The organism is Mycobacterium sp. NGS49 (assembly GCF_059812565.1).
Window position 1 is genome coordinate 1 of record NZ_JCALCX010000020.1, and the last position, 57,671, is coordinate 57,671.

Consider the following 57,671-nt stretch of genomic DNA (forward strand, 5'->3'; position numbering starts at 1 on the left):
TCTCAATACGCCCCTCTCTGCCCGGTAATTCTCAACCGGAGGTGCGCGCGTTACCGAGATCGACACGCCAGCCATTGCAGCGACGTCTGCCGGGGAAACCCGCAGCGGGCTCGGCCGTGCCACCGCGGAAACCAGCCGCGTTCAGGCACGGCAAGCGCAGGGACGACTCGCGCCGCTGCCAGGGGAACCTGGCCGGCGGGCACAGGTGCAGCTTCAGCCGCCCTTGAGACGCACGGCCAGGTACTCGGCGACCTTGTCGAGGGTCACGCGATCCTGCGTCATGGCGTCACGCTCGCGCACGGTCACGGCGTTGTCCTGGAGGGAGTCGAAATCCACAGTCACGCAGTACGGGGTTCCGATCTCGTCCTGCCGACGGTAGCGACGGCCGATGGCGCCGGCGTCGTCGAAATCGATGTTCCAGAATTTGCGCAGCTCGGCGGCCAGATCGCGCGCCCTGGGGCTCAAGTCCGCGTGCCGGGACAGCGGCAGCACCGCCGCTTTGACCGGCGCCAGCCGCGGGTCCAGTCGCAGCACCGTGCGCTTGTCCACGCCGCCTTTGGCATTGGGCGCCTCGTCCTCGGTGTACGCATCGATCAAGAACGCCATGAACGAGCGGGTCAGGCCGGCTGCAGGCTCGATGACATACGGCGTGTAGCGGGTGTCGGTGGCCTGGTCGTAGAACGACAGGTCGGTCCCCGAATGCTTGCTGTGCGTCGACAAGTCGAAGTCGGTCCGGTTCGCGACACCTTCCAGCTCACCCCACGGGTTGCCTTGGAAACCGAACTTGTACTCGACGTCGACCGTGCGGTCCGAGTAGTGCGACAGCTTCTCTTTGGGGTGCTCGTAGAGTCGCAGGTTCTCCGGGTTGATACCGAGGTCGATGTACCACTGGCGCCGGGTGTCGATCCAATACTGGTGCCATTCCCGGGCGGTGGACGGCTCGACGAAGAATTCCATCTCCATCTGCTCGAACTCTCGGGTGCGGAAGATGAAGTTGCCCGGGGTGATCTCGTTGCGGAAGCTCTTGCCGATCTGCCCGATGCCGAACGGCGGCTTCTTGCGGGACGTCGTGACGACGTTGGCGAAGTTGACGAAGATGCCCTGGGCGGTCTCGGGGCGCAGATAGTGCAGGCCTTCCTCCGTCTCGATGGGACCCAGGTAGGTCTTGAGCATCATGTTGAACTCGCGGGGCTCGGTCCACTCGCCCTTGGTCCCACAGTCGGGACACACGATCTCGGTCATCGGCACCGAATCTGGATCAATGGCGGGATCGCCCTTCCCTTTCTTCGCGGCGTAGGCCTCCTGCATGTGGTCCTGGCGGTGCCGCTTGTGACAGTTGAGGCACTCGACCAGCGGGTCGTGGAAGACCTCGACGTGGCCGGAGGCCACCCACACCTCGCGCGGCAGGATGATCGACGAATCGAGCCCGACCACGTCGTCGCGACCGGTGACGACCGAACGCCACCACTGCTTCTTGATGTTCTCCTTGAGTTCCACCCCCAGCGGCCCGTAATCCCAGGCCGATTTGGTGCCGCCGTAGATTTCGCCTGAGGGGAAGACGAAGCCGCGCCGCTTGGCCAGGTTGACTACGGTTTCGATGACGGACGCCACGGGGGTGTGCGCTCCCTTCGGAGGGTCTGGCAGACACGGGCAGTGACGACCACTGCCCGCAAATCATCAGTCATGGTAGCGATCGGCGTCCCGGTCTTTGACATGCATCTTCATGCATGTGACAGTGGAGGGCAGCCGCGGGCGGGTCGAAGGCAGGCCCCAGGCACGTCCGAAGCGCTCCTATTGCCGGAATTCAAGAGGTGGTGACTCCAAACGGTGACGTCGCCGTCAACCCCTACCGCCGCCGATGACGAACTGGCCGGCCATCACTCGCACAGTGCCGACGGTCTGGCGGAGCACGCCGACTATCCCACACCACCGCCGCGGGACATTCTCGATGCCGCGGGCGAGTTGTTGCGCGCCCTGGCCGCACCGGTGCGAATCGCCATCGTGCTGCAATTGCGCGAGTCCCAGCGCTGCGTGCACGAATTGGTCGATGCACTCGGTGTGCCGCAGCCGCTGGTCAGCCAGCATCTGAAGATCCTGAAGGCGGCCGGCGTGGTTTCCGGGGAGCGGTCCGGTCGGGAAGTGCTGTACCGGCTTGCCGACCATCACCTCGCCCATATCGTGGTCGACGCGGTGGCTCATGCCGGCGAGGACGCGCCGTGACTTCTTCCAGCGAAGGAACCACCGTCCGTTCCACACGTCAGCGCGCAGCCATCTCCACGCTGCTGGAAACGCTCGACGAGTTCCGTTCGGCCCAGGAACTGCACGACGAACTGCGCCGGCGGGGCGAGAACATCGGCCTGACCACCGTCTACCGCACGCTGCAGTCGATGGCCACGGCGGGCATGGTGGACACACTGCGCACCGATACCGGCGAATCGGTGTACCGCAGATGCTCGGAGCACCACCACCATCACCTGGTGTGCCGCAGCTGCGGTTCCACGATCGAGGTCGGTGACCACGAGGTCGAGGCCTGGGCCGCCGAGGTGGCGGCGAAGTACGGGTACTCCGACGTGAGCCACACCATCGAGATCTTCGGCACCTGCTCGGAGTGCGCCTGACCCTCCGCCGAGCGTGAAGCTGGCCGCACGCTCGGCGCAGATCAGGCCGTGAGCTCACCGCGGATGCGGGCGCCGGTATCGAGAACCAACAGGATCAGCGTGCGTAATGCGTCGTCGGTCAGGCCGGCGCCGGGGAAGTTGTAGCGCAACATCACGTCAGCGGTTTTGGCGTTCCTGGTGCCCTTCTCCAACAGGTTCACCGAGCCGAAGTTCACCTCCCGCGCCTGGATGGCCACCCGGTCGCGGACCTTCTTCGTCAACGGCACGTCCCAGGCCAGGACCTGGGTCAGCGACATCAGGTCGAGGTCCTCGACGATGCGCACCACCCGCAAGGAAGCGAACGTGCCGTTGTGGCGGACGGTGAGCGCGCCGTCGGCCTCGGACTCCACCGCGAGGACCTCGCCCAGGACGGCGGCCAGCCGCTCCTGCAGAGTTGTCATCAGGCGCTCCCGAACCGTCGATTACGAGACGCGTACTCCTCGCACGCCGCCCACAGATCGCGGCGGTCATAGTCCGGCCACAGCTTGTCCTGAAAGACGTATTCGGCATAAGCCGCCTGCCACAGCATGAAGTTGCTGGACCGGTGCTCACCCGATGTCCGCAGGAACAGATCCACGTCGGGGATGTCGGGTCGTTGCAGGTGCCGCGAGATCGTCGACTCCTTGACGCGGTCCGGGTTGAGCCGGCCGGCCGCTGCCTCGGCGGCGATTCTTCGGGCAGCTTCCGCAATCTCGGTGCGGCCCCCGTAGTTGACGCAGTAGTTGATGGTGATGACGTCGTTGTTCTTGGTCACTTCCTCGGCGACAGCCAGTTCGTTGATGACGCTGCGCCACAGCCGGGGGGCCGAGCCGACCCAGCGGATCCGGACTCCCATCTCATTGAGGATCTCGCGGCGGCGTCGCACCACGTCGCGGTTGAAACCCATCAGAAAGCGGACTTCCTCGGCCGACCGCTTCCAATTCTCCGTGGAGAAGGCGTAGAGGCTGAGCCACTTGATCCCGATTTCGACCGCGCCACAAGCGATGTCGATCACCACTGCCTCACCCATCTTGTGGCCCTCGGTGCGGCGCAGGCCGCGCTGGGTGGCCCAGCGGCCGTTGCCGTCCATCACGATGGCGACATGATTGGGCAGTTGAGCGGCGGGGATCCGCGGCGCGACCGCTTTCGACGTGTGCTGCGGGGGCCGGCGCGGTCCTCCGCCGGGCGCCGGCGGCAGCGCCGGGAAGACCACGGGCCAAGTCGAGGTATCTGGGAAGGTCGGGTAGTCCTCGGGCGCCGGCGGAAGTTGCGGGAAGTCGGTGGACTTCAGTCGTTCGGCCTTCTTAGCCACACTCGGTATCCTGCCCGATCAGCACGGCATGCTGTTCAGTCAACCCCGCGCGCCGTTCGGCAGCCGTACGATCCACGTGATAGACCCGCTCCACCAGCGGCAGCGTTTTGAGTTGCCGCTCCAGATGCCATTGCAGGTGTGCGGCCACCAATCCGCTCACATAGCTACGGTGCGACGCCGGCGACTGCTCGGCGGCCTCCCAATCGCCGTCGTGCAGCGCGGACATCAGGTCCAGCACACCCAGCGGCGGCGTGGTGGCTCCGGCCGGACGGCAGTGGGCGCAGACGCTACCCCCCGCGGCGATGTGGAATGCGCGATGTGGACCGGGGGTGGCGCAGCGCGCGCACTCGGTCAGGGCCGGCGCCCATCCGGCGGTGCCCATGGCACGCAAGAGGTAGGCATCCAGCAGCAGCTCGCGGGGGCGGCGCCCGTCTGCGACCGCCCGCAGCGCACTCACCGTGAGCCGGTGCAGAGTCGGCGCGGGCGCCCGCTCCTCGCCGGCCAGGCGTTCCGCGGTTTCCAGCATGGCGCAACCGCAGGTGTAGCGACCGTAATCGTTGACGATGTCGGTGGCGAACGCGTCGATGGCGACGACCTGGGTGACGATGTCGAGGTTGCGGCCCGGGTGCAACTGCGCGTCGATGTGCGCGAACGGCTCCAGTCGCGCGCCGAATTTGCTGCGGGTGCGCCGCACCCCCTTGGCCACCGCGCGGACCAGCCCATGATCACGGGTCAGCAGGGTGACGATGCGGTCGGCTTCACCGAGCTTGTGCTGACGCAGCACAACAGCCCGGTCTCGATACAGCCGCATCACAATAGTTTTGCACCCCGCCGCGACATCGCGGGGATCCGCGCCGATAGTCTCGTACCCCGTGGTTGGCGCTTCTGAGTTCGCTGCCGGGGTCGAATTCGGCTCCGGCAAACGGCGTTTTCCCACGTTAACCGACCTGCTCTATCAGTTGGCGACCAGGAAGGTGACGGCCGCCGACCTGGTCCGCCGCTCCCTGCACGCCATCGATGTGAGCCAGTCCACATTGAATGCCTTCCGGGTGGTGCTCACTGAGTCAGCTCTGGCCGACGCCGCGTCGGCCGACCGGCGCCGCGCCGCCGGCGACACGGCGCCGCTGCTGGGCATCCCGATCGCGGTGAAAGACGACGTCGACATCGCCGGCGTCCCCACCGCTTACGGCACCGATGGATACGTCCGGCCCGCCACCCAGGACAGCGAAGTGGTGCGCCGCCTCAAAGCGGCCGGCGCGGTGATCGTCGGCAAGACCAACACCAGCGAACTGGGCCAATGGCCATTCACCAGCGGGCCGGGGTTCGGCCACACCCGAAACCCGTGGTCGCGCCGGCACACGCCGGGCGGATCGTCGGGCGGTAGCGCGGCCGCGGTGGCCGCGGGCCTGGTGACCGCCGCGATCGGCTCCGACGGCGCCGGCAGCATCCGCATCCCGGCGGCGTGGACACACCTGGTGGGCATCAAGCCGCAACGGGGCCGCATTTCCACCTGGCCGGAGCCCGAGTCGTTCAACGGCATCACCGTCAACGGCGTGTTGGCACGCACCGTCGCCGACGCGGCGCTCGTGCTCGACGCGGCCTCGGGCAACGTCGACGGCGACCTGCACAAGCCTCCCCCACTGACGGCCTACGAGTACGTCGGCATCGCCCCCGGTCCGCTGAAGGTCGCATTGTCGACGGGCGTCCCGTACACCTTTTTCCGGTCCAAGCTGCATCCGGAGATTCTGGCCGCGATCGAGAAGGTGGGCGAGCAACTCGAGCTGCTCGGACACACGGTGGTCACCGGTAACCCGGACTACGGCGTGCGGCTGTCGTGGGACTTCCTGGCCCGATCGATGGCGGGCCTGTGGGCCTGGGGAGAGCGGTTGGGTGACGGTGTCGACTGGGATCCCCGCACCTTGTCCAACATGCGAACCGGCCACATGCTGTCGCAGGCGACCCTGCGGACCGCCCGCCGCCACGAGGCAGCCGACCAGCGGCGAGTCGGATCGATCTTCAACATTGTCGACGTGGTCCTGGCACCCACCACGGCGCAACCACCGCCGCCGGCGCGTGCCTTCGACCGGCTGAGCAGCGTGGCCACCGACCGCGCGGTCATCGCCGCGTGCCCGTACGCCTGGCCCTGGAACGTCCTGGGCTGGCCGTCGATCAACGTGCCGGCGGGCTTCAGCTCCGACGGACTGCCCATCGGAGTCCAATTGATGGGACCGGCCAACAGTGAAGGCATGCTGATTTCACTGGCCGCCGAATTGGAGGCCGTCAGCGGCTGGGCGGCCAAACAGCCCGAGGTGTGGTGGAACACCGGGAACAGCACCCCCCCTATCCACTCCGTGCCGGAGCCGCGGCGCTGAACCCTTGAATCGCTTCGGGTTTGGCGGTGGCGCCGGCGGGTAGTTCACCGGCCATCTACCAGATTCCTTCGTTGCCGACCGGCGGTGTGACGCTGGTGGTGTCGCCGCTGCTGGCGCTGCAACAGGATCAGATCGCCGCCATCGAGGAAAGCGGCGCAGGAAGGGCGGTGGCCGTCAACCACGCTGCGCGCCGCCCAGCGCCGACGGAACTGGCAGTCCATCGAAAGCGGCAGCGCAGACTTCGTCTTCGTCTCTGCCGAATAGTTGGCCAACCAGGACGTGGTCGAGAGGTTGCGCCGGGCACGGCTGTAGCTCATCGTGGTCGACGAAGCGCACTGTGTCTCGGCGTGGGGCCACGACTTCCGTCCCGACTATAGGCGCCTCGCCGACGTCTTCGGTCAACTGGGGGAATCGATTCCGGTCGCCGCGCTGACGGCAACCGCATCGGTGGTGGTGCGACGCGACATGATCAGCCGCCTGCGGCTACGCGACCCCGACGTCGTCATCGGCGGTTTCGACCGGCCCAAACTGCGCCTGATTGTGAAACGGTATCTCGACGAGGACGGCAAGCGGGCGGCGGTGATCGATTGGGTCGCCACCCTGCCGGGCCCCGGTTTGTTGGACACCGCCACCCGCAAAGATGCCGAGTACTACGCCGAAGGGATTCCTGCGCGCGGCAACGTCATCCGCTGCGGCGGTGGCCGCGGCGATGCACATGGTGGAACTGCGCCAACGCGTTGATCTCAGTCGGGTCGAGATGATGCGCGGCTACGCCGAAACCTATTCGTGCCGAAGGGTCTCCCTACTCTCCTATTTTGGTCAGCACCTGGCGGACCCGTGCGGCAACTGTGATCGGTGCCTGGCGGCCCGGCGGCTCGATGACGTCGGTATCGAAGCCTCGGCATTGGCGATCGGCAGTACCGTTCGCCACTCCCAGTGGGGTCCGGGCATGGTCATCGGTGGTGCGAGCGCAGCACGGTGCTTTCGACGAGTTCGGTTACCGGACGCTGTCCATGGCGGCGGTGCGTGAAAAGGGTCTAGTCGACGTCATGGTCGCCGGGACCTGACGGTGCGGAAACCGGGCCTGCATCCCGGGCTGGGACCGTCGCGTCGGTCGCGCAAGGCGTTGAGAACGGGAGGAACGCGGCTGACCTGGCGGCACTCGGCGTCAAAACCCAAGTCGGCCAAGCTGTTTGGGGTCGCGCTGCCAGTTCTTGGCAACCTTGACCCGCAGGTCCAGGAAGACCTTGGTGCCCAGCAGCTTCTCGATCTGGTTGCGGGCCGCGGTTCCCACCTCCCGCAGCCGCGCGCCGCCCTTGCCGATGACGATCCCCTTCTGGCTGTCCCGCTCGACGTAGAGCACCGCGTGCACGTCGATCAGGTCGTCACGGTCCTCCCGTGGACTGACCTCATCGATCACCACCGCCAGCGAATGCGGCAACTCGTCGCGCACGCCCTCGAGGGCGGCCTCCCGGATCAGCTCGGCCATCAGCACCTCTTCGGGCTCATCGGTGAGCTCACCGTCGGGGTAGTAGGCCGGACCCGGCGGTAATGCGGCCGCCAGGACGTCGATCAGCACGTCCACCTGTGCGCCCGAGACCGCTGACACCGGGACGATCTCGGCGGCGTCGGGCACCAACTCGCTGACCGCGACCAGTTGCGCGGCTACCCGGTCTTTGGGGACCTTGTCGATCTTGGTCACGATCGCCACCAGGGTCGTCTTGGGAGCCAGTGACCGAATCTGCTCGACGATCCAACGGTCACCCGGGCCGATCGTCTCGTCCGCCGGGATGCACAACCCGATGACGTCGACCTCGGTGTAGGTGTCGCGGACCAGGTCGTTGAGCCGCTTGCCCAGCAGGGTGCGCGGCCGGTGCAGGCCAGGGGTGTCGACCAGGATGATCTGAAAGTGTTCCCGATGCACGATGCCGCGGATGGTGTGCCGGGTGGTCTGCGGACGCATCGAGGTGATCGCCACCTTCGATCCCACCAGCGCGTTGGTCAGCGTCGACTTGCCGGTGTTCGGCCGGCCAATGAAACACACGAAGCCCGAACGAAACTCGCTCACTACGCCCGCCTCGCCGACCGTGCTGTCAGGGCGGGTTCGGGCGCGGTCGGCCGCCACCGACTCACATTCGGCGTCACTCGTCCTCCTCGGTTTCGGCCGGACTCAACAGCACGGTGCCGATGCGCAGCCGGCCGCGGTGATCGCGGCCGCCTTCGGCCTGCAGCCGCAGGCCGTGGGACGTCACCTCGGCGCCGGGCAGCGGCACGCGGCCCAGCTCCAGAGCCAACAACCCACCCACCGTGTCGACGTCGAGATCATCGTCGAACTTAACCCCGTACAACTCGCCGACGTCCTCGATCGGCAGTCGTGCCGAGACCCGGAAGCGCTTGTCACCCAACTCTTCTACCGGCGCGGTCTCGGCTTGGTCGTATTCGTCGGCGATCTCGCCGACGATCTCCTCGAGCACGTCTTCGATGCTCACCAGGCCGGCGATGGCGCCGTACTCGTCGACCAGCAGCGCCATGTGGTTACGGTCGCGCTGCATTTCCCGCAGCAGTGCGTCCAGCGGCTTGGAGTCCGGCACGAAAACCGCCGGCCGCATCACGTGAGAAACAGTGCCACCTCGACTGCCATTCTCGTAGAAGGTCTGCCGGACAAGGTCTTTGAGGTATACCACGCCGATAATGTCGTCGACATTCTCGCCGATCACCGGGATCCGGGAATATCCGCTGCGGACCGCCAGCGCCATTGCCTGACGGGGCGTCTTGTCGCCCTCGATCCAGACCATCTCGGTGCGCGGCACCATCACCTCGCGCGCCGGGGTGTCACCGAGTTCGAACACCGACTCGATCATCCGGCGCTCCTCGGCGGCGACCACGCCGCGCTGCTGGGCCAGATCGACGACTTCGCGCAGTTCGATCTCGGAGGCGAACGGTCCGTTGCGGAAGCCGCGCCCGGGGGTGAGCGCGTTGCCCAGCAGCACCAACAACCGGCTGATCGGCATCAACAGCCACGAAATCGCTTGCAGCGGAAGGGCCGTCGCCAGCGAAATGGAGTACGCGTTCTGCCGGCCGAGGGTGCGCGGGCCCACGCCGATGACTACGAAGGTGGTGACCACCATGATGGCCGCGGTTCCCATGACGGCCCAGTCCAAGCCGAAGTTGTCGTAGAGGAACACCACGAGCAGCACCGTCGCGGTGATCTCGCAGGTGATGCGGAGCAGCACCACCAGGTTGATGTAGCGGGGCCGGTCGGCCATCACCTTCAGCAGCGACCTGGCGCCCGGCCGCTCGTCGCGCATCAGTTCGTGTACCCGGGCCAGCGACACGGTGCTGATCGCCGCGTCGAGCGCAGCGAACAAGCCGCCCAGACCGATCAGCACAATCGCACCGAGCAGCTGAGAAAAGCTGGTCACGGCTGGTCGAAATACCTTGACTTGTCCAACAGCCGGCGGTCCCGCTCGTTCTGCCGGTCGTACTGGTAGGCCTCGACCTGTTTGGCCACCCACTCCTCGAGCAACCGGTCCTGCAAAGCGAACATCTCTCGTTCTTCGTCGGGCTCACCGTGGTCATAACCGAGCAGGTGCAACACACCGTGAACGGTCAGCAACGCCAGTTCGTGTCCGAGGCTGTGGCCCGCGGCGGCGGCCTGCTTGGCGGCGAATTCCGGGCACAGCACGATGTCGCCCAGCATGGCCGGACCGGGCTCGGGCGCGTCGGGCCGGCCGCCGGGCTCGAGCTCGTCCATCGGGAAGCTCATCACGTCGGTCGGGCCGGGCAGGTCCATCCAGCGCATATGCAGATCGGCCATGGCCGCGGTGTCCAGCAGCACCATGGACAACTCGGCTGCAGGGTTGACGTCCATCTGGTTGATCACGAAGCGCGCCACGCTGACGAGTTCGGCTTCAGACACGTCGATGCCCGACTCGTTGGATACCTCAATGCTCATAAGACGCTCACCGGCTCCATCATCGGCGATTGCGGCTCCCCGACGCCCGCCGAGCCGCGCGATTCAGGCCGGAGGCCGGGTCCTCGTATCGGGCATAGGCGTCGACGATTTCCGAGACCAGGCGATGGCGGACCACATCCTGGCTGGTCAGCTCGGCGATGTTGATGTCCTCGATGTCCTCGAGGATGTCCACCGCGGCCCGCAGGCCCGACTGCGCGCCGCCGGGCAGGTCGATCTGCGTGACGTCGCCGGTGATAACCATCTTCGACCCGAATCCAAGCCGGGTGAGGAACATCTTCATCTGCTCGGCGGTGGTGTTCTGCGCTTCGTCCAACACGATGAAGGCGTCGTTGAGGCTTCGTCCCCGCATGTAAGCCAGCGGCGCCACCTCGATGACCCCGGCCGACATCAGCTTCGGGATCAGCTCGGGGTCCATCATGTCGTAGAGCGCGTCGTACAGCGGGCGCAGGTAGGGGTCGATCTTCTCGCTGAGCGTGCCCGGCAGAAAACCGAGGCGTTCACCTGCTTCCACCGCGGGGCGGGTCAAGATGATGCGCGTGACCTGCTTGGTCTGCAGCGCGTGCACGGCCTTGGCCATCGCCAGATACGTCTTCCCGGTGCCGGCCGGGCCGATCCCGAACACGATGGTGTGCGCGTCGATCGCGTCGACGTAGCGCTTCTGGTTGAGCGTCTTGGGCCGGATCGTCTTTCCGCGCCGGGACAGAATGTCGAGGGTGAGCACTTCGGCCGGTGACTCCTTGCCGGTGCCGACCAGCATGGCCACGCTGTGCCGCACCACCTCCGGCGACAGCGACTGGCCCCTGGACACGATCGCCACCAGTTCCGAGACCGCGCGTTCGGCGAGCGCAACGTCGGCCGGCTCACCGGACAGGCTGACGCTGTTGCCGCGGACATGCAGGTTGGCCTTGAGCGCACGTTCCAGGGCACGCAGGTTCTCGTCGGCCGAACCGAGCAGGCCCACGACGAGGTCGGGTGGCACATCGATGCTGCTGCGAACTTGAGCGTCGGCCTGCCTGGCTACCCCAGCATCGGCGGCGCGGGTCTCGCGGGGCGTCACGTGGTTTCTGCTGCCTGCTTTCTGGCGTCAAGGGCTGGCGTACGGAACTTGGTGAAGACGACGGCCATCAGTCTACCGCCGTCCGGTCACCGCCTCCCAGGGATTTGATGCCCGCCAACAAGAGTGCCAAACCGCGTTCGAAATCGGCCGCCGCCGTCGAATGCTGGCTGACCTGGGCCAAAGCGGCGATATGCGGGTGCTCGTGACCGGCTATTGAACCGATGCGCGCCGCCACTGCGGCCTGCTCCCGCTCTCGCCCCGCACCGGCCCGGGGTCCGGCCAGTTCGGCCTGTGCGCTGCCCATGACCAGACCGAGCACCGCCCGGAAGCCGGCCAGCAGATCCTCCTGCGCAAGCCCCGCACGCTGCAGCGCGGCGATCAACCGGTCCGCGGCCGGATAGCTGGACGCCGACATCGTGCGCCGGGTGAGCACCAGCGGGACGGCGTTGGGGTGCCGACGCACCGCCTCCCACATCGCCACCGCGACGGCACGCACGTCGTCGCACCAATCATCCTCGGGAGCAGGAACTTTCACCTCGCTGATGACGGCTTCGGCGACCAGGTCCTCGAGTTCACCGCGGTCGCTGACGTAGTTGTAGAGCGTCATCGGACCGGTGCCCAGGGCGGTGGCCAGCGACCGCATGCTGAGCCCGCCCAGACCGTCTCGGTCGACGATCTGCAGGGCGGCCGCGGCAATGTCGGCGACCTTGAAGCGTGCGCGCACGGCGGTTCCCTCTCTATTGACACGTACATCGTACGTGGGGTACAACACGTACATTGTACGTATTGGAGGATTGATGACATCTCGCACCGAGTTCTTCTCCCACGGCACGCGCTGTGCCGCCTGGGTCACCCGGCCACCCGGCGCGGGTCCGCATCCGGCGGTTGTCCTCGCCCACGGTTTGGGCGCCAACCACACCATGTCGCTATCCGGCTATGAGCGGCACTTCGCCGCCGCCGGGCTGGCCACGCTGGCTTTCGATTACCGGCACCTGGGAGCATCCGACGGGACACCGCGGCAACGGCTCAGCCTGCGCCGCCATCGCCAGGACATCGGCGCGGCGATCGAGTACGTCCGCACCCTGCCCGGCATCGACGCGGATCGCGTGGCACTGTGGGGCACCAGCCTGGGAGCGATGCACGTCCTGCGGGTGGCCGCCGGCCGGCCCGACATCGCCGCGGTGGTGGTGCAGTGCCCGATCGTCGACGGCCCGGCGACGCTGCGGCGGCTCGGGGTGACGGCGGCGCTGCGGATCGGGCCGGCGATCGTGGCCGACAGCGTCTCGAGCGCGCTGGGACACCCACGCCGGTACGTTCCGATCGTCGGACCGCCGGGCAGCCGGTCCGCGGTCACCGTGGCCGGCGCCGAAGGCGGCTGGTACTCGACGATCGATCCCGGCGGCTCGTTCGACAACCGCATCGCCGCGTGCAACGTCGTAGCGATCGGTGTCACCAGCGCAAAGCTTGTGGCGCAACACATTTCGGCGCCACTACTGGTGTGCATATCGCGACGCGAGACGCTGATTGATCCGCATCATGCCGAGGACGTGGCCCGGCGCGCACCGCATGCCATCGTGCGCCACTACGACGGCGACCATTTCCAGATCTACCATCCCCCGCTGCGGGACGCTCTGCTCGCCGACCAGACCGCCTTCTTGCGAGAGCATCTCCGTGCCGCGTGACTTGTTGATCGACAACGACATCCGGTTCATCACCGTCGCCCGCAGCTTGTCGGACGCGGAGTGGTCTCAGCGCAGCCTGTGTTCGCAGTGGAGCAATCACGAAGTGCTGGCCCACCTGGTAGTGGGATACCGGGCATCACTGCGGGAAATCGCCTTCGGGATGGCCCGGCAACACGGTTCTTTCGACCGGGTGAACGCTGCGCTGGCCCTCGGGCTGGCGCAGCGGCGCAGTCCCGCCGAGCTCATCGAGGATTACGCGGCGCTCAGCCGGCGGCCTCGCGGGGTGGCCCGGGTGTTTCCGCGGCGATTGTTGCTGGGCGATCACGTAATCCATGAACTCGACATCGTTCTCGCGCTGGACCGGCCGCCCGCAGTGGAGCCTGCCGTGCTGATCGCGGTCCTCGATACGCAAGTGCGAGTGCCGAACCCGTTCGTGCCGGCGGCCGCCAGGGCGCGCGGCCTGCGGCTGCGCGCCACCGATATCGACTGGATCCACGGCCGGGCTGCGCGGACCGTCAGCGGCACAGCCGCGCACTTGGCGTCGGTGCTTGCCGGGCGCCCGTGGGCGCTGGATCAACTCAGCGGCAACGGTGTCGACGAACTGCGGGCCCGGGTGTCAGCGGGTTAGCAGCGTGTTTGACGGCAGATCCTTGTTGAGCACCTTGTGCGCTTGGGCGGCTCCGGTGACCGGAAGCAGTGTTTCGTCCAGCATTCCCACCTGCACCAGCAGCGAGGCCTGATCCCAGTAGATGCGTTCGTATGCCACCCGATTTCCGTCGAAGCCCATCACCACCACCAACGGAAGCAGAACCGGACGACCGGTGGGCGGCACGCCGGGGAGAAAGGTCGGCATCGCGATGTCATGCGTGAACGACATGACCATCTCGTCGACCACCCGATCGGCACCGACAGTGCGGGAGACCGGGGTGATCGTGGTGTCGTCGGGCCAGTACCCGATGAAGTACCTGCGGTAGAAGTCGGCCACCGCGCCGGCGCCCACGCCACCCATCATGGTCGGGACATGGTTGACGAACGGGTCGGCCGTCATCGTCGCCATGGTCGCCTGCAGGTCCCGGGTGACGAACTCGCTGGCGACGTGCTCATCGAAGACCGCGCTCAGATCGTGTGCAGGGCTAGTCATGTCCGGGTAGGTTCCTTTCATCCGTCCAGCGGCGGTGCGTCCCACCGCGACGTCAATACGCCGAGTGCGCCCAGAGCCACCGCAGCCGCAGTCGAGGTGCGCAGTACGGTGGGCCCCAGCCGGACCGGGACCGCGCCCGCGGCGACCAGCGCATCGATCTCCTCCGGGGCGATGCCACCCTCGGGTCCTACCACGAGCGTCAACGACTTAGCTTGCAGCGCAGACACTTCCGCGATGCGGTCGGTCGCCGATTCGTGCAGCGCCAGCACCGCGCCGCCGGCGGCGACCTCGGCGCGTATCCGGAAGGTCAGCTCGGTGGTGGACAGCACTCCGTCGACCGACGGGATGTGTGCCCGGCGCGATTGCCGCGCCGCCGAGCGCGCCACCGCTCGCCAGCGGCGCAGGCCCTTGTCGACGCGCGCGCCTTCCCAGACGGCCACACAGCGCGACGCCTGCCACGCCACGAAGGCGTCGGCACCGGCCTCGGTGGCCAACTCGACGGCGAGTTCGGACCGCTCGGACTTGGGCAGCGCCTGCACCACGGTCACCGGGGGGCTGCCACCGGCAACGGTCCAGCGCCGTTGCACGCGCGCGCCCAGGCCGTCGCGCCCGGCGTGTTCTACCAGGCAGCGGGCCAGCCCGCCGGCGCCGTCGCCGAGCACCAGCTCTTCGCCCGGCCGGATCCTGCGCACGGTGGCGGCATGAAAGCCTTCGTCGCCGGCCACGACGGCCAGCGCGCCGGCATCCGGCAGCGCGTCGACGTAGAACAGCGTGGCCACCATGTGTGCGCCCCGGCCGGGTCAGCGGCCGGTGAAGGTCTCACGCAGGCGGCTGAACAGCCCGCCGTTGTTGGCGTGTGACGATCGCACCTCGGCGACGTCCCGGCTGCGGCGGTTCTTGAGCTCCCGGAGCAGTTCGGTGTCGTGGTGGTCCAGCCGGGTGGGAACCACTACGTCGACGTGGACGTGCAGGTCGCCGCGAGTACTGGAGCGCAGCTGCGGCATTCCCCGTCCGCGCAATGTGATCACCGCACCGGGCTGCGTACCGGGAGGGATGATGATCTCGCTGGTTCCGTCGAGGATGGCGTCCAGGCTGACGCTGACACCGAGCGCGGCGTCGACCATCGGCACGGACACCGTGCAGTGCAGGTCGTCGCCCTCCCGGGCGAAGATGTCGTGGGCCTGCTCGTGAACCTCCACGTACAGGTCGCCGGCCGGTCCGCCGCCCGGGCCCACTTCGCCCTGTGCGGCGAGCCGGACCCGCATGCCCTCGGCGACGCCGGCCGGGATCTTGACGGTGATGTCCCGGCGGGCGCGCACCCGGCCGTCGCCCACGCACTGGTAACACGGGTCGGGGATCACCACGCCCACGCCCCGGCAGGTCGGGCAGGGTCGCGAGGTAAGCATCTGGCCGAGCAGCGAACGCTGGACGGTCTGCACCTCGCCGCGGCCGGCGCAGGTGTCACAGGGAACGGGCGCCGAATCTCCGTTGGTGCCCTTGCCCTGGCACCGGTCACATAACACGGCGGTATCCACGGTGACCTGCTTGGTCACCCCGGTCGCGCACTCCTCGAGGTCCAAGCGCATCCGCAGCAACGAGTCCGAACCCGGCCGCACCCGGCCGATCGGACCGCGAGAACCAGCGCCCCCGCTGAAGCCACCACCGAAGAAGGCCTCGAAGACGTCGCCCAGACCGCCGAAGCCGCCGAACCCGCCCCCGGCGGCAGCGGCGTTCTCCAGCGGGTCGCCGCCCAGGTCGACGATGCGGCGCTTCTCCGGATCGCTGAGCACCTCATAGGCGACGCTGATCTCCTTGAACCGCGCCTGCGCTTCCTCGTCGGGATTGACGTCGGGATGCAGTTCGCGCGCCAGCTTGCGGTAGGCGCGTTTGATCTCCGCGTCGTTGGCGCCCTTGTTGACGCCGAGTAGCCCGTAGTAATCGCGTGCCACGATTCGCCTTTCTAGGCTGTTTATGGCCGCCGGTCAGGCGGCCATCCAAAAATTCTGTAGCGGGTGCGCGATCATCGAGCACCCAGAACTTCGCCGATATACATAGCAACCGCGGCAACACTGGCCATAGTTCCCGGATAGTCCATGCGGGTGGGACCCAACACACCCATCCCGCCGTAGACCGTGTCATTGGTGCCGTAGGCGGTGGACACCATCGAGGTGGCGACCATCTGCTCGGCCTCCGTCTCATGGCCGATGCGCACGGTGACCTTGCCGGCTTCCTGCTGCGCCGCCAACAGGCGCAGCACTACCACCTGCTCCTCCAGCGCTTCCAGAATGGAGCGCAGCGAGCCGCCGAAATCAGCGGCATTGCGCGTCAAATTGGCGGTGCCGCCCAACAGCAGGCGTTCCTCGGTGTGTTCCACCAGCGATTCGAGCAGTACGGTCGCAGAACGCCCGACGGCATCTCCCAGACCGTCCCCGCCGTGCAGCCGCCCGGCGAGATCGGCCACCGCGATCGAGGCAGCCGAGAGCCGCTTACCCACCAGCGCCTGACCGAGCATCTCGCGCAGCTGGGATAGCTGATGGTCTTCGATGACGTCGCCGAGTTCGACGATGCGCTGATCCACCCGGCCGGAGTCGGTGATGACCACCATCAAGAGCCGGGCCGGCGTGAGCGCGATCACTTCCAGGTGACGGACAGTCGAGGTCGACAGCGTCGGGTATTGCACAACGGCCACCTGGCGGGTGAGCTGCGCCAACAGCCGCACCGCGCGACGCAGCACATCGTCGAGGTCGACACCGGATTCCAGGAAGGTCTGAATCGCACGCCGCTCCGCCGACGAGAGCGGCTTGACGTCGTCGAGGCGATCGACGAACTCGCGGTATCCCTTCTCGGTGGGCACCCTTCCGGAGCTGGTGTGCGGCTGGGTGATGTAGCCCTCAGCCTCCAGGACCGCCATGTCGTTGCGGATGGTCGCGCTGGATACGCCCAGGTTGTGTCGCTCCACCAGAGACTTGGAACCGATCGGTTCCTGGGTGGCGACGAAATCGGCGACGATGGCATGCAACACCTGAAAGCGACGCTCGTCAGCGCTACCCATTGGCTACACCCCCTCTGCACGTAACGACCGGGTCCATTTTACGGTCTCGCCGGGATCTGACCTGCCAACCTGCGCGATCGGCTACTTATCGCCCCATCGGTCCGCCCCGGCGGCTAGCCTTTCCAGGTGGTCTGGTCGAGCGGCACGTCGAGACGAAACTCAGCCGAAAGCGATTATCGATGATTTTCAAGGGCGTTCGCGAGGGCAAACCATATCCGGAGCACGGCCTGTCCTACCGGGACTGGTCGCAGATCCCACCTCAGCAGATCCGCCTCGACGAGTTGGTCACCACCACGACGGTGCTGGCCCTGGACCGTCTGCTGTCGGAGGACTCCACCTTCTATGGCGACCTTTTCCCGCACGCCGTGAAGTGGCGCGGCATCATCTACCTCGAGGACGGCCTGCACCGCGCGGTGCGTGCGGCGCTGCGAAACCGGATCGTGTTGCATGCCCGGGTCTACGACATGGACATGGCGACGCCGAACTAGCGATCGGCGGAAACAGGTGTGGCCCGCGTCAGCGGGAGGCGGCCTGCAACAACTCCATCGCCGAGCTGCGCGAGAGCACCCAGCTGCCCTGGTTGACGAACGTGACGCTCTGAGTGACCGGGGGCGACAGCTTGGGACCGGAGACCGACACGTCGGCGGTGGCCGAGTTGCCCGCCGCCGACTGGATGTTGGCCACGGTGAACGACAACGGCAGGTCGCCGTTCTTGGCGGCCTTCTTCAGCTGGTGATCGGCGATGTGCGCCTCGGTTCCGCCGATGCCGCCCTCGACCAGGTCGCTCTTGCTGGCGAACGGCACGTTGGGATCGGCCAGGCTGGTGAGGATGCCGGTCAACTGGGCGGCGGTAGGAACGGCGGCCGGTGCCGGCGCCGGGTCCTGCGGCAGCGGTGCACCGAAAACGACGGGCTGCACCTGGTAGCCGACCGGGCCGGTGATCGCCGTCACACCGGCGGCTGCGGCGCCGATCGCGGCCACGGCCGCAGCACCGATAACGATGGACTTCATGAGTTCTCTCCCCTTCGACGGACGCCTGACGTCTCATTGCTGAGCGTTGCGCCTTTACGGTTTCTTCGAATTTCCGGCCAGTTTCGTTACCTCACGCTACCCGGACACGCCGCTCGAACCTGTGCGCCGGCTATGCGTCAGCCATGAAATTCCCGATCGGGAGCGCTCGACACGCCGCCGACATGCCCAGATGCGCCTTCGGTAGGCTCGCACCTCGAAATGACTGATGCCAAACCGGTGCTTCCACGTGAGCTCACCGATATCCCGGATGAGGTGCGCGCCGTCCCACCGCCGCCCACGCCGATGATGTCCGCGCCGTACGCTTTTCGTCTCGCCGATGCCGACGCGGACGCGGAGATGATCGCCGAGTGGATGAACCGGCCGCATCTGGCGCAGGCGTGGGAGTACGACTGGCCGGTGCCGCGCTGGCACCGCTATTTGCGCGCCCAGCTCGACGGAAGCTATTCCCGTCCGTTCATCGGCAGCCGGCACGGCGAGGATCTGGGTTATATCGAGTTGTACCGTGCGGCAAAGGACTCCGTAGGCACGCTGTACCGGGCCGACCCCTACGACATCGGTCTGCACGCCGCCATCGCCGACGAGCGGATCGTCAACCGCGGCCTGGGCCCGATCTTGTTTCCGCGCATTGCGGCCAGCGTCTTCGAACTCGAAGACCGTTGCCGGCGAATCATTTTCGAGCCGGACCAGGACAACACGGCGGCCCGCAGGCTCTGCGAGTTCACCGGCTGCGTCTTTCTCGGCGAGCACCCCATGAATCACCGGCAGGTAGCGCTGTACGCCTTGCTCAGGACACCCGGGGACATTCCGGAAGTCGGCTAGCGCGTTGGAGTTATCGGCCGCTGAGGCTTCGCTTCACCTCCAGCCGGCGCAGTTTGCCAGAGGAGGTACGCGGCAGCGAGCCCGGGGCCAGCAACACGACATTCGACGGCACCACGCCGCACTGGGACGCGATCCGGGCCACCAGCTCACTGCGGGCGCCGGATTCGTCGGGTCCGCGGAACTCGGCCGCGATGATCAGGCCGGGACGGGCTGAGTCGTCGGCCTCGATCGCCACCACCGCTCCTTCGCGAACTCCGCGCACTTCCGCGGCGATCCGCTCCACCTCGCTCGGGAAGATGTTGCGTCCGGCGACCGAGATCACCTCCTTGGCACGACCACAGACCACCAGTCCGCCGTCCGCGAAGTAGCCCAGATCGCCGGTCCTGAACCAGCTTTCCGGTTCGAGCGGTGTTTCGCCGAGGTATCCCGACATCATCGAGGCGCCGCGGATCTCGACCTCGCCGATGTCGCGTCCCGGCGCCCGGGGTCCGGCGCCTGACACCGGGCTGATCCGGACTTGCATCCCTGGGATCGGCTCGCCGAGGATGGCGTGCCGGCGCGGCGGCCCGGCCGAACCATCGCTGCCGGAAGCGATTTCGTCGTACAGCAGGCCGGTACCGGGATGCGGCGCGGTGACCGCGCAGCTGGCTTCGGCAAGCCCATAGGACGGGGTGGCGGCCCGGGCATCGAAACCGAACCTGCTCAGCGCCGTGGTGAACCGCTCCAGTGCGACACAGTCGACGGGCTCGCCGCCGTTGATGGCGACCCGCACCCGGCCGAGGTCGACGTCGGGGACGCGGCGAGCGTACTTGCCGATCACCGAGTACGCGAAGTTCGGTGCCGCGGTCAAGGTGGCCGCGCTGTCGTTGAGCCACGTCAGCCACCGGAACGGGGAACTGGCGAAGGCAGCGGTGGGGGCCAGCCACACCGGGGCACCGGACACCATGCCGCTGAGCAGAAACATCAACCCCATGTCGTGGTACAGCGGCAGCCACGAGCAGCCGCCGTCGGTTGACGGATCCAGGCGCACGTGTTCCAGCAGCCCGGTCACATTGCTGAGCACCGCGGACGGGGAAAGCATTGCCGTGCGCGGGTTTCCGGTCGACCCCGCGGTGCCTTGCAGCACCGCGGGCGTGTCCGGGGCCGCCGCTGCGGGCGGCAGGGTGCTCGACCGCCGGCCTCGCGCGGCCGCGGTGACGTCGTGCACGCCCATCGGCGGGTCGGTGCTCTGCAGCAGCTCCAGCACCGACCCGTGGCTGAACACGGTGGTGACGCCGAGTCCGATGAACCGGGTCAGCGTGGACTGTGCCCACTGCTTCGGGTCCGCGCCGCGCACCGGCCCCGGCAGGATGGCCACACTCTGCCCGGCGAGCCAGGTGCCCTGGATCGCCGCAACCAACTCGACGGTCGGCTCACCGACCAGGCCGACCGCCCCGGGGCTGTCCACGGCCAGGATCTGCGTCGCGATGAGCTCCGCCCGGGACTGGACCTCCGGCCACGGGTGGTGGTGCCAGGTGGCGCCGTCCTGGTCAAGGACCACGAGGTCGTGAGCCGATGAACTCATCGACCGGGACAGGGCGGCGGCTAACGGGCTCATCCGAGCACCGAGGCCTTGGCGAAGATGGCGGCCTCCAGGTCGCCCACGGTGTCACAGCTGAGCAGGTCCTCATCGGAGAGCACCACACCCAGCTTGTCTTCGATCGCCACCATGCCCACCGCGAACGCCACCGAATCCAACCCGACGTCGTCGATCAGCCGCGACTCCCTGGTCACCTCGCGCACGTCCACCCGCAGATCGTCGCGGAGGATCTCCTGCAGAGCGGCGCTCACCGCGCCGGGTGTCGACAGGTCCACGATCACTTCCCCGCCAGGGCATCGCGCAGGCTCTTCGGCCGGATGTCGGTCCAGTTCCGGTCCACGTACTCCAGGCAGTCCGCGCGACCCGCGGCGCCGTAGACCGTCCGCCAGCCGGCCGGGATCTCGGCGAACGCCGGCCACAGGCTGTGCTGCCACTCGTCATTGACGAGCACCAGGAAGCTCCCGGTGTCGTCGTCAAAGGGGTTGGTGCTCATCACTTCTCCTCATCAAGGGTGCGCTGGATTTCAAGTGGTGCATTGCAGGGACACTGGCGCCCAGCACGCGGTCCGACAGCAATCCGAGACAGCTCAAGTTGGGAAACCCCGGGCCCTGAGTGAGTCCGGACAGCGTGGGCAGAAACAGCGTGGGCGTGACGTCGCTGACCTGCAGGTGATAGCCGATCGCCTCCTGCAGGCGGTCTGCGGTCAGCGGTCCGCCCAATCCGAGCTCGAGCAGGTCGAGCGCGTCCTGGCTGAACAGCGAGGTGAACCAGAGCGGGTCGGCGCCGGAGCCGTCGATCACGAGATCGAAACCGTGGACCGTCTCGAAGTTTTCGCTGCCCCGGTTGGTGCTGAGGGTCAGCCTGATCTGGTTCTGCCGGCCCACGGCGTGGGCGACCCGGCCGCGCAGGTGGTGGATGCGGTCGTCGGCGAGCAGCGCTTCCTGCACGTTCGCCGAGAACACCCCGCGATCGGTACGGGCCATCGCGTCGCGGCGTTCGCTGATCGTCAGCGCGGTCCAGTCGGTGGGGTCAGAGAACAGCGAGTTCTCGAAGAAGCCTTCCCCGCGGGTGAACAGGGTCACCTGTGGGGAGATGACGGTGATAGTCGAAACCCGGTGCCGGAACAGCTCGTTGAGCATCGAAGCGGCCGTCTCGCCACCGCCGATCACCGCGACCCGCTCGGCGTTGATGCGGTCATGGGCGGCGGCGCGGTCCCAGAACTGTGCGATGGACAGCACGCGGGGATTGCCCGGCAGTAGAGACTTTTCGGCTTGGCCGGGCCCGGTGATCATCAAGGCGTCGGCCTGCACGCTGGTCTCGTGGGTACGCAATTCCCAACGGTCACCGGCCAGGGCGAGCTTTTCGACCTCGCCGTGCACCACGTTGAGTTCGACGTGTTGAGCGACCCAGTTCAGATACTGGCTCCAGCGCCGGTGCGTGGGGGCGGGCCTGCCGCGGTCCACCCACTCGGCGAATGAGCCGGTGGAGATCAGATAAGAGGTCCAGCTGTATCGGGTCATCCGCTCGTCGAGTTCGGCGTTGCGGCGCGGCACCAGCGCTGAACGGTAGGGAAAGCCGACGTCCTTCTCCGGAGAGGTGCCCAGCCGGTGGGCACCGTCCGTCCAGCCCCCGCTGGCCTGCCAGTTCGCGGCGACGCCGATGCGTTCGACGGCGACGATCTCGGGGACGTCCACACCCATGTCGCGGAGCACCGAGGCCTTCGCGGCCACCGCGACCGCCTTGGCTCCGGCACCTAGCACGGCAAGCGTCGAATTCATGGCGCAATCTCCAATAGTGCTTCCTGCCACAGCGATTGCAGCACGGCGATGTCGTCCCCGGTGAGGACGTCGGGCAGCGCACGCCACTGGGTGGCGAGCACGGATGCATCAGTCGGTCCCAACAGCGCGGCCACCACCGTCAGTTCGTGGCGTACCGCCTGTTCCGGTTCGGGCAATTGCCCCAGCCCGGCGAGCAGGTTGCGGTCTACCGACAGGTCACCGACCCCGACCTGAAGGCTGCCCAGATAGTTCAGCAGCAGTTGCGGTTCGGGAAATGCGCGTAGTCGTTCGGCGGTGTCGGACCGCAGATACCGCAGCAGTCCGTAATCGATACCGCTGCCGGGTATTCGGGCCAGGTCAGCCGCTCCGCCGGAGTGGATGCGCAGCGGGAAGATCGCACTGAGCAGCCCCACGGTGTCACTGGTGTCGACGTCGTGGGCGGCGGTGTCGTCGACGTCGGCGTCCGCGCGGCCGTGCGTCTCGAGGGCCAGCAGCGGTGCAGGCGTCGCCTGGCCGCGTCGGCGCCGCCAAGCGGTCACGGTCCGCGCGGCGGCGGTGGCCAGCAGCTCAGGCATCGGTCGGGCCAGGGACAGCAGCCGCGCGGTCAGATCCGTATCGCAGACCGCAAGGCTCAGTGCGAGGTCGCCGGCCCGGTCGGCATGCGGACGCACCCGCCGAGCGCCCAGCGGCGGATCCGGACCGTCGAGTTCGCCGAGCCAGAAGTCAGCGCTCTGCAGCGACCCGGCCCGCGCGGCCAGCAACTGCGACCACTGCCGGTACGTGGTGTGCTCGCGGTAGGGAGCGATCATGCGTCCGGCGGCCAGCGTGTGCAGGCCCGCGTCGAGTTCGCTCAGCACGATCCGCCACGATGCCGGGTCCATCGCCAGCACATGCGCCGTCAGGACCAGCACGCCGGGCCCGCACGGTTCGCGCAGCCACGCCGCGGACAGTACGCGGCCGGCCTGCGGATCCATCTTCGCCAGCGCCCTGCGGGTCTGTTCGGCGACTTCGTCGACCAGTTCCCCGCCGGCCCGCACCTCGCTCAGTATGCGTTGCCTCGGTTGGGCCACCATGGCCATCGCGGCCCGGTCGAACCGGCAACGCAGCACCTCGTGTGCGTCTACGACGCGGTCCAGCAGGGCGTCCAGCCGCTCTCGGGTCACCGAGTCCGGCAGCCTGATGACTTCGGTCTGCGCCAGCCGGCGCGGGTCGCCGTATTCATAGAGCCAGTGGACGTTGGGCAGCACCGGGATCGGCCCGGTGGCCTGCCCGCCGGACGTCTGCCCCGCGGCCTGGGCGTCGACGGCCGCCGCCAGCTCACGGATGGTCTCGCACTCCACCATCAGCCGGGCGCGCAGCGCGATGCCGCGGCGCCGAGCGGCCTGCACCACCGACAGGGCGACGATGCTGTCCACGCCGATCTGCAAAAAGCTCGCCGCGACATCGACTTCGGCGATGTCGAGCACGGACCGGAACGCCTCGACCAGTGCCAGTTCGGTCGCAGTGACCGGCGGGCTTACCGATTGATCGGCGAGATCCATTGCTGACAAAGCTTTTTCGTCGATCTTGCCGTGCGAGGTGAGCGGCAGCGCGTCGACTACGACGATGTGATGCGGGACCAGGTAGCGCGGCAGCCGCCGCGAGAGCACGGCACGCAGCTCGGCTACCGGCAGTGGATCAGGTCCGGCGGCCACGTAGGCGATCAACCGTGGTCCGGTGGCATGGGTGCGCGCCACCACGTGCGAACCGCGAACACCCGGGTGTCCATTGAGCACCGCGGCGATTTCGCCGGGCTCGACGCGGAATCCCCGGATCTTCACCTGGTCGTCGCTGCGGCCGAGAAACTGCAGTCCGCCATCGGGCAAGCGGCGCACCACATCTCCGGTGCGGTACATCCGGTTGCCGCGCCCGGTCGGCTCCGCGACGAATCGTGCCGCGGTCTCGGCCGCGCGGCCGAGGTAGCCGCGGGTCAGCTGCTCACCCGCCAGATACAACTCGCCGGCGACCCCGTCCGGCACCGGCCGCAGCCACGAGTCCAGCACATAGGCACGCGTGGTTCGGGTCGGGCGCCCGATGACCGGTTCGGCATGCTCGGCGATGGCGGCGACCACCGCCTCGACCGTGGTCTCGGTCGGCCCGTAGCAGTTGAAGGCGGTCATGCCGGTGCGTGCGCATTCCTGCTGAATCTGGTGCCACGCGGTGGCGCCAAGGGCTTCACCGCCGAGCGCGAGCACCGCCAGCGGCACCCGATCGAGCAGTCCCGCACTGTGCAGCTGGGTGAACATCGATGGCGTGGTGTCAATCAGGTCCAGATCGAACCGGTCGATCACCTCCACCAGCGCGTCGGCGTCACGCCGGCGGTCGTCGTCGACGATGTGCACCGAGTGACCGTCGAGCAGCGCCGCCAGCGGCTGCCAGGCCGCGTCGAACGTGAAGGACCAGGCGTGCGCCACCCGCATGCGCCGCCCGAGCCGTGCGGCGGCCGGTCGCAGGACGCGCTCGATGTGGTCGTCGGCATATGCCGAAAGTGCCCGGTGGGTGCCGATGACGCCTTTCGGAGTCCCGGTGGTGCCGGAGGTGAATACCGCGTATACCGCTTGCTCGGGCGCAGCGGCGAACTGCCGGTGATCGGCGGGCACGTCGGTGGCCACGGCGGCGTCGAACAGGTCCTGATCGAGGATGGGGGAAGCGCCCGTTTGCCGCAGGATCTCGGCGATCCGCTCGCCGGGCGTCGCCGGGTCGAGCGGCACGATCATGCCGCCGGACTTGAGGACGCCCAGCAGCGCGGTCACATAGTCCGGCCCGCGCGGCAGCGTGATCGCCACCGGGGTTTCGGCGCACACCCCGGCGCGGCGCAACGCGGCGGCCAGTCGATCGGCCCGGCCGTCCAGCTCCCGGTAGGTCAACTGACCGTCGGCCCAGCTCAGTGCCACCGAATGCGGTTGTCGAGCAACGACTTCGGTGAATCTGCTGTGCACGTCCGCTCGCCATCCGGGGTGCGCTGCCACACCGGCGGCGATGCGCTCGCGGTCGAGCAGGACGTCGACATCGCGCAGCGGCCCGTCCCACCGGTCGATCAGGCGCTGCACCACCGCCAGCACGCGTCTGCCGAGATCCTCCGGCGCCGTGCTGCCCAGCGCCCCGTCCAGCACCTCCACCAGGATGGTCAGCTCGCCGGCGCCGATATGTGCGGCGACGGTCACCGGGAAGTGGGCGAGGCTTTCCAGCGCGACCGGCCGGAACGTCGCCCCGCCGGCTTGAAACTCGTTGTTGCCCACCACCTCACCGGGCGGGAAGTTCTCGTAGACCAACAAGGTGTCGAACATCTCGCCGACGCCGGCGATGGCGCGCAGCTCGGCATGCCCCAGGTGACTGTGGTCCTGAAGTGCCGCGAACTCCCGTTGCAGGGCAAGACATTGCGACCCGACCGGTGCGCGCGGATCCAGCCGCACCCGCAGCGGCACCGTGTTGACGAACAAACCGACCATCGTTTCCACGCCCGACAACTCGCTCGGCCGGCCGGCGACCGTCACGCCGAACGTCACGTCGCCTCGATCGGTGAACGCGGAAAGCGTCAGAGCCCAGGCCATCTGCACCAGCGAGTTGAGCGTGACGCCGCGGGCGCGCGCGGTGTCGGTCAACGCGCCGGTGGACGGCCGGTCCAGACGCAACTCGGTACGTCGCGGAATTCCGTTCAGCGGCGGGTTCCTGGTGAGCGCCGGGGACAGCAGGGTCGGGCCGTCCAGGTTCTTCAGGTGGCGGGCCCACACCGCGCGACTGGCGGTCTCGTCGCGACCGGCCAGCCAGCCGATGTAGTCGCGGTAGGGCCGCGGCGGCGGCGGCAACGCGGCGGTGTCGCCGCCGGCCCGGTACAGGGCTAGCATTTCGGACACGAACAGCGGCAACGACCAGCCGTCGATCACGATGTGGTGCGCGACGATGACCAGACGCCAACGGCGGTCCGGCAGTTCGATGAGCAGGAACCGCAACAGCGGGCCGCGGCCGAGGTCGAATCGGCACCGGCGCTCGCGGGCTTCCAGCGCCGCCACCTCGTCGGCGTGCGCTTGGACCACCGTCCAGGGCACCTCCACGGTGGTGGGGACCACCTGCACCGGCCGGCTGAGGTTGCCATGGACGAAGCTCACCCGCAGGTTGGGATGCCGCTGCAGCATCGCCGCCGCACAGTCCCGCAACAAGGCGACGTCCAGCGAACCGGTGATCTCGGCGGCCATCGCAATGACATACGGGTCAGCCGCATCGGGTTCCCCGTCGAGCAGCGTGGTCATGGAGAACAGTCCGCGCTGCAGCGGGCTGAGCGCCATCACATCCTCGACGGCGGGGCGTGCGTCGGCTCGAGTCACGGCTGCTGGTCCCAGGTTGTGGTCAGCTCGGCGAGTTCGTCGGCGGACAACCCGGAGGTGCTCATCGGCGCGTGGTGCGCGTCGTTGGCACCGGCTTGGCTCTGCGCCCGGGCATCCAGCGCGGTCGCGAGTTCGTGCAGCACCGGATGCTCGAAGATCATCCGCGGCGTCAGCGGCAGGCCGGCATCCCGGGCCTGTGCGGCAACCCGAACCGCCAGGATGCTGTCCCCGCCGAGGATGAAGAAGTCGTCGTGGCGCCCGACCTCGCCGGCGTCGTCGAGCACGTCACCGAGAATGTCCGCCAGCAGGCATTCGGTGGCCGTTCGCGGTGGTTCCGCCGGCACGGTTGCCGGCACCGGCTTGTCCGGCGCAGCGACGGACGCTGCCGGCAGGATTTCCAGCAGGCCGTCGGCGTCCCACACGCCGCGATCACCGGTGCGGTAGAGGCGCGAGCCGGGCTGGGAGGCGAAGGGGTCGGCGACGAACCGGGCCGCGGTCGACGACGGCGGCGTCAGCCTGCCGCATGCCGCGATGCCGCCTCCGCAATAGACGTCACCCACCACGCCGGGCGGCACCGGCTTGAGCGACGCATCGAGTAGGTAAACCCGCGCGGTGTCGACGCCCGCCTTGCAGCGGTCCAGAATACGTTGCGTTTCTTGCGGATTCGCAATCTCGACATCCCGCAGCGGCTGGTCTGGATGCTCGGCGAACGCCTCGGCGATGCGGACGAGCCAGTCGGCGAACCGCTGGCCGGTGCTGCGCCGGTACAGCTCGGTGCGGTAGATGACGTGGCCGCGATATCCGTCGGCGCAGGCGAAGAAATTGACCGAGATGTCGGCGTGCGCGGCGTCGAAGGTCGGCTCCAGCGCGGTGAAGGTGGTGTCACCGTCCGGTCCGGTCTCGATGACCTGACCGTCGGGCAGCTGGTCGCGCACGTGCACCACGACGTCGAACAGCGGATTGCGCGACAGCGAGCGGACCGGGCGGACGGCATCCACCACCTGGTCGAACGGCAGGTCCTGATGCTCGTAGGCGGCCAGCGCCATGTCCCTGGTCCGTTTCAGCACCGAACGCAGGCTGGGGTTTCCGCTCAGGTCGTTGCGCAGCACCAGGATGTTGATGAAGAACCCGATGAGCTGATCCAGATCGGACTCGTTGCGTCCGGAGATCGGTGTGCCGATCGGGATGTCGACGCTGCCGGCGGCTTTGTGCAGCGCCACCGCAACGACGGCCTGCAGCAGCATGAACTCGGTGACACCCGATTCGCGGTTCAGCGCGGTCAGCTTGTCGCGGGTCGCCGCGCTGATGCAGAACTCCACGGCGTCCCCGGCGCCGCTGAGCACGGGGGGCCGCCGGAAGTCCGGGCGCAGGCCGGTTTCGGTGGGTAACCCCCGGAGCTGACCGATCCAGTAATCACGTTGCGGCTCAACGATTCCCGCGCTGTCCTCCAACAGCCTTGCCTGCCAGATGCCGTAGTCGGCGTACTGGACGGGCAACGGCGCCCAGGACGGCTCTCGGCCGGCACTTCGGGCCCGGTATGCGGTCAACACGTCGTTGAACAGCACGCCGGCCGACCAGTGGTCGCCGGCGATGTGGTGCAGCACCAGCGACAAGACCGTCTGGTCCGGTGTACTCAGCAAAGCGGCCCGGACCGGCCAGTCGGTTTCCAGATCGATGACCTGGCCCCGCTCGTCGTCGAGCTGTGTCTGCAGCCAAATCTGGTCGGGTCCGTGGTCGCGCCGCACCGGTAGGTGCGCAGGCGGGTGGATGATCTGGTGCGGTACCCCGTCGATTTCGCGGTAGGTGGTCCGCAGGATCTCGTGTCGGGCCACCACATCGGTGATCGCCGCCGCCAGCGCGTCGGCGTGAACGGGGCCGCGCAGCGCGGCGGCGAAGGGAATGTTGTTGTAGGCGTTCGGCCCGTCGACTCGGTAGCTGAACCAGGTCCGCATCTGAGACGACGACAGCCGCACCGGGCGCTGGCGATCCGTCGGTGTCAGCCGGGGCCGCGCCGAGTCCGGGTTCAGCGTTTCCAGGTGCGCCGCCAGCCGGGCGACGGTGGCGAATTCGAATATCTCCCGCACCCGGACATCCACCGAAAACGTATTGCGCAGCGCCGCGACGAGTTTGGTGGCCAGCAGCGAGTGTCCGCCGAGCTCGAAGAAGGAGTCATCGGCGCCCACCCGGTCCCGGCCGAGCAGCTCTTCGAACAGTGCCGCGACGCGCCGCTCGGTGGGGGTCGCACAGGCCCGGAACTCGGTGCCGGTGCCGACCTCGGGGTCGGGCAACGCGGCGCGGTCGATCTTGCCGTGCGCCGTGATCGGAATCTCCTCCAGCACAACGTAAGCCGCGGGCACCATATACTCGGGCAACGCCGCGGCCACCCGGGCCCGGATCCGGTCCAGGTCAACCTCACCCGGTCCGTCGTCGCCGTGGGCGGGCGTGACGTAGCCGACCAGGCTCTTGCCCAGGCGGGGCAGCTCACTGACCACCACGACGGCCTGCCCCACCGTGGGATCCACGGAAATGGCGGCCGCCACGTCGCCGAGTTCGATTCGGAACCCACGAATTTTGACCTGCTCGTCGGCGCGGCCGACGAACTCGATGTCGCCGTGCGTATTGCGACGGGCCAGATCTCCCGATCGGTACATGCGCGCCCCGGGGTTGAAGGGGTCGGCGACGAAACGTTGCGCGGTCAGTGCGGCGCGGCGGTGATATCCGTACGCCACATGGGTTCCCCCGATATAGATCTCGCCGATCACGCCGACGGGCACCGGCTGCAGCGAGTCGTCCAGCAGGTACATGGCGGTATTGATCTTGGGCCGGCCGATGGGCACGATCCGGGTGCCCTGCGGGCCCTCCACCTTGAACCGGCTGGCGTTGATCACGGTTTCGGTCGGGCCGTAGAAATTGTGCAGCAGGGCGTCGAAGGTGGCGTGGAATCGGTCGGCCACTTCGCCGGGCAGCGGCTCTCCGCCGATCGGCACCCGCTGCAACGTCCGCCACTCGTTGACGCCCGGCAGCGACAGGAACAGTCCCAGCAGGGAGGGCACGAAGTGCATGGCCGTGATGCCCTCGTCGCGCAGCAACGCGGTGAGGTAGCCGATGTCGGACAGCCCGCCGGGTCGCGGGATCACCATCGTCGCCCCGCATGCCAGCGTGCCGAAGATTTCGGCGATCGACACATCGAAGCTGGGCGAAGCGACCTGCAGCAGCCGGTCGGTGCTGTCGACTTGGTATTCGCCGGAGAACCAGACGAAGTACTCCGCGACCGGGCGGTGGGGCACCGCGACACCCTTGGGCAGCCCGGTTGTTCCGGAGGTGTAGATCAGATAGGCGTTGTTCTCGGGCTGCAGCGGTCGGATGCGGTCAGCGTCGCCGAGATCCTCGGTTGAGTAGCCGGCCAGCTCCGGCACCGCTTCGCGCAGCACCAGTTTCGCGTCACAATCGCCCAGAATGAAGTCCAGCCGGTCCTGCGGGTAGCTGGGATCCACCGGAACGTAGACGGCACCGGACTTGATCAGTCCCAATGCGGTGACGACCAGTTCCGGCGACTTGTCCAGCAACACCGCGACCCGGTCTTCGCTGCCGATGCCCTGCGCAACCAGCCAGTGCGCCAGCTGATTTGATGCTTCGTTGAGTTCCCGGTAACTGCATCGCCTGCCCTCGTAGACGATCGCTGTCGCGTCAGGATTGCGCCGGGTCTGTTCGGACACCAGATCCACCAGGGTCCGCGGCGGAGTCTCGAACTTGTCGCCCCAGGTCACATCCTGCAACCACCGGGCTTGGCGTGCACTCGTCAGCGCCAGTCGCGACAACGGTTTGTCCGGAGTGGCCAGCGCGTCGTCGAGCAAGACGCCGAAGTGCTCGAGCAACTGCTGCGCCAAAGCCGGCTCGAGGATCTCCAGCAGGTACTCGGCCTCGACCAGGACACCGGTCCGGTCGAATTCCACCATCATGCCCAGCGGCAACTGTGTGACGTTGCTGCGCAGTTCGTGGCGCCGGCATTCGGTGCCCGGCGGGTTGAAGCCACCGCCGTCGGGTTCGCGGAAGCCGAAGCTTACCCGGGTCATCCGCTCGGCGCCGTGGCGGCGATCCGGATTCAATTCCCGCACCACGTGATCGAGATTGATGCGTTGGTGGGCGAAGGCTCCGGCCGCGGCTTCGCGCGTCTCCGCGAGCAGATCGCGGAAGGTCATCGCGGGTTGCGGACGGATCCGCATCGCCACGGTGTTGCCGAAATAGCCGATGGTCTCTTCGGTTCCGGCGCCGCGGTTGAGTACCGGTGCGGCAACCAGGAAGTCGTCGCTGTGCGTGTAGCGGTGCATCAGCGCACCGAACGCAGCCAACAGCACCATGTAGGGCGTACAGCCGGTGGCCTTGGCTATCGCGGTCACCCGACCGGCGATGTCGTCGGGCAGCCGCACCGTGGCCCGGGCCGCCCGCCAGTTGGTCGGCACACTCGTTCCGGCGGGTCCGGGCAGTTCCAGCGGTTCCGGCGGGTCGGCCATGACGGAGCGCCAGTAGTCGAGATCGGCCGCGGTGGTGTCCGGCGTGGAAAGGACAGTGGGACGCAACTCTGGTCCGAGGTCGGCACCGCAGTATGCGCGGGTGAGGTCGGTGAAGAAGACCCGCCAGCAGCCGTCGTCCCAGGCGATGTGGTGGACCACCAGCAGCAGCACGTGCTCGTCGGCGGCCGTGCGCACCACGGTCATCCGCAGTGGAGCGTCGCTCGACAGGTCGAAAGGTGACGAGAATTCCCGCTGGGCAAGCACTTCCATTCGCAGCCGCTGGGCATGTTGGGACAGGTCGGCGAGATCGTGCCGGGTCCAGGCCGGGCGTAATTCAGGGTGTGTCGTCGCCTCGGGGACGCCGTTGTCGTCGACGGCGTACGTGGTGCGCAGGACCGGATGGCGGCGCGCGACGGCGTCGAGGGCCTCCTGTAGCCGGACGAGGTCGATGTCGCCGGTGATGCGGTAGGACACACAGACATTGAGTAAGGTCCCGGTGGGATCGGCCATCTGCACGAACCACATTCGCGCCTGGCCGTCGGTAAGTGCCTTCGCGGCGGACGGGGCGGGTGCTGCGAGGGGGGCCGACAACCCGCGGTCAGCCAGCCTCCGGCGCAGCAGCTGCAGTCGAGCCTCGTCGAGCCCGGTTTGGGTATCAGTCACGCGCGATGTCTACTTTCTGTCCCGTGGCGCAGTGCTCGCCGGCACCTTCGAGTTTCGCGACGATGTCGTCGCCGCTGATTTCGTCGAGCAGCAGACTCAGCGGCACCGTCCGGCCGATCACCCGCTTGAGCCGCTTGCGCAGATCCACCGCCAACATGGAGTCCACCCCGAGGTCGAACAGCGAGTCCGCCAGGTTGAGGGCGGTGGGGGGCTCGATGCCGAGCACCGCAGCCAGTTGGTCACGTACCGCATCGACCACGGTGACCGGCCCGTCCTGCACCTCGATCGGGTCCGCGTGGCGCGGCGCCGGGCCACCAAGAAAAAGTTGGAACCGGGCGGCATCGGCGGCGAAGACCATCGGGTCGACCGGGTATTCGCGCAGGCCGGCCTCGATCGCCGGCCGCGGAGGCATCGGCCGCAGACCGGAGCGCTCGATCTGCGCCCGCCCGGCCGCGTCCACGATGCCCCGGCCGCCGCCTTCAGCTGAATCAGCCTGCCACAGTCCGTATTTCACCGCCACGCACTGCCTGCCGTCGGCGCGCAACTGCGCGGCCATCACGTCGAGCAGTCGGTTGGCGGCCGAATAGGCGACGTGTTCGCGTCCGCCGAGTACACCAGACACCGAGGAGCACAACAGCATCCGGGCGCCGGGGCGGATCGGCCACAGTTCGGTCATCCGGGCCAGGCCGACGATCTTGGCGGCGCAGGTATCGGCCACGGCGTCACGCGTCATGGCGGCGGCCCCGCCGAAGGTGGCGCCGCCGGCTGCGTGGATCAGCAATGAGGCACCCGGACCGCCGTATTGGTCTGCAACGCGGCGCAATTGATGCGGGTCGGTGATGTCGCAACGCGGTGCCTGCACCTCGATGTCAGGCCGGGACGACAGCGCGGCGACAGCGGACGCATCGGCCCCACGACGGCTCAGCAGCACAATGCGCCGCGCGCCCCGCTCGGCCAGATACCTGGCGTAGTGCATGCCGAGGGCACCGGCGCCGCCGGTGATGACGACTTCGTCGAGCGCAGCGCTGTCCAGCGGCCACGGCTGGGCCACCGGTATGTCACCGAAGGTGCGCTCCCAGCAGGAGTGGCCGGCGGAGGCGATACGCAAGGCCGCCTCGCGGGCACCGGCCAGGGCTGCCTCGAGCGCCGTGGCGGCCGCCGCCGGCTCGAGCTGCCACGACGGCAGGTCCAGATGCGTGAAAGTGCGGTCGGGATACTCGAATCCGATGCTGCGATGCATCGCCGCTAATGCGGCATGACCGGCGGCGGGCACCGGATCTCCCGAATCGACCTGCTCGGCAGCGACGGTCAGCAGGCAAACCGTCCGGCACTGCGCACCGGGCGCGGCCGGATAGTCGAGCATTCCGGCCCCGACTCGATCGGCGAGCACAGCGGCGGCAAGCTCGGCGGTGCGGCCGTCGATCCGCGGTGCGATCACCACCACCAGGTCCGCCTCGCCCGGCGCGCTCAGCTCGGTCGCCGGGTGCAGGTCAATGGCCGCGCGCAGCGGGCGGTCGAGAACGCCGTCCGGGCCGAGATCGACCACGCCGACACGCCGCCGTCCGGCTGGCCGGACCGGTGTTACCCGCTGCCAACGCTCCCCCGCGACAGTCAACCCCTCGGCGGACCCGGGCCATGCGGGCAGCGGCTCGGGATGCGCCCACATCGGCACCGCCCTCATCGGCGCGTTCGGGAAGCCGCGCAACGCGCTGTCGTCGCCGGATTCGTCGACCAACTCGCTCCACGCATACCCCGGGTCAGCCGCCGCGGCGGTGACGATACTCGCCGACAGCGCATCGAGCGGCGGTTCACCCTTGCGCGCGGAACCCACCAGCACGGCCGGACCGTCCGGCAGGCCGGCAGCGGCCTCCAGGTTCTGCCCCATCGCGAACAACAGCACAGGGGTTCCGGACAGTTCGATGAACGAGCTTGCGCCGCAACGGATTGCCGACCCCATGGCGCGGTCGAAGCGGACCGTGTGCCGCAAGTTCGCATACCAGTAATCCGCGAAAGGGGTGCCGGCCGGCACCACGTCCCCGGTGGTACCGCCGATGAATTGCACTGCGGCGTCGGTGAACGACGAGTTTGGCAGCCGGGCCATCAACCCGTCGCGCAGCGGCTCGAGCACGCTGGTGTGCACCGGAAACCCCACCGTGATCTCGCGGGCGAACCGGCCGTCGGCCCGGACCTCGTCGACGATGGCCAGCACCGCGTCGCGGTCACCGGACACCGCCACGGCCGAGGCGGCGTTGACCACGGACAGCTCCAGCCATCCGTCGCGGTGCTCGATCAGTTCGCGTGCGGCCGGCTCGGTGATTGCCAGCGCCGCCACCGCGTAACGGCCCGGCAGCCGGTCCACCACGCCGGCACGGGCGGCCACCACGGCCACGGCATCTGGCAGGGTGATGCAACCCGCGACGTGGGCGGCCGCGACCTCGCCGAGACTGTGCCCGACGGTGAGGTCGGGAAGCACACCGCAGCTCCGCCAGATCGCGGCCAGCCCCACGGCGTGGGCGAATTGAGCACCTTCGATCTCGATCTCCGAGAACGACCCTTCGGCCAGACCCGTGGAGATCAGGTAGCGCAGTGGCGACGGGCTGCCGGCAGCCTGAAATTCCGCGGCGCAACCGTCGACCGCCGCCCGGTAGGCCGGCACCGCACCGTAGGCGGCCGCTCCCATGCCCGGCCACTGCCCGCCCTGGCCGGGGAAGACGAAGGCCTGCCGCGGTGGGCCGGCCAGCGCTGAGCGGGCTACCAGCCGATGGTCCCGGCCGGCGGCAAGCGCGCGCAACGCACCGACGAGCTCGGATCGGTTCGCGGCTCGCACCACGGCGCGGTACCGCCGCACCCGCCGGGTCCGGACCAGCTGCCGCGCCACCTGGCCGACGGTGGTGGCGGGAAATCGATCGATATAGTCGGCGATGGCCCTGGCATCGGCCCCGATGAGTTCCTCGGCGTGTGCGCTCAGCACCACCGCCACCCGCCCGTCCGGGAGTCGTCTGGCACCCATCAGGGCCCCCCGCACCCGGCGTCCGGCATCGAGACGATGACGTGGGTGTTGGTTCCGCTCATCCCGAACGCGGACACTGCCGCCGTGCGCCGCCCGTCGACCGCCGGCCATGGCGTCAGTTTGTCGGCCAGCCGCAGACCCGCACTCTCCCAATCGATTTCCCGGCTCGGCTCGTCGACGTGCAACGTCGGGGGTATCGCGCCGTGCTCGGCGGCCGTGATGACCTTCACCAGGCCCAGCGCGCCCGCCGCGGCCTGGGCATGCCCGATGTTGGACTTCACCGAACCCAACAGCGGCACTCGCGCGGCCGGCGCCCCGCCGTAGCCGGCCACCAGCGCCCGCAGTTCGGTACGGTCACCCAGGCGGGTGCCGGTGCCGTGTCCCTCGATCATGCCGACCTCGGCGACCTGGACCCCGGCCCGGCCGATGGTCCGCTGGAACAGCCGCTGCTGGGCGTCACCGCTCGGTGCCGTCAAGCCGTTGCTACGGCCATCGGCGTTCAGGCAACTGGCCCGGACTTCGGCGAGGATGTGACGACCGTCGGCGCGGGCCCGCGACCTGCGCTGCAGCAGGAACATGGCGGCCCCCTCGGCCCAGACCGTCCCGCTGGCGTGCGCGCTGTAGGGGCGGCAGTGGCCGTCGTCGGACAACGCGTGCTGCTTGGCGAATTCGACGAAATAGCCCGGAGTCCCCATCACGCAGACCCCGCCGGTGAGCGCCAGGTCGCAGTCCCCGGCCCGGATGGCCTGGACTGCCGTGTGAAACGCGGCCAGCGCCGACGAGCACGAGGTGTCGATGGTCAGGGCCGGCCCGGCCAGGTCCAGGGTGTAACTGATCCGGCCCGAGATGACGCCCAGCGACGTGCCGGTGATGAGATGCCCGCTGTGCTGGGAGAATTCGGACATAGGGGGGCCGTATTCGAGCGCCGAAGCGCCCACATAGCAGCCCACCTCATGGCCGGCCAGGTCGTCGGGATTGATCCCGCTGTTCTCCACGGCTCGCCACGCCACGCGCAGGGCGACTCGCTGCTGCGGATCCATGGCGGTCGCCTCGCGGGGTGAGATGCGGAAGAACTCCGGATCGAAGGTCGTTGCGCCGGAAAGGAACCCGCCGAGGTTGTGCACGGGCTTGAAGCCCTCGCGCCGCGATCCGTCGAACAACTCGGCCAGGGCCCAGCCCCGGTCAGTCGGAAACGGTCCGAGCCCCTCGCGCTGCTCGGCCAGTAGCGACCAGAAGTCGTCGGGGCTTTCACAGCCGCCGGGGGCCTCGACTGCCAGGCCGACAATGACAATCGGATCGCTATCGGGCACGGGCGCTCACCAATCGGGCCACCGCGTCGAGGTGGTCGTTGAGGTAGAAGTGACCGCCGTCGAACTGCGACAGGGTGAACCGGCCCGACGTGTGTGTTTCCCAGCCGGCCAGCATGTTTCGGCTGATCCGGTGGTCGCGGTGGCCACCGAGTGCGTGGATGTCGGCACCGATGCGTACCTCGGGCGCACAGGAATAGCATCCCAGCGCCCGGTAATCGGCTTTGACCGCTCTGATCAACAGTTCGGCGAATTCTTCATCTTCGAGCAGCAGGGGATCGGTGCCGCCGAGGTCCACCATGTCGGCCAGCACGTCGGCATCGGAACTCGGCAGCGGTCCGGACCCGGCAACGGTGCAGGGCGCTTGGCCCGAGGATGCCCACAAGGTGCGAACCGGCACGCCGTTGGTTTCGGCGACGCGGGCGAACTCGAAGGCCACCACCGCACCCATGCAATGGCCGAAGAGGGTCAGCGGCGCGGTCGCCGCCCAGTCTCCCGCCGCGAACAGTTCCAGCGCCAGCGCCTCGATGCTTTCCGCCGGTGGATGGCTGCGCCGGTCGGCACGCTGTGGGTACTGCACCACATAGGCGTCGACGCCGTTGGCGGACACGGCTTTGGCAAGCGTGCGGTAGGCCGCGGCCGCGCCTCCGGCGTGCGGGAACAGCACCACCGATCCACCCGTGCCGGTGCCGGTGAAGCACTTGACCCAGGACTGGAAATGCGGCGCGGAGGGTGTGATCGCAGGGGCCGGATCCAGCGCGGACATCACGTCGGCGCCGTCCATCTCGGCGATTTCCAGGTACACGCCGGCCACCTGCTCCAGCCGGTCCGGGTCGGCTTCCCGGCCGGAGAGCAACTCGGCCAACTTCGCCACGGTGCGGGTGTGAGCAAGGTCGGCGACCGTCAGTGTCGGCGAATCGAGCAGTTGTCTGACGTGGGCTACGGCCCGCGTGGCGAGCTCGGCGCCACCTCGCGGAAAGAACTCCTCGTGCACGCCCACGGTGGCGCGCCCCAGAATGCCGGCGAAGATGTCGCACAGCGCCCTTTCCAGCGGCGTTGCCGCGGGCCCGGCGGACGACACCAGTTCGGACCAGGCGTCGATCGTCGGTCGAGCGGACAGCATGTCAGAGTCGACGGCGATGCCCTTGGCACGCCAGCGAGCCGCCAATGCCGAGATGCGGACGGGGTCCAGGCCCTGCTCGACCAGGCTGTGACCAGGGCGAACGGCATCGGCGCGGACGCCAAGCAATTGGGCGACCTCCGCACGGATGTGCTCCCGATACGCCGCGGCACCCACAAACCCTCCCAGAATTAGCACAGGCTGCCCTAATTTGTGTGTTCACACTAGCTGTCGTCGGCACGCCACCGCCAATAGCCCGACGGTTAGTCCCCGGCGCCGACAGCCCGCGGTGCGCGAGCGGACGGGTTCGCGCACGGAGCACTGCCAGCTGAGGGGACTGCTGCCGGCGGTGCACCGGCGGCACGGGCCACGACGGCACCGGCGGATTCGCCAACCTCAGCAGCACCGGCGGTCAGGGCGGCCCCGGCGGCCCCGGCGGCATGATCATGGGCGGTGACTGTGGTGACGGCGGTAACGGCGGCGTCGGTGGCGCTCACCGTGACTGCTGCGCGACACGCTCTTGGTGCGGTCCGGCCGGCGGGCATACCGTCGGCGAAGCGTCGCGTAGCCACCCGCAGGGGCGCGTTGATGCAGCGCCACTCTCCGGCGTTATGCAGAGTCGCGACCTGTCAATTCAGTCATGAACCCGGCGATGGCAGCCACGGCCTAGACACGCCCGCGCGCGACGAAGGCTCGCGCGCCGGTCGGAAGAAATCGATTCCGACTCGGATGTTCCAGGGCCGGACAAATTCATTTCCTGAACTATGGGCCAATCTTCACTCAAGTCATAGACTTATTCGATGAGGCAAGGATTGTTACGCGATTCGGTATTGATGGCGGCGTGGGCGATCGGATTGTTGCTTGCGGCGTGGGTGGTTCCGGGGGTTTCGGTATCGGTGGGGGCATTCATTCTCGCGGTCGCGCTGTTTTCGGCGGCACAGGCGATGCTGTCGGTGTGGATCCTGAAGCTGCCGCATCGATATGCGCCACTGGCGCTTGGCGGCACCGGCCTGGCGTTGACAGTGGCCGCGATGTGGCTGTCAGCGGTGTTTACGCACGGTATGGATCTGCGCGGAGTCGAATCCTGGGTTGCCGCCACGACCGTGGTGTGGCTGGTGACCACCATCGGAGCGATCTTGTGGCCGGTGTTCATGCGCGACGAAGTCGGCTCGTTCTGAGCGTGGGGTAGCCCCCGCCATTGGGAAGTGCGGCACGCTCCCCGCATGCCGCCGCTGGACGGGAAATTGCAACTCGCCCGGGCTGGCGGCCGCGAGTAATATCAATTCGAGGTGACACGACGACCGCAGATTGGGGTGGTCATGGGAGACACGCATCGAGACCCGTCAGATCGTTATCGGACGACGCAACCGCGTGCTGGTCTGACGCTGAAGGACAATTTAATGTGGCCGGGTTTGATACTTGCGGCGGTAGCAGTAGCCGGGCTCATTTGTACCGTCGTTGTCGCGGCCTACGGGTACCACGATTGGGTGGCTACCACCGCAGTGATCGCGGCGCTGGCCGCTGTCGCCGCAGCGCTGTGGTTCGTGGTGGAACTTCGTCATGTAACGCACATCGAACAGCGGTGGGCTGCTCACCAGTAGCACCGCGGTTGTCCCCCCTCGCGTCAATGCGGTCGCGGACCCGAGCAACACCCTGACGCCATTCGCGATCGCATGACAGGTCATCAACGGGCCCGTGCGAGAGTGCGAGCGGCGGCACCACCTCTGGTGTGGTCACCGCGAGATCATCGGGTGGGCTTCGAGATTCGACACCGATCCCGCCTGCTTCGGCACGCGCCGACTCCGCCCGCCCCGCGGGCTATCGCAACTCGCGCCGATAAAACTGTCATTGACGAATGTCACCATTTGACGTTGACTAACTCGCATGGCGGACGTCGTTCCGGCACGCGGGTCACTGCGGTCCCGCGCTGCGATAGCGGTGAGCACTGTGATGGTGCGGCCGATCACTGCATCGATCCCGCCGGAGCGGGCCTGGGGCATGTGGGTGACGCGTCAGCTCATCGCCACCCTGATGGGCACATTCGGACCGTCGCTGGCCGGTACCCACGTCAAGCCGGTCGACTCCGTGCTGCCAGACCGGCGCCGGGTCGTCGGTGAATGGGTTTATGGACCGCAGGTTTCGACGACCAGCCGGTCATCGTCCGGAGCCATCTACTACGTGCACGGCAGTGGCTACGCCATGTGTTCGCCGCGTACCCATCGCAGGTTGACGTCCTGGCTGTCGTCGCTGACCGGCCTGCCGGTGTTCTGCGTCGACTACCGCTTGGCGCCGCGACACCGCTTCCCCGCTGCCGCCGACGACGTACGAGCCGGTTGGGACTGGTTGCCGCACGCAACCGGCTTGCCGCCGGAACGCATTGCGGTGGCGGCGGATTCGGCAGGCGGCCACCTCTCTGTGGACCTGCTGTTGCAACCGGATGTCGCCGCCACACCGCCCGCGTCCCTGGTGTTGTTCTCACCGCTGATCGACCTGACCTTCGAGCTTTGCGCCGCGCGCGAGCGACACCGCCCCGACCCGGCGCTCCGAGCGGCCGCCGTCGCCAAGATAGTGGCCCTGTACTACGCCGGCGTCGATCCCACCCACCATCGCCTCGCACTGAACGTCGCACAGGGTCCGCGGCTTCCGCCAACACTGATCCAGGCCGGTGGAGCAGAAATGCTGGAGGCCGACGCACGCCAGCTCGCAGCGGACATCTCGGCTGCCGGCGGCAATTGCGAGCTGCAGATCTGGCCCCACCAAATGCACGTGTTCCAAGCCCTCCCCCGCATGTCGCCGGAAGCATCGAAGGCGATGGTGCATGCCGCGCGATTTGTCAGCGACGCTCTCCGGGGCGACCGGGAACCCTAAGGGACAGAGGCGGTTTGATGCTGGGACCAGTGAACAGGCTGCTGGGCGGGAAGCCCACGAGTCGCGGGGCCCTGGCGGTGGTGACCGGCGCGGGCAGCGGCATCGGTGCGGCATTCGCCACCGAACTCGGTCACCGGGGTGGCAACGTGGTCTGCAGCGACATCGACGAAGCGGCCGCCCTACAAACGGCCGATGCGATCACCGCACGGGGCGCCAAGGCGGTTGCGGTGCGCTGTGACGTATCCCGGGTCGACGACGTGCACGCCCTGGCCGATCAGGCACTGGCGTGGTTCGGTGCACCACCGACACTGGTGATCAACAACGCCGGTGTCGGCGCCGGCGGCGAGCCCATCGGCGATGTTCCACTTGACGATTGGGTGCGGACACTCGGCGTCAATCTGTGGGGACCCATCCACGGCTGTCACGTCTTCACCCCCATGCTGCGCGAAGCAGGGTCTTGCCCGCCACGCGGAATCATCAACGTCGCCTCGGCGGCGGCGTTCGGGGCCGCGCCCGGTATGGCCGCCTACAACGTCAGCAAGGCCGGAGTGCTCTCGTTGACCGAGACGCTGGCGGCCGAGCTGTCCGGAACCGCAATCAAAGTCACCGTGTTGTGCCCGACCTTCGTCAAGACCGGCATCGTCGAATCGGGTCTGGCCGCCGGCCGCATCAGCGAGGAGTCCAGTGCGCTGGCCACCAAGCTGATGCGCTGGACCGGGTTCTCGGCGCGGAAGGTCGCGCGGATCTGCCTGGACGCCAACGATCGCGGCGACCTGTACTGCATGCCCCAGTTGGACGCCAAGTTCGCCTGGAATGTCAAACGCCTTGCCCCGGGCGCATATACGCGCGCGGTCGGTCTGGTATCGCGGGTGCGGCACTGAACACCCGTCCCCCGAAAGGAGAAGCGGTGGCCATCGACATGGACGTCATGCTCGCCAAAATCAAGGATCGGCAATGGGCACTCGCCGACATCGACTGGGAGGCGCCGGGGGCGGAGACCATTCGCCCCGAATTCCGGCCCAAGCTCAAGGCGTTCATGGCCGATCTGTGCTGGATCGAGAACATCGGCGCGCGGGGCTTCGCGGCGCTGGCCAAGAAGGCGCCCAACCCGACCATCGCCGAAATCTACCGGTATTTCCATGCCGAGGAGCAACGGCACGCCAACGCGGAACTGGCGCTGATGAAGCGCTGGGGAATGCTCGACGACGCAGAGATCCCGGAGCCCAACGTCAACTTCCGATTGGCCATCGAATGGCTGGACACGTTCGCAGACGATATGCCGCTGTCGGTGCTGGGCACCGTGATTCCGATGCTGGAGGTGGCGCTGGACGGCGCGCTGCTGAAGTTCCTGCTGGACTCGGTGCAGGACCCGGTCTGCCACCAGGTGTTCGAAAAGATCAACAACGATGAATCGCGGCACATTGCCGTCGATTTCGAGGTGCTGGAGATGATCGGCCACGCCACCGCACGCCGCTTGGCCATCGAACTGGTGGGGCGCTTAGCCTCACCGGGTCTGATCCTGGGCATGGTCATGTACGTCCCGCTGCTCAACCGGGTCCGAAACGAGATGGCCGGGATGGGTATGGAGCCGGAGCGGTTGTTCAACGCGGTCAACCGATTCAAGCAACTCGGCGAACGGGGTGAACGTACCCGGCGGGTGCCCACCTACAAGCTGCTCAAGCGGCACGCCGGATGGGTGGTCAACCCGCGCCACCCCTACCAGCTGCTGGCCAACTCCATGGTGTGGCTGTCGGATTACTACCCCAAGCCGCTGCTGAGGCCGATGCCGAGCTGGTCGCGGGAACTCACGCACAAGCCGGCGGCGTGACCATGGCCGGGGACACCGTCTACGCCACAATCATCATCGGCGCGGGCTTCACCGGGCTCGGGGCGGCCATCAAACTGGCCGAAGCCGGTGTCGAAGACGTGGTCGTCCTGGAACGTTCCGACTCCGTGGGGGGAACGTGGCGCGACACGCGGTATCCCGGTGCCAGCTGTGACGTGCCGTCGCTGTTGTACTCGTACTCGTTCGTCAAGAACCCGAAGTGGTCGCGAACGTACTCGCCCGCGCCGGAAATCCATCGGCACATCGAGGACATGGCGAACAGGTTCGACATCCGCCGGCACATCCGGTTCGGTCACGAGGTGACGCGTCTGACGTTCGACGAGGACGCCGGGGTGTGGACCGCAACGACGAACAACCGCAAACGGTTTCGCGCACGTACTGTCGTGCTGGCGTCCGGGCCCCTATCGGACGCCGGCTCTCCGGACATCCGTGGGCTGGACAGCTACGAAGGCCACAAGATCCACAGCGCCCGGTGGGATTCGGAATACGACTTCACGGGCAAGCGGGTTGCCGTCATCGGCACCGGTGCCAGCGCGATTCAGATTATCCCCGAGCTGGTGAAGCGGGCCGGTTTCGTCAAGGTATTTCAGCGCACGCCCGGCTGGGTGCTGCCGCGGCTGGATGTCGCCACGCCGCCGGCGGTGCAGGCGTTGTTCGCGAAAGTCCCGGCCACCCAACAACTTGCCCGTCAGATGCTGTTCTGGGGTCACGAAGCCACCGCGACGGCGATGGTGTGGAACACTCCGCTGACCTCCGTAGTAGCGCGGCTGGGCCGGGCCCACATCCGCGCCCAGGTCAAAGATCCCTGGTTGCGGCGCCAGCTGACGCCCGACTTCGCGCCGGGATGCAAGCGCATGCTGATTTCCAGCGACTACTACCCGGCCCTGCAGCGCGACAACTGCAAGCTGATCGACTGGCCGATCGCGACGCTGAGCCCGGTGGGGATCCGTACCAGCGACGGCATCGAACACCACGTGGACTGCATCGTCTTCGCGACCGGTTACGACGTCCACCTGACCGGGCCGCCGTTCGAGGTAACCGGCCTCGATGGCCGATCGCTTTCCGACGAATGGGCCGGTGGCGCACAGGCTTACAAGAGCATCAACGCACACGGGTACCCCAACCTGTTCTTCATGACCGGACCCAACTCGGGTCCCGGCCACAACTCCCTGCTGGTGTACATCGAAGGTCAGCTCGACTACGCGGTGCGCGGCATCACCACCATCCTGGACAACGACCTGCGCTACCTCGACGTGCGCGGAGATGTCCAGCGCCGCCACAACCGGCACATCCAGCGCCGTCTGACCAAGACGACGTGGATGTCCGGATGCCGCAGTTGGTATCTCACCAAGGACGGGTACAACGGGTCCATGTATCCGGGAACCGCCACCCAGTATCTTCGGCAGATGAGCGACTTTCAGTACCGGGATTACGACGCCGTTGCCCGCGAGCGCGTCGGCGCGCCGGTTTGACGGGCCGCACCCCTTGGTCACCGAGCAACCCCACGAGCGGTCCGCCAGGCCCGCACCCGGGACGATCGCCAGCGTGCTGTACAACGTGCGACGGGCGCCGCACCGGGTGCGGCGCCAGTCACGAGATTTCATCGAAACCGCCGTGACGCAGCTCTTCGATGCGGCGGTGCGCCACCCGCAGGACGCTGCGACATCCGGCGAGTACCGGATCGAGGAGCTGGCCCGGCTGGCCGGCACCACCACCCGCAATATCCGCGTCTACCGCGACCGCGGTTTGTTGCCGCCACCGCTGCGGGTCGGGCGGATCGCGTTGTTCAACGACACCCACCTGACCCGGCTCCGCCTGATCACCTCGATGCTCGACCGCGGCTACAACATCGCCCACGTGCGGGAAATGCTCAGCGCGTGGGAGGAAGGCAAAAATCTGGGCGATGTCCTGGGACTGGAGACGGCCATCGTGGGAACCTGGACCACCGAGAAGCCGCAAACCGTGTCGCTGGCGCAGGCTCGCGAACTCGTCGACGACGCAACCGCTTTCGACCGGCTGGTGGCGCTGCACGTCATGCGCGTGGACGGCGAGCGGGCCACCATCACCCGGCCCAAGCTCATCGAGGCATTCAACGAAGTCCGCGGCTACGGCATGAGCATCGATAAGCTCGTCGACCTACACGAGCAGATCCTGCCCAAGGTGGACGAGATCAGCGACATGCTGGTGCGCGCGGGGTTCGAACACGTCGCGGATCGGATCAAACCCGGTGAGGCCCTGCCGGCGGACGCGGAAGTCGCCGAGTTGATCACCATGCTGGTCCGGTTTCGCACGCAAGCGGTGGCGACGGTCACCGCCACCCTCGCGTCCTCGATCGAGTCCAACATCGAATCTCTGGTCAGCCGACTGCTGTCGGAATACCTGGAGCGGTCGGCCGAACCCGACGTCAGTGCCCGCTGAGCGTCAGCGTCCCTTCGGTTTTGAGCACCCGGGCGGCGGTGATCCGCTCGGCCTTACGCGCCTCACGGTCCAGGTAACGCTGCTTGGAGTCCTCGAACTTCTCCGCGGCCTGCTCGAGTTCCTTGATCAGCACCGCGAGATCGTCGCGCATGCGCGCCGCCTCGCCGGTGAACTCCTCGCGTTCGAAGATGCGCCACTTCTTCAGCACCGGCATCACCACCTCTTCGAGGTGGATCCGTGGGTCATAGACGCCGCCGACGGCGATGACCACCGCCTTGCGCCGGAACTCCGGCACCGTGTAGCCCGGCATCTTGAAGTTGCGCAGGATCCGGTGCACGGACTTCATCGCCTGATTGGGTGCGATGTCGAGACCCGCTTCGCTGACATCGCGATAGAAGATCATGTGCAGGTTCTCGTCCGCCGACACCCGCGCAAGCAGCTGGTTGGCGATGCTGTCGTCGCAGGCTTTACCGGTGTTGCGGTGCGAGACGCGGGTGGCCAGTTCCTGGAAGGAGACGTACATCACCGAGTCGAACAGGCTTTCCGCGAACATGTCGCCCTGCTGGTTCTGGCCCGGGCTGAAGCCGCGGGTGATCTGTTCCATCCGCAACTTCTCCAGCTCGACGGGGTCGACCGCGCGGGTCACCACCAGGTAGTCGCGCAACGCGACGCTGTGCCGGTTCTCCTCGGCGGTCCACCGATTGACCCATTGCCCCCACGCGCCGTCCAGGCTGAAGTTCATGGCGATCTCACGGTGGTAGGACGGCAGGTTGTCCTCGGTCAGCAGGTTCTGCACCATTGCGACCTGCGCCACATCGGAGAGTTGACTCTGCCCGGGCTCCCAGTCCTGGCCGTCGAGGGCGTAGTAGTTCTTGCCGTCCGACCAGGGAATGTAGTCGTGCGGATGCCATTCCTTGAACATCGACAGGTGCCGGTTGAGCAGGCGCTCGGCGACGGGTTCAAGTTCTTGCAGCAGCTGCAGATTCGTCATTTCTTTGGGCACAGACATCTCCAGGGTTACTTGGTCGGCGCAAGCAGGCCGAGATTGCCGTCATGGCGGGGATACAACAACTGACCGCGGCCGGTTTCCCGGTCGGTGTAGAACAGCAGTCGCAGGCTGTGTTCGCGGGCGCGGCGAACCGCACCGGATTCACTGAGTACGGGTGTGGCAAGGGAATTGACGATCAGCGGCAGCTGCGGTCCGACTGTGCCGGGCGACCACGACCAACCCGGTGGGAACACGTGCCGCTGGCGCGCGAGGCGCAATCCCGTCGGCCCCGCCCGGTATACCAGTGCGTCCTCGCCGGTCTCGGAGTCGGTGAACAAGTGCGCGTCGTAGTCCATGCCGTCCATCACCGCAACTGCCTGCAGCGGCGTGGTGCGCTGCAGCACAACTGATTTGCGGCGGGCGACAACGGCGTCGGAACCGACCGTCAGTATCCTGCGCGTCGGGTCCGGCCACGGACGTGGCTGCCATGGCGCAACCATCCGCGTTATCTGGCCGTCCAGCCTTTCCAGTGCCGGCGACAGGTCATCGATGCCCGCGGTGACCGCAGCCACCCGCGCCGGCAACTCGCCGACCGACAGGTTCACCTGCATGACCATCGGTCCCCTGCCACAGGATCCCGTCTTGAGGCGTACCCGAGCGCCCCCGGTGATCTCGTGACAGGACAGCACCGCACCGACCGCTTGGGCCACGTGCTCGGCCTGGGCGCCGGTTACCCGGCCACTGGACGTCACCTTGATATCAGGCAATTCGCGCACCGACCTCGACTTGAGTGCGTTCACGCCGCAGCGACCCCGCTTTCTCTTCCATTCCCGCGACATCGAAAACCGCCAGATGGAAGCTTCGCTGGTCGACGCCCCCGTCAGATAGAGCCGAAAGTCCCCCCGGCAGGAGTGCCTAAAGTCCCCGAACGGCCGTCGCAGCCGTGCGTCAGGGCTTCAGCGCAGGCCGAAAGCGACGATCACTCCCGTGCCGGCGAGGCCGAATCGAGTGCGCTCAACACGTCGACCTCGGGCATCTCCGCAATCTCCAGGTACATCTCGGCTACCAGCCCGAGCCGGTCGGCGTCCGATTCCCGGCGGTCGAGCAATTCGGCCAGTCTCGCGACGTTCCTTGCCGCGAAGACGTCCGCGACCATCACACTCGGCGAATCGAGCCACTGCCGGATGCGGGCCACCGCCAGCGTGGCAAGTACGGAATCCCCGCCGAGAGCGAAGAAGTCGTCGTGCACTCCCACCGCGGGCCGGCCCAGCACGCCCGCGACGATGTCGCACAGGGCGCGCTGCACGACGGTTCGCGGTGCACCCGAAGGCGACTCGGCACCGGCGGCACGCACCTCGGCGAGCAGGACGGCGATCGCCTTGCGGTCGATCTTGCCGGCGTTGCTGAAAGGGATCCGGTCCACCAGCCCAACGTGGCGTGGGATCATATGTGCGGGAAGGAAATCGGCCAGCCGCTCGCGAATCAGCTCCGCGGTCACGCTGTCGTCGGACACGCAGACCGCCGCGGCGAGCACGTCGGCGCCGCCGGGCGTGGAGAGTACCGTGGCCACCGCCCTGTCCACGCCGGGAACTCGGCCGAGTGCGGCCTCCACCTCGCCGAGTTCGATTCGGTAGCCGCTGATCTTGACACGGTGATCGGCGCGGCCGACGAACTCCAGCGTCCCATCGGGCCAGTAGCGGACCAGGTCGCCGGTCCGATACCAGATCCGGCCGTCATGTTCGACGAAGCGCTCGGCGGTCAGATCGGGTCTGCCGCGGTAGCTTCGGGCGATACCCCGCCCACCGACCCAGAGCTCGCCGGGAACCCAGTCGGGGCAGTCGGCGCCCGCGTCATTCACCACCCGGCAGGCGTTGTTGGACAGCGGCGTACCGTACGGTACGGCCGTCCAGTGCGCGGGCAGTGCGTCGGGGTCGTCGACTTCGAAAATCGTTCCGTGCACTGCTGTTTCGGTAGCGCCACCCAGTCCGGCGAAACGAAGGTTGGGTGCCTGCGCGTGGAGTCGGCGCGCTGTCTCGGTCCGCACCCAGTCCCCGCCGGTGGGAACGACCCGGAGAGAGGACAGCCGCCCGGATCCGGCCTCCAGCAGCATTTCCAGCCACCCCGGCATGAATTGCAGCACGGTGACCCGATGCTCGTCGATCAGCCGGGCCCAGCTGTACGGATCGGTGCGCTGCGCTTCGTCCACCACCACGATCGACCCACCCGAGCGAAGTGTGGCGAAGATGTCCAAGACCGACAGGTCGCATTCCAGCGTCGACAACGCCAGACACCGGTCATCGGTACCGAGGTCGAAGTGCCGGATGAAGAACTCAACGGTGTTCATGGCGGCATCGTGGGTGACCTCAACGCCTTTGGGTTCACCGGTCGATCCCGAGGTGAACAACACATACGCCACATTGCCGGGATCGGTTGGCGCCGGCGCGAATTCGGGCACCGGTGCGTCGCGCAGCAGGTCCGCGATCACCAATTCCGTTACTGGCAAGGCCAGCTGCCGGCCGCCGCACACCAGCGCCGCCCGTACCGAGCCGCTGGTGAGAATGCGCTGCACACGATCGCGAGGTTGGTCGATGCCGATCGGCAGATAGACCGCGCCGATCGACAGGATGCCCAACAACGCGGGCACCTGTTCAGCGGTCTTGGGCCCCATCACCGCGACGGTGTCTCCAGGGACGACCCCGGCCTGCTGTAGCGCCACGGCCACCGCCACCGTCTGGTCGCGCAGTTGGGCATAGCTCAGGTCACCGGAACTGGCGAATACCGCGGGCGCGTCCGGTTGGCGCCGGGCCTGGCGGAAGAACCCGTCGTGCAGCGCATCGCCCGACGGCGGCGCGACCCTGCTGTTCAGCGCCGCCCGCACGGAACTCTGCGCCGCCGGAGCGGCCGGGGAATCCGGCACCTCCCAGGCGTCGGTGTCGGTGGCCAGGCTGCTCAACTCGGCCAGGTGGTGAGCGAACATGGCGTCGATGACGCCGGGCCGGAAGGCGTCCTCACGGACATCCCAGTTCACCAGGAGTCCGCCGTTCAGCGGTGTCACCTGCGCGTCGAGCAGCACCTGAGGCCCCTGAGAAATGATCCAGGCCGGGGTTCCGAATGCGGTGGTGACCTCCTCGGCGAACAGGTCGCCGAGGCCTAGGCCACTGGTGTAGACGAACGGCGCAAGAGCCGGCGCACCGCGGTGGCGGGTCACATCGCGCAGCACCGAAAGCCCGGAGTAACCGGAGTGGCGGGCGCTGGTGTGCAGCGTCTCCTGCAGCGCGATGGACCGCGACAAGGCGGTGTGCGCGTGCGTCAAGTCGACGTCGAGGATCAGCGACGAAGTGAAATCGCCGACCAGCTTGTCTACGTCCGGGTGAACCGGCTCCCGGCCGAACATCGGCAGATTCAGCAGGAATCGCCGGGTGGTGGACCAGCGCGCCAAGGTACCGGCGTGCGATGCGGCCACCGCCATCGCCGGCGTGACGCCGTGACGGCGGGCCGCGGCGAACAGCGCGTCGCGGGCCTGCGCGTCGAACCAGTGCCAGCGCCGGGTGGTGCGGCGCGGGTTCACCCGCTCGGCCAGCGGAACCAGCGGCAACGTGGGCGGTTCGGGCAGATCTGGAACCCGTTCGGCCCACCACCGGCGGTCTTCCTCGATCTTGGCGGCATCCGCGGATGCCGTCACGGCCGTGCGATAGTCGCGATAGGTGTACTGCAGTTCGGGCAGTTGCACACCGTGGTACAACGCCGCCAGGTCAGCCATCAGTCTGCGATAACTCACCGCGTCCGCGGCCTGCATATCCAGGTCGACGTGCAGGCGGGTGCGTCCTCCCGGCAGCAGTGACAGGGTCAGTTCCAGCACGTCGCCATCGAGTAGCTGGTGGGATTTGGTTTCGCGAACGGCAAGCAACTCCTCAGCGGCCGACTCGGCGTCCAGCTCGCGCAGATCGAGGATCTTGACCGGTAGCTCGCGGTCGCCGATTCGTTGCATGCCATCCGGCAGGAACTCGACCCGCAGCATCGGGTGGCGGGCCGCCAGTTGAGCGGCGGCGTTGCTCAACCGCCCGGGATCCACACCGGCACCGTCGAATTCGACGTACAGGTGTCCGGCGACACCACCGAGTTGCTGGCCGGTGTCGCGCCCCACCCACATGGCGTGCTGGATGGGAGCCAGCGGGAACGGTTCGGCCGGGTCAGACGCAGGCGGGCTGTCGTACCCGGCGGCGTTCGCCTGTTCGGCCGGGCCGTGCGCGGCGACGAGTGCTGTCCACGCCCGCACCGTGGGATTCGCCGCCAGCATGGCGAAATCCACCTCGATACCCTGCCTACGCCAGCGCCCGGACAACGACATCATCCGGAGGGAGTCGAGACCTGAGGCGATCAGGTCGGCCTCCGGGTCCACCTCGTCCGCGCTGACGCCCAGCAGTTGGGCGACCTCGTCGCGGACGCTCTGCGCATTCGTCGCGCCAGCGCGCACCACGCCCCCTTACCCGAAGTTAGTATAGGATGGCCTAACTTGCGAAAGGCTACCTCAGGGTCGCCGCTCAATACCAGGCAGGCAACAGGGGCGGTGCTGCGCGATGAATGATCTCGAGGACGGTTTCGTTCCCTTTCCGCCGGCACGGGCTGACGAGTACCGGCGGGCGGGCTACTGGACCGGGCGCACGCTTGACTCGATCCTCACCGATGCCGCGGCCGGCTGGCCGAAGCGGCCCGCTGTCATCGACGCAAACCGCACATACACCTACGCCGAGCTGGATGCGCAAGCCGACCGGATCGCTTCGGGGCTGCGAAATCTCGGAGTCAGGCCGGGTGACCGGGTGCTGCTGCAGCTGCCCAATCGCTGCGAGTTCGCCGTGGCGTTGTTCGGGGTGCTGCGCAGCCGGGCCGTTCCCGTGCTGTGCCTGCCTGGCCATCGCACCGCGGAGCTGGGCCGCTTTGCCGAAGTGAGCCGCGCGGTAGCGCTGATAATCGCCGACCGCGCAGCAGGTTTCGACTATCGCGAGATGGCCGCGCAACTCGTCGAATCACATTCGAGCCTGCGGCACGTGGTCGTGGTGGGCGAGCCCGGCCCTTTCGTCTCCTGGTCGTCGCTGACCGAATTCGGCACACGCACAGTGAGCCGGGGGAATGAACCGCAGGTGGATACCGCGCTGCCCGCCCTGTTGTTGGTGTCGGGCGGCACGACCGGGCTGCCCAAGCTCATTCCGCGCACGCACGACGACTACCTGTACAACGCCACCGCGAGTGCCCGGGTGTGCCAACTCACCGAGGACGACGTCTATCTGGTCGCGCTGCCGGCCGGACACAACTTCCCGCTCGCCTGCCCGGGGCTACTGGGTGCGATGACGGTCGGCGCCACCACCGTCTTCACCACCGACCCCAGCCCTGAGTCGGCGTTTGCGCTGATCCATCGACACAACGTCACCGCAACCGCACTAGTCAACTCGCTGGCCAAGTTGTGGGCCCAGGCCTGCGAATGGGAGCCATTGCCCCCCAGAACATTACGGCTGCTGCAGGTGGGTGGATCACGGCTGTCCGCCGTGGAGGCCCGCTATCTCCGGGCGACGCTGACGCCGGGGCTTCAGCAGGTGTTCGGCATGGCCGAAGGCATGCTCAACTACACCCGCCCGGGTGATCCGGCTGACATCGTGGACAACACCCAGGGCCGACCGCTCTCGCCGCACGACGAGATGCGGGTGGTCGACGAATCCGGGGCCGACGTCGCCGCGGGTGAAGAGGGCGAACTGATGGTGCGCGGACCGTATACCTTCAACGGCTACTACCGTGCCGCCGAGGCCAACGCCGGTGCGTTCAGCCCGGATGGCTTCTTCCGGACCGGCGACCGGGTGCGCATGTTCGCCGCCGGACCGCGGGCCGGTTACGTCGAGGTCACCGGCCGGATCAAAGACGTGATCCAGCGCGGCGGAGAGACGGTGTCGGCGGCCGACGTCCAGGAACACCTGCTCGCCCACCCGGCCATCGCGTCCGTCGCCGCGGTCGCGCTCCCCGACGAGTTTCTGGGCGAAAAGATCTGCGCGGCAGTCGTTTTCAATGGTGCCCAGCTCGACCTTGCCCAGCTCAATCGTTATCTGGACGACCGGGGGGTGGCGGCGCACGCGCGGCCGGACATGCTCGTCCCGATGGCGGCACTGCCGCTGACCGCGGTCGGCAAGGTGGACAAGAAACAGATCGTCGCGGCCCTGGTGCACCGCTGATCGGCGGCGACTACCGCCGTTCCACCAGATAAGGTGCCAGCGTCGAGAGTTTCTCGCACGTTTCCTCGAATTCCCGCTCGGGATCCGAGGCTTCGATGATGCCCGCCCCTGCCCGCAGCCAGGTTCGCCCGTCGCGTTCGTAGGCAGCCCGCAGGGCCAGCGCCGCATCCAGGGCGCCGTCTGCCGAAAACCGCACGACGGCACCGGAATACAATCCGCGCGGACCCTCGTCGAGACGTAGGATGGCCTCTACACCGTCCGCTTTGGGAATTCCGGACGCGGTCACCGCCGGGAAGAGTGTCTCCAGCGCATCCATCCGGTCGCTCGACGGGTCGAGGTGCCCGATGATGGTGGAACCGAGATGCTGCACACTGCCCCGCTCTCGCACCGCCATAAAGTCGGTGACGGCCGCCGTACCCGGCGCAGCGATCTCGGTCACTTCCTGAAGCGAGGTACGGACCGAGATAGCATGCTCGACAATCTCTTTGGAGTTCGACTCCAGGTCGTCGCGAGCTCGCCGGTCCGGCACCGGACCGCGTCCCAACGCGCGGGTTCCCGCCAGTGGCTCGGTGACCACCAGCCCGTCGGCCCGCACCGAGGTGACGAGCTCCGGGCTGTACCCGAGGGCGCGAATACCGCCGAGCCGCAACAGGAACGACCGCACCGGCGTGTTGTGCCGCCGGCCCAGCCGGTAGGTAGCCGGAAAGTCGAGCGGGAAGGGCACGTCGACGCAGCGGGACAGGATCACCTTGTGGTAGCTGCCCGCAACGATCTCCCGGACGGCCAGCGAAACCCGCTCGCGGTAACCGGACGGATCGACGGACAGATCGACCGGCCGAGTGCGTTGCACGGCGCGAACTCCGGCGCCGAGCAACCGTTCCACCGCCTCGCGCTCGCGTGTCCCGCCGCCGAAAACATGAATCTCGTCCCGGGTCACCACGATCCGGACGCGGGGCCAGAAGACCCGGGCCAGCGGAGTGTGCGGTGCCAACCTTCCCTGCAGTCCGTGGCGGTAGACGCCGAATTCGAACGCTACCCAGCCGAACGCCTCGTCAGTCTCCAGCAACAACCGGTCCACGGCTTCACCCAGCACGGCGCCCGGCCGTCCCGACCATTCCTGCCTGACCGTCACACCGTCTCGGATGACCCGCAGTTCGTCGCTGTCGAGCTCTACCATCGCCTGCACGCCTGCGGCCAGCACCCATCGCCCGTCATGCTCGTAGAGCAGGTACTCCTCGCCCGCGGGCTCCATCAGGACTGTGGCCAGCTCCGCCGCCAGGTCGAATGGGTCGATGTCGGCGGGTACGCCCAACGACAGAGACGCCGTGCCGACAGTATTCGTCTCGACGCCGGTATCCGTCACGCAAGTAAATGTAGCCTAACCTACTCCCGGGCGCGCGACCCTCTCACGTTTGCACCATGGCTCCCGGCGCCGCGCCGGACGCGCGACCTCGGCGTCACGTCGTCTCGGCTGTCCTCGCCCCGCCGCCGCGACCATGAACTTCCAGCAGATTCACAGGTAACTGGCACCCAACCCACAACCGGCACTCCTGCACCGCCCTAGCCAGCGCGGTTGTCCCGCCCGGTCGTTACGCGGGTGTTTCGGTGGCCGCAACGCCGCGGAAACTGCGCACAAAACTGCTGTTAGAAGCGCGTTCTGAGTGGCGGCCGACCGGCCGGCCAAGTTAAATTCGCAACCGTTATCCGGGATGTCGTGGTCGCCTTGAAGTCGCCTGGACGGTCAGTACTTCCTTCAAAATCGCCGCAGAACGCTCGGGAGGTGCTCGATGCTGCACGAGTTCTGGGAGAACTTCACGCACAACCTGTTCAAGCCGTTGCTGCTGTTCTTTTACTTCGGCTTCCTCATTCCGATCCTGAAGGTGCGATTCGAGTTTCCCTATGTGATCTACCAGGGCCTGACCACGTACCTGTTGCTGGCCATCGGCTGGCACGGCGGTGAGGAACTGGCCAAGGTCAACGCTTCGAGCATCGGCGTCATCGTGGGCTTCATGGTGCTGGGCTTCGTGTTGAACTTCGCGATCGGCGGACTGGCCTATCTGTTGCTGAGCCGGCTGAGCACGATGCGGCGCGTCGACAAGGCCACCGTTGCCGGCTACTACGGCTCGGACTCGGCGGGAACCTTCGCCACCTGTGTGGCGGTGCTGAGCGCCGTCAACATCGCGTTCAACGCGTACATGCCGGTGATGCTGGCGGTAATGGAGATTCCGGGCTGTCTGGTCGCCCTGTACCTGGTCGCGCGGCTGCGGCACCGCGGGTTGGACGCGGCGGGTTACATGCCCGATGAGGCCGGCTACACCCCGCCGGTCAAGGCTGCGATCGGTCCGGGCACCCCCGCCAAACCGGCGCCCGGTGAAAGCCTGGACCAGGAGACCGAACGAGCGGCCCAGCGCGCGATCGAGCTGGAGCGGGAACTCTCGATGGAGAAGCTGGACCACCCGGACTGGGAGCCCGACCAGACGCCACCTCCACCGCGGGGCAAGCGGATGCCGATCTTCTCCCGTGAGCTGTTTCAGGAAGTATTCCTCAACCCGGGGCTGGTATTGCTGATCGGCGGCATCGTCATCGGCCTGATCAGCGGCCTGCAGGGGCAGAAGGTCGTCGCCGACGACGACAGGTTCTTCGTCCTGGCATTCCAGGGCGTGCTGTGTCTGTTCCTGCTCGAGATGGGCATGACGGCGGCGCGCAAGCTGAAGGACCTGCGATCGGCGGGTATCGGCTTCATCTTCTTCGGGCTGCTGGCGCCCAATCTCTTTGCCACCATTGGCATTGCGGTCGCCTGCAGCTACGCCGCCCTGACCCACACCGACTTCAAGCCCGGCACCTATGTGCTGTTCGCCGTCTTGTGCGGCGCCGCTTCTTACATCGCCGTGCCCGCGGTTCAGCGCCTGGCGATCCCCGAAGCCAGTCCAACGCTGCCATTGGCCGCGTCGCTGGGCCTGACCTTCTCCTACAACGTCACCATCGGAATTCCGCTCTACATCGAGATCGCCCGAGTCTTCGAGCAGTGGTTCGGCGTCTGAGAGAAACCGGCCCGAGAGGTGACGTGCCTGCGACACATGCGGTGAGGCGCGATGTGCTACTCAATTGGGCGCGAGTCGGGCAATATGAGCACCGCCATATCGCCCGATGGCGCCGGCGTTAGCGGGTAGGAGGACAACCATGTCGTATCTCGTCGCTGCACCAGACCTGATCGCGGCCGCCGCGGCGGACGTGGCGGGTATCAGCTCCGCGCTGCGGACGGCCAACCTGGCGGCGTTGGCCCCGACCGGCACGGTGGCGGCTGCGGCCGGTGACGAGGTGTCGGCGGCGATCGCCTCGCTGTTCTCCGGCTACGCCCGCGACTACGAGGCGCTCGGTGCGCAGATCGCGGCGTTGCAAGACCAGTTCGCCCAGGCGGTGCGCGCCGCCGGCGCGGCCTACGGTGTCGCCGAGGCGGCCAATGCCGGCCCGCTGCAGGCCGTGGCCGACAACGTCCTGGGTGCGATCAATGCACCCACGAACTTGCTGCTGGGGCGCCCGTTGATCGGCGACGGGGTCAACGGCACCCCCGGTACTGGGCAAGCCGGCGGCGACGGCGGGATCCTGTGGGGCAACGGCGGTAACGGCGGCTCGGCCGGGCTGATGGGCGCAACGGGGGGCCGCGGCGGCAATGCCGGGTTGATCGGCAATGGTGGGATCGGCGGCACCGGGGGCTTTCGCGGCGGGACGGGCGGCGCCGGCGGCATGGGCGGATTGTTGTGGGGCAATGGCGGAACCGGCGGCACCGGCGGGGTTGGCGGACTGACCGTCCCCGCTGGGGTCGGCGGGATCGGCGGCCGGGCGTGGTCGTTGTTCGGCGCCGCGGGCGCGACCGGCCAGGCCGGCACAGTACTGAACGTGGTGACTCCGCAAGAAGCCGCCCTGCTGATGATGACCGCACCGGACGTGAATTTCCTGGTGATCGCTACGGACGGCACCAACCTGAGCAAGATCCTGGCCGATCCCCTGGGCACCCCGAACTTCCACGCGCTGATGACGCAGAGCGTCACCTCGGCGTCGACGATCATCGGGCACACCACCATCTCCAACCCCTCGTGGACGACCATTCAGACCGGGGTGTGGATGGAGACGGCCGGCGTGAGCAACAATGTCTACACGCCCTGGACGTATGACGACTGGCCGACCGTCTACAACTACCTCGAAGCCGCCTACGGGGACAGTGTCAACACAACGGTCATCGCCAATGGGGAGGGCACCACCAGCGGCATCAACACCCGAATCGCCGGCGCCGGCTCCAACCCCGCCGACAACATCGAATTCGTCCCGCAGATCCCGGGCGACACCAACTGGATAGCGACCCAGAATGCGGTCGGCCAGAAGGCCCAGTTCGCGATTTCACAAGCCAATCCGAACCAGGGAAATTTCATCTTCGCGTCCTTCGCAGGTGTCGACAACAACGCGCACATGTACGGTGGCGATTCGCCGCAGTACGCGGAGGCACTCCGGAACCTGGACTTCAATCTCGGTTCCCAAACCGTGGGCGGTGGGGGCCTGTTGGGCGCGGTAGCCGACTGGGAAGCCAACCCATTGAACAACGGCGAGGAATGGACCACGCTGGTGGTCACCGACCACGGCGAGATCGGGCCCGACCAGTTCGGCCGCGGTCACGGCTTCCAATCACCCCGCGAGACAGCCACATTCCTGATCTTCGATCAGGCCTACACCGACACCCAAGACGGCTTCATCAACAACTCATGGCAGACGGTCAGCGTCACGCCGACGGTCTTGGATCAGTTCGGTATTGCGCCGCCGACATATATGCAGGGCGCGCCCCTGACATCCGCCGTCTTCAACGGCACCTACGTCAATCCCGGCCCGAACAACCTGTTCAGCGTGCTCAGCGCCGACTTCGCCGCACAGGGTTACCCCGATCCCCTGACCAATGCCTCTCTGGTGTCGCGCACGATCGCGGCCACGATCCCCTACCTGGTCTACGACCAGGTGAACACCATCCTCGATGCGGTGCCCAGCTTCTTGCAGGTACCCGTCTCCTGGATCGGCGCCGGCGCATACCAGCTGGTCAACATCCCCGCCCAGGTCTGGATCCGGCTCACCGGGGTCACCGGCAACCAGATCATCCCGCCGATATTGAACCCATTCCTGACCTAGGACGAACCGGGACACCGGTGTGGCGGCCCGGCGTCAGTCCAGCAGGGTGCGGACAACCGCATCGGCCAGCAGTCGGCCGCGGTCGGTGAGGACCAGGTGATCGCCGTCCGAATGCAGCAACCCGTCGGTGACGACCTGCGCAGCGCGCTCGCGTTCGGCCTCGCTCAACCGGGCCAGCGGCAGGCCCTGGCGCAGCCGGATCCCCAGCAGCACCTCTTCGCTGTGCAGCGCGTCGGCACCCAGTTCCTCGAAGCCGGCCACCGGCAGCGACCCTTCGGCGAGCTTGGACCCATAAGTGTTGGGATGCTTGACATTCCACCAACGGGTAGTGCCGACATGGCTGTGCGCGCCGGGCCCGGCGCCCCACCACTGGCCGCGGTCCCAATAGCCCAGGTTGTGTCGGCACTCCCCGCCCGGACGGGCCCAGTTGGACACCTCGTACCAGCCCAGCCCGGCCGCGGAAAGCCGTTCGTCGATCAACTCGTAGCGGTGCGCCAACACGTCGTCGTCCGGCGGATCGAGCTCACCGCTGCGCACCCGCCGGGCCATCGCCGTACCCTCCTCGACCACCAGTGCGTACGCCGACACGTGGTCGACGCCCGTCTCGACCGCCGCGTCCACCGACCGCAGCAGGTCGTCGTCGGACTCCCCGGGTGTTCCGTATATGAGATCCAGGCTGACGTGCTCGAAGCCCAGGGCCAGCGCCTCGCGGGCCGCTGCGGCCGACCGATTGGGCGTGTGCACCCGGTCAAGCACGCC

47 protein-coding genes and 1 pseudogene (1 of these 48 running past the window's edge) are annotated in these 57,671 nt (G+C 67.6%); 17 read left to right on the forward strand and 31 right to left on the reverse strand.

What is annotated here, in order from left to right; all coding sequences use genetic code 11:
- Positions 1 to 213: 213 nt before the first annotated feature.
- On the reverse strand, positions 214 to 1,644 hold the full coding sequence (locus AC5Y7D_RS20430; protein ID WP_499927307.1) for a glycine--tRNA ligase: 1,431 nt from the start codon (positions 1,642 to 1,644) through the stop codon (positions 214 to 216).
- A 183-nt stretch (positions 1,645 to 1,827) separates the two neighbouring features.
- On the opposite strand from AC5Y7D_RS20430, the gene AC5Y7D_RS20435 reads away from it, so the two are divergent.
- Positions 1,828 to 2,220 carry an ArsR/SmtB family transcription factor gene (locus AC5Y7D_RS20435; protein ID WP_499927144.1) on the forward strand — a complete coding sequence of 131 codons (393 nt, stop codon included), beginning with the start codon at positions 1,828 to 1,830 and terminating at the stop codon, positions 2,218 to 2,220.
- Positions 2,217 to 2,618: a Fur family transcriptional regulator gene (locus AC5Y7D_RS20440; protein ID WP_499927146.1), complete on the forward strand. Its 402-nt coding sequence runs from the start codon at positions 2,217 to 2,219 to the stop codon at positions 2,616 to 2,618. The genes AC5Y7D_RS20435 and AC5Y7D_RS20440 overlap by 4 nt, the downstream gene beginning before the upstream one ends.
- 41 nt (positions 2,619 to 2,659) lie before the next feature.
- Here the strand turns inward: AC5Y7D_RS20440 and AC5Y7D_RS20445 are convergent, their stop codons facing one another.
- Genes AC5Y7D_RS20445 through recO form a run of 3 tightly spaced genes read right to left on the reverse strand, consistent with a single transcriptional unit; the run spans position 2,660 to position 4,759 of the window.
- A complete protein-coding gene (locus AC5Y7D_RS20445; RefSeq protein WP_499927148.1) occupies positions 2,660 to 3,058 on the reverse strand; it encodes a hypothetical protein in 399 nt (132 codons plus the stop codon).
- Entirely contained in the window at positions 3,058 to 3,948 is an 891-nt protein-coding gene (locus tag AC5Y7D_RS20450) for a decaprenyl diphosphate synthase (RefSeq protein WP_499927150.1), read from the reverse strand. The genes AC5Y7D_RS20445 and AC5Y7D_RS20450 overlap by 1 nt, the downstream gene beginning before the upstream one ends.
- Complete coding sequence (gene recO, locus AC5Y7D_RS20455) at positions 3,941 to 4,759, reverse strand: DNA repair protein RecO (protein ID WP_499927152.1); 819 nt, start codon at positions 4,757 to 4,759, stop codon at positions 3,941 to 3,943. The genes AC5Y7D_RS20450 and recO overlap by 8 nt, the downstream gene beginning before the upstream one ends.
- A gap of 61 nt (positions 4,760 to 4,820) precedes the next feature.
- Between recO and AC5Y7D_RS20460 the strand changes: the two genes are divergently transcribed.
- Complete coding sequence (locus AC5Y7D_RS20460) at positions 4,821 to 6,320, forward strand: amidase (RefSeq protein WP_499927154.1); 1,500 nt, start codon at positions 4,821 to 4,823, stop codon at positions 6,318 to 6,320.
- A gap of 44 nt (positions 6,321 to 6,364) precedes the next feature.
- Here AC5Y7D_RS20460 and AC5Y7D_RS20465 read toward each other — a convergent pair whose 3' ends face one another.
- Positions 6,365 to 6,637, reverse strand: a complete 273-nt coding sequence (locus tag AC5Y7D_RS20465) for a hypothetical protein (protein WP_499927156.1) — start codon at positions 6,635 to 6,637, stop codon at positions 6,365 to 6,367.
- Position 6,638: 1 nt separating this feature from the next.
- Here AC5Y7D_RS20465 and AC5Y7D_RS20470 point away from each other — a divergent pair, with 1 nt between their 5' ends.
- Positions 6,639 to 7,061 carry a hypothetical protein gene (locus tag AC5Y7D_RS20470; RefSeq protein ID WP_499927158.1) on the forward strand — a complete coding sequence of 141 codons (423 nt, stop codon included), beginning with the start codon at positions 6,639 to 6,641 and terminating at the stop codon, positions 7,059 to 7,061.
- A 427-nt stretch (positions 7,062 to 7,488) separates the two neighbouring features.
- On the opposite strand, the gene era is transcribed toward AC5Y7D_RS20470, so the two are convergent.
- From era to AC5Y7D_RS20495, 5 genes are all read right to left on the reverse strand, one after another.
- Positions 7,489 to 8,388 carry a GTPase Era gene (gene era, locus AC5Y7D_RS20475; protein ID WP_499927159.1) on the reverse strand — a complete coding sequence of 300 codons (900 nt, stop codon included), beginning with the start codon at positions 8,386 to 8,388 and terminating at the stop codon, positions 7,489 to 7,491.
- 73 nt (positions 8,389 to 8,461) lie between these two features.
- Entirely contained in the window at positions 8,462 to 9,742 is a 1,281-nt protein-coding gene (locus AC5Y7D_RS20480; RefSeq protein ID WP_499927161.1) for a hemolysin family protein, read from the reverse strand.
- The gene (gene ybeY, locus AC5Y7D_RS20485) at positions 9,739 to 10,275 is read right to left on the reverse strand and encodes an rRNA maturation RNase YbeY (RefSeq protein ID WP_499927163.1); all 537 of its coding nucleotides are present in this window, start codon (positions 10,273 to 10,275) and stop codon (positions 9,739 to 9,741) included. The genes AC5Y7D_RS20480 and ybeY overlap by 4 nt, the downstream gene beginning before the upstream one ends.
- A gap of 19 nt (positions 10,276 to 10,294) precedes the next feature.
- Positions 10,295 to 11,353: a PhoH family protein gene (locus AC5Y7D_RS20490; protein ID WP_499927165.1), complete on the reverse strand. Its 1,059-nt coding sequence runs from the start codon at positions 11,351 to 11,353 to the stop codon at positions 10,295 to 10,297.
- A 67-nt stretch (positions 11,354 to 11,420) separates the two neighbouring features.
- A complete protein-coding gene (locus tag AC5Y7D_RS20495; protein WP_499927167.1) occupies positions 11,421 to 12,077 on the reverse strand; it encodes a TetR/AcrR family transcriptional regulator C-terminal domain-containing protein in 657 nt (218 codons plus the stop codon).
- 73 nt (positions 12,078 to 12,150) lie between these two features.
- On the opposite strand from AC5Y7D_RS20495, the gene AC5Y7D_RS20500 reads away from it, so the two are divergent.
- Together AC5Y7D_RS20500 and AC5Y7D_RS20505 are read left to right on the forward strand one after the other, a co-directional pair.
- Complete coding sequence (locus AC5Y7D_RS20500) at positions 12,151 to 13,035, forward strand: alpha/beta hydrolase (RefSeq protein ID WP_499927169.1); 885 nt, start codon at positions 12,151 to 12,153, stop codon at positions 13,033 to 13,035.
- Positions 13,025 to 13,663 carry a maleylpyruvate isomerase family mycothiol-dependent enzyme gene (locus AC5Y7D_RS20505; RefSeq protein WP_499927171.1) on the forward strand — a complete coding sequence of 213 codons (639 nt, stop codon included), beginning with the start codon at positions 13,025 to 13,027 and terminating at the stop codon, positions 13,661 to 13,663. The genes AC5Y7D_RS20500 and AC5Y7D_RS20505 overlap by 11 nt, the downstream gene beginning before the upstream one ends.
- On the opposite strand, the gene AC5Y7D_RS20510 is transcribed toward AC5Y7D_RS20505, so the two are convergent.
- The 4 genes from AC5Y7D_RS20510 to hrcA form a co-directional block, all read right to left on the reverse strand.
- On the reverse strand, positions 13,652 to 14,176 hold the full coding sequence (locus AC5Y7D_RS20510) for a nuclear transport factor 2 family protein (protein WP_499927172.1): 525 nt from the start codon (positions 14,174 to 14,176) through the stop codon (positions 13,652 to 13,654). The genes AC5Y7D_RS20505 and AC5Y7D_RS20510 overlap by 12 nt on opposite strands.
- A gap of 17 nt (positions 14,177 to 14,193) precedes the next feature.
- Positions 14,194 to 14,958 carry a 16S rRNA (uracil(1498)-N(3))-methyltransferase gene (locus AC5Y7D_RS20515; RefSeq protein ID WP_499927174.1) on the reverse strand — a complete coding sequence of 255 codons (765 nt, stop codon included), beginning with the start codon at positions 14,956 to 14,958 and terminating at the stop codon, positions 14,194 to 14,196.
- A gap of 18 nt (positions 14,959 to 14,976) precedes the next feature.
- The gene (dnaJ, locus tag AC5Y7D_RS20520) at positions 14,977 to 16,125 is read right to left on the reverse strand and encodes a molecular chaperone DnaJ (protein ID WP_499927176.1); all 1,149 of its coding nucleotides are present in this window, start codon (positions 16,123 to 16,125) and stop codon (positions 14,977 to 14,979) included.
- Between the two features lie 71 nt (positions 16,126 to 16,196).
- Complete coding sequence (hrcA, locus tag AC5Y7D_RS20525; RefSeq protein ID WP_499927178.1) at positions 16,197 to 17,228, reverse strand: heat-inducible transcriptional repressor HrcA; 1,032 nt, start codon at positions 17,226 to 17,228, stop codon at positions 16,197 to 16,199.
- A 179-nt stretch (positions 17,229 to 17,407) separates the two neighbouring features.
- On the opposite strand from hrcA, the gene AC5Y7D_RS20530 reads away from it, so the two are divergent.
- On the forward strand, positions 17,408 to 17,716 hold the full coding sequence (locus AC5Y7D_RS20530; RefSeq protein ID WP_499927180.1) for a type II toxin-antitoxin system VapB family antitoxin: 309 nt from the start codon (positions 17,408 to 17,410) through the stop codon (positions 17,714 to 17,716).
- Positions 17,717 to 17,744: 28 nt separating this feature from the next.
- Here the strand turns inward: AC5Y7D_RS20530 and AC5Y7D_RS20535 are convergent, their stop codons facing one another.
- A complete protein-coding gene (locus AC5Y7D_RS20535; RefSeq protein WP_499927181.1) occupies positions 17,745 to 18,239 on the reverse strand; it encodes an MTB12 family secreted protein in 495 nt (164 codons plus the stop codon).
- Between the two features lie 219 nt (positions 18,240 to 18,458).
- Between AC5Y7D_RS20535 and AC5Y7D_RS20540 the strand changes: the two genes are divergently transcribed.
- On the forward strand, positions 18,459 to 19,079 hold the full coding sequence (locus AC5Y7D_RS20540; protein ID WP_499927182.1) for a GNAT family N-acetyltransferase: 621 nt from the start codon (positions 18,459 to 18,461) through the stop codon (positions 19,077 to 19,079).
- 10 nt (positions 19,080 to 19,089) lie between these two features.
- Here the strand turns inward: AC5Y7D_RS20540 and mbtM are convergent, their stop codons facing one another.
- From mbtM to AC5Y7D_RS20595, 11 genes and pseudogenes are all read right to left on the reverse strand, one after another.
- Positions 19,090 to 20,676, reverse strand: a complete 1,587-nt coding sequence (gene mbtM / locus AC5Y7D_RS20545; RefSeq protein WP_499927184.1) for a long-chain-fatty acid--ACP ligase MbtM — start codon at positions 20,674 to 20,676, stop codon at positions 19,090 to 19,092.
- Positions 20,673 to 20,933 carry a mycobactin biosynthesis acyl carrier protein MbtL gene (gene mbtL / locus AC5Y7D_RS20550; RefSeq protein WP_499927186.1) on the reverse strand — a complete coding sequence of 87 codons (261 nt, stop codon included), beginning with the start codon at positions 20,931 to 20,933 and terminating at the stop codon, positions 20,673 to 20,675. The genes mbtM and mbtL overlap by 4 nt, the downstream gene beginning before the upstream one ends.
- Before the next feature lie 2 nt (positions 20,934 to 20,935).
- Positions 20,936 to 21,151 carry an MbtH family protein gene (locus AC5Y7D_RS20555; protein WP_499927188.1) on the reverse strand — a complete coding sequence of 72 codons (216 nt, stop codon included), beginning with the start codon at positions 21,149 to 21,151 and terminating at the stop codon, positions 20,936 to 20,938.
- Positions 21,132 to 22,436, reverse strand: coding sequence for an NADPH-dependent L-lysine N(6)-monooxygenase MbtG (mbtG, locus tag AC5Y7D_RS20560; RefSeq protein WP_499927190.1), 1,305 nt, complete (start codon positions 22,434 to 22,436; stop codon positions 21,132 to 21,134). The genes AC5Y7D_RS20555 and mbtG overlap by 20 nt, the downstream gene beginning before the upstream one ends.
- Entirely contained in the window at positions 22,433 to 26,797 is a 4,365-nt protein-coding gene (locus tag AC5Y7D_RS20565) for an amino acid adenylation domain-containing protein (RefSeq protein WP_499927192.1), read from the reverse strand. The genes mbtG and AC5Y7D_RS20565 overlap by 4 nt, the downstream gene beginning before the upstream one ends.
- Positions 26,794 to 31,971 carry an amino acid adenylation domain-containing protein gene (locus AC5Y7D_RS20570; protein ID WP_499927194.1) on the reverse strand — a complete coding sequence of 1,726 codons (5,178 nt, stop codon included), beginning with the start codon at positions 31,969 to 31,971 and terminating at the stop codon, positions 26,794 to 26,796. The genes AC5Y7D_RS20565 and AC5Y7D_RS20570 overlap by 4 nt, the downstream gene beginning before the upstream one ends.
- On the reverse strand, positions 31,964 to 34,981 hold the full coding sequence (mbtD, locus tag AC5Y7D_RS20575; protein WP_499927196.1) for a mycobactin polyketide synthase MbtD: 3,018 nt from the start codon (positions 34,979 to 34,981) through the stop codon (positions 31,964 to 31,966). Before mbtD ends, AC5Y7D_RS20570 begins: the two co-directional genes overlap by 8 nt.
- Positions 34,981 to 36,291, reverse strand: a complete 1,311-nt coding sequence (locus AC5Y7D_RS20580) for a beta-ketoacyl [acyl carrier protein] synthase domain-containing protein (RefSeq protein ID WP_499927198.1) — start codon at positions 36,289 to 36,291, stop codon at positions 34,981 to 34,983. Before AC5Y7D_RS20580 ends, mbtD begins: the two co-directional genes overlap by 1 nt.
- Positions 36,281 to 37,027 carry a thioesterase II family protein gene (locus AC5Y7D_RS20585; RefSeq protein WP_499927309.1) on the reverse strand — a complete coding sequence of 249 codons (747 nt, stop codon included), beginning with the start codon at positions 37,025 to 37,027 and terminating at the stop codon, positions 36,281 to 36,283. Before AC5Y7D_RS20585 ends, AC5Y7D_RS20580 begins: the two co-directional genes overlap by 11 nt.
- Before the next feature lie 351 nt (positions 37,028 to 37,378).
- Positions 37,379 to 37,606, reverse strand: a pseudogene (locus AC5Y7D_RS20590) (phosphopantetheine-binding protein); the annotation flags it as partial.
- A 65-nt stretch (positions 37,607 to 37,671) separates the two neighbouring features.
- Positions 37,672 to 37,905, reverse strand: coding sequence for a hypothetical protein (locus AC5Y7D_RS20595; protein ID WP_499927200.1), 234 nt, complete (start codon positions 37,903 to 37,905; stop codon positions 37,672 to 37,674).
- A gap of 303 nt (positions 37,906 to 38,208) precedes the next feature.
- On the opposite strand from AC5Y7D_RS20595, the gene AC5Y7D_RS20600 reads away from it, so the two are divergent.
- The 6 genes from AC5Y7D_RS20600 to AC5Y7D_RS20625 all read left to right on the forward strand — a co-directional run bounded on the left by AC5Y7D_RS20600 (position 38,209) and on the right by AC5Y7D_RS20625 (position 44,540).
- A complete protein-coding gene (locus AC5Y7D_RS20600; protein WP_499927202.1) occupies positions 38,209 to 38,586 on the forward strand; it encodes a hypothetical protein in 378 nt (125 codons plus the stop codon).
- A gap of 706 nt (positions 38,587 to 39,292) precedes the next feature.
- On the forward strand, positions 39,293 to 40,276 hold the full coding sequence (locus tag AC5Y7D_RS20605; RefSeq protein ID WP_499927204.1) for an alpha/beta hydrolase: 984 nt from the start codon (positions 39,293 to 39,295) through the stop codon (positions 40,274 to 40,276).
- Between the two features lie 17 nt (positions 40,277 to 40,293).
- A complete protein-coding gene (locus AC5Y7D_RS20610; protein ID WP_499927206.1) occupies positions 40,294 to 41,157 on the forward strand; it encodes an SDR family NAD(P)-dependent oxidoreductase in 864 nt (287 codons plus the stop codon).
- 26 nt (positions 41,158 to 41,183) lie between these two features.
- Complete coding sequence (locus AC5Y7D_RS20615; protein ID WP_499927207.1) at positions 41,184 to 42,104, forward strand: ferritin-like domain-containing protein; 921 nt, start codon at positions 41,184 to 41,186, stop codon at positions 42,102 to 42,104.
- Positions 42,101 to 43,594 (forward strand): flavin-containing monooxygenase, encoded by a 1,494-nt coding sequence (locus AC5Y7D_RS20620; protein ID WP_499927311.1) that lies wholly within the window; start codon positions 42,101 to 42,103, stop codon positions 43,592 to 43,594. Before AC5Y7D_RS20615 ends, AC5Y7D_RS20620 begins: the two co-directional genes overlap by 4 nt.
- Positions 43,595 to 43,607: 13 nt before the next feature.
- Positions 43,608 to 44,540, forward strand: coding sequence for a MerR family transcriptional regulator (locus AC5Y7D_RS20625; protein WP_499927312.1), 933 nt, complete (start codon positions 43,608 to 43,610; stop codon positions 44,538 to 44,540).
- On the opposite strand, the gene AC5Y7D_RS20630 is transcribed toward AC5Y7D_RS20625, so the two are convergent.
- From AC5Y7D_RS20630 to AC5Y7D_RS20640, 3 genes are all read right to left on the reverse strand, one after another.
- On the reverse strand, positions 44,527 to 45,549 hold the full coding sequence (locus AC5Y7D_RS20630) for an acyl-ACP desaturase (protein WP_499927209.1): 1,023 nt from the start codon (positions 45,547 to 45,549) through the stop codon (positions 44,527 to 44,529). The two genes, AC5Y7D_RS20625 and AC5Y7D_RS20630, sit on opposite strands and share 14 nt — an antisense overlap.
- An 8-nt stretch (positions 45,550 to 45,557) precedes the next feature.
- The gene (locus tag AC5Y7D_RS20635; protein ID WP_499927211.1) at positions 45,558 to 46,328 is read right to left on the reverse strand and encodes a sigma 54 modulation/S30EA ribosomal C-terminal domain-containing protein; all 771 of its coding nucleotides are present in this window, start codon (positions 46,326 to 46,328) and stop codon (positions 45,558 to 45,560) included.
- Between the two features lie 179 nt (positions 46,329 to 46,507).
- Complete coding sequence (locus AC5Y7D_RS20640; protein WP_499927213.1) at positions 46,508 to 50,005, reverse strand: non-ribosomal peptide synthetase; 3,498 nt, start codon at positions 50,003 to 50,005, stop codon at positions 46,508 to 46,510.
- Between the two features lie 100 nt (positions 50,006 to 50,105).
- Between AC5Y7D_RS20640 and AC5Y7D_RS20645 the strand changes: the two genes are divergently transcribed.
- The gene (locus AC5Y7D_RS20645) at positions 50,106 to 51,743 is read left to right on the forward strand and encodes a (2,3-dihydroxybenzoyl)adenylate synthase (protein ID WP_499927214.1); all 1,638 of its coding nucleotides are present in this window, start codon (positions 50,106 to 50,108) and stop codon (positions 51,741 to 51,743) included.
- A gap of 10 nt (positions 51,744 to 51,753) precedes the next feature.
- On the opposite strand, the gene AC5Y7D_RS20650 is transcribed toward AC5Y7D_RS20645, so the two are convergent.
- Positions 51,754 to 53,106 (reverse strand): salicylate synthase, encoded by a 1,353-nt coding sequence (locus tag AC5Y7D_RS20650; protein WP_499927216.1) that lies wholly within the window; start codon positions 53,104 to 53,106, stop codon positions 51,754 to 51,756.
- 424 nt (positions 53,107 to 53,530) lie between these two features.
- On the opposite strand from AC5Y7D_RS20650, the gene AC5Y7D_RS20655 reads away from it, so the two are divergent.
- Complete coding sequence (locus AC5Y7D_RS20655) at positions 53,531 to 54,784, forward strand: sodium-dependent bicarbonate transport family permease (RefSeq protein WP_499927218.1); 1,254 nt, start codon at positions 53,531 to 53,533, stop codon at positions 54,782 to 54,784.
- A gap of 139 nt (positions 54,785 to 54,923) precedes the next feature.
- Positions 54,924 to 56,912 (forward strand): PE domain-containing protein, encoded by a 1,989-nt coding sequence (locus AC5Y7D_RS20660; RefSeq protein ID WP_499927220.1) that lies wholly within the window; start codon positions 54,924 to 54,926, stop codon positions 56,910 to 56,912.
- Between the two features lie 33 nt (positions 56,913 to 56,945).
- Here the strand turns inward: AC5Y7D_RS20660 and hemW are convergent, their stop codons facing one another.
- A protein-coding gene (gene hemW / locus AC5Y7D_RS20665; protein ID WP_499927221.1) for a radical SAM family heme chaperone HemW crosses the window boundary here: on the reverse strand, positions 56,946 to 57,671 show its 3' portion. 447 nt of this gene lie beyond the right edge of the window; only the last 726 of its 1,173 coding nucleotides appear in the window; its start codon lies off the right edge, out of view — the gene reads right to left on this strand; its stop codon occupies positions 56,946 to 56,948.

What these genes read in the sequence shown, in the direction of transcription:
- AC5Y7D_RS20445 (WP_499927148.1), bottom strand. Translation starts at nt 3,058, where the DNA reads ATGACAACTCTGCAGGAGCGGCTGGCCGCCGTCCTGGGCGAGGTCCTC.
- recO (WP_499927152.1), bottom strand. Translation starts at nt 4,759, where the DNA reads ATGCGGCTGTATCGAGACCGGGCTGTTGTGCTGCGTCAGCACAAGCTC.
- AC5Y7D_RS20465 (WP_499927156.1), bottom strand. Translation starts at nt 6,637, where the DNA reads ATGAGCTACAGCCGTGCCCGGCGCAACCTCTCGACCACGTCCTGGTTG.
- ybeY (WP_499927163.1), bottom strand. Translation starts at nt 10,275, where the DNA reads ATGAGCATTGAGGTATCCAACGAGTCGGGCATCGACGTGTCTGAAGCC.
- AC5Y7D_RS20500 (WP_499927169.1), top strand. Translation starts at nt 12,151, where the DNA reads ATGACATCTCGCACCGAGTTCTTCTCCCACGGCACGCGCTGTGCCGCC.
- AC5Y7D_RS20510 (WP_499927172.1), bottom strand. Translation starts at nt 14,176, where the DNA reads ATGACTAGCCCTGCACACGATCTGAGCGCGGTCTTCGATGAGCACGTC.
- AC5Y7D_RS20515 (WP_499927174.1), bottom strand. Translation starts at nt 14,958, where the DNA reads ATGGTGGCCACGCTGTTCTACGTCGACGCGCTGCCGGATGCCGGCGCG.
- hrcA (WP_499927178.1), bottom strand. Translation starts at nt 17,228, where the DNA reads ATGGGTAGCGCTGACGAGCGTCGCTTTCAGGTGTTGCATGCCATCGTC.
- AC5Y7D_RS20530 (WP_499927180.1), top strand. Translation starts at nt 17,408, where the DNA reads ATGATTTTCAAGGGCGTTCGCGAGGGCAAACCATATCCGGAGCACGGC.
- AC5Y7D_RS20535 (WP_499927181.1), bottom strand. Translation starts at nt 18,239, where the DNA reads ATGAAGTCCATCGTTATCGGTGCTGCGGCCGTGGCCGCGATCGGCGCC.
- AC5Y7D_RS20540 (WP_499927182.1), top strand. Translation starts at nt 18,459, where the DNA reads ATGACTGATGCCAAACCGGTGCTTCCACGTGAGCTCACCGATATCCCG.
- mbtM (WP_499927184.1), bottom strand. Translation starts at nt 20,676, where the DNA reads ATGAGCCCGTTAGCCGCCGCCCTGTCCCGGTCGATGAGTTCATCGGCT.
- AC5Y7D_RS20555 (WP_499927188.1), bottom strand. Translation starts at nt 21,151, where the DNA reads ATGAGCACCAACCCCTTTGACGACGACACCGGGAGCTTCCTGGTGCTC.
- mbtG (WP_499927190.1), bottom strand. Translation starts at nt 22,436, where the DNA reads ATGAATTCGACGCTTGCCGTGCTAGGTGCCGGAGCCAAGGCGGTCGCG.
- mbtD (WP_499927196.1), bottom strand. Translation starts at nt 34,981, where the DNA reads ATGGGTGCCAGACGACTCCCGGACGGGCGGGTGGCGGTGGTGCTGAGC.
- AC5Y7D_RS20600 (WP_499927202.1), top strand. Translation starts at nt 38,209, where the DNA reads ATGAGGCAAGGATTGTTACGCGATTCGGTATTGATGGCGGCGTGGGCG.
- AC5Y7D_RS20605 (WP_499927204.1), top strand. Translation starts at nt 39,293, where the DNA reads ATGGCGGACGTCGTTCCGGCACGCGGGTCACTGCGGTCCCGCGCTGCG.
- AC5Y7D_RS20610 (WP_499927206.1), top strand. Translation starts at nt 40,294, where the DNA reads ATGCTGGGACCAGTGAACAGGCTGCTGGGCGGGAAGCCCACGAGTCGC.
- AC5Y7D_RS20630 (WP_499927209.1), bottom strand. Translation starts at nt 45,549, where the DNA reads ATGTCTGTGCCCAAAGAAATGACGAATCTGCAGCTGCTGCAAGAACTT.
- AC5Y7D_RS20645 (WP_499927214.1), top strand. Translation starts at nt 50,106, where the DNA reads ATGAATGATCTCGAGGACGGTTTCGTTCCCTTTCCGCCGGCACGGGCT.
- AC5Y7D_RS20655 (WP_499927218.1), top strand. Translation starts at nt 53,531, where the DNA reads ATGCTGCACGAGTTCTGGGAGAACTTCACGCACAACCTGTTCAAGCCG.
- AC5Y7D_RS20660 (WP_499927220.1), top strand. Translation starts at nt 54,924, where the DNA reads ATGTCGTATCTCGTCGCTGCACCAGACCTGATCGCGGCCGCCGCGGCG.